Annotated in this window: 27 protein-coding genes, 6 tRNA genes and 1 rRNA gene; 12 read left to right on the forward strand and 22 right to left on the reverse strand. The window is 45.2% G+C overall.

Annotated features, from left to right (window positions below; genetic code table 11):
- Window positions 1–78: 78 nt before the first annotated feature.
- Complete coding sequence (locus CAG60_RS09260) at window positions 79–2,874, reverse strand: M16 family metallopeptidase (protein ID WP_161438796.1); 2,796 nt, start codon at window positions 2,872–2,874, stop codon at window positions 79–81.
- 242 nt (window positions 2,875–3,116) lie between these two features.
- Here CAG60_RS09260 and CAG60_RS09265 point away from each other — a divergent pair, with 242 nt between their 5' ends.
- Complete coding sequence (locus CAG60_RS09265) at window positions 3,117–4,436, forward strand: metal-dependent hydrolase family protein (protein ID WP_161425001.1); 1,320 nt, start codon at window positions 3,117–3,119, stop codon at window positions 4,434–4,436.
- 116 nt (window positions 4,437–4,552) lie between these two features.
- Window positions 4,553–5,041: a TIGR00645 family protein gene (locus CAG60_RS09270; RefSeq protein ID WP_004397492.1), complete on the forward strand. Its 489-nt coding sequence runs from the start codon at window positions 4,553–4,555 to the stop codon at window positions 5,039–5,041.
- Between the two features lie 81 nt (window positions 5,042–5,122).
- Here CAG60_RS09270 and murP read toward each other — a convergent pair whose 3' ends face one another.
- Both murP and murQ read right to left on the reverse strand, forming a co-directional pair.
- The gene (murP, locus tag CAG60_RS09275; protein ID WP_161425002.1) at window positions 5,123–6,571 is read right to left on the reverse strand and encodes a PTS N-acetylmuramic acid transporter subunit IIBC; all 1,449 of its coding nucleotides are present in this window, start codon (window positions 6,569–6,571) and stop codon (window positions 5,123–5,125) included.
- Between the two features lie 24 nt (window positions 6,572–6,595).
- Window positions 6,596–7,498 carry an N-acetylmuramic acid 6-phosphate etherase gene (murQ, locus tag CAG60_RS09280; RefSeq protein WP_161425003.1) on the reverse strand — a complete coding sequence of 301 codons (903 nt, stop codon included), beginning with the start codon at window positions 7,496–7,498 and terminating at the stop codon, window positions 6,596–6,598.
- A 292-nt stretch (window positions 7,499–7,790) separates the two neighbouring features.
- On the opposite strand from murQ, the gene CAG60_RS09285 reads away from it, so the two are divergent.
- Window positions 7,791–8,639 (forward strand): MurR/RpiR family transcriptional regulator, encoded by an 849-nt coding sequence (locus CAG60_RS09285; RefSeq protein ID WP_161438797.1) that lies wholly within the window; start codon window positions 7,791–7,793, stop codon window positions 8,637–8,639.
- Window positions 8,640–8,648: 9 nt separating this feature from the next.
- Here the strand turns inward: CAG60_RS09285 and CAG60_RS09290 are convergent, their stop codons facing one another.
- Together CAG60_RS09290 and recQ are read right to left on the reverse strand one after the other, a co-directional pair.
- Window positions 8,649–8,963, reverse strand: a complete 315-nt coding sequence (locus CAG60_RS09290; protein ID WP_161438798.1) for a DUF3630 family protein — start codon at window positions 8,961–8,963, stop codon at window positions 8,649–8,651.
- Entirely contained in the window at window positions 8,956–10,791 is a 1,836-nt protein-coding gene (gene recQ, locus CAG60_RS09295) for an ATP-dependent DNA helicase RecQ (RefSeq protein ID WP_161438799.1), read from the reverse strand. The genes CAG60_RS09290 and recQ overlap by 8 nt, the downstream gene beginning before the upstream one ends.
- A 225-nt stretch (window positions 10,792–11,016) precedes the next feature.
- Here recQ and rarD point away from each other — a divergent pair, with 225 nt between their 5' ends.
- The 3 genes from rarD to CAG60_RS09310 all read left to right on the forward strand — a co-directional run bounded on the left by rarD (window position 11,017) and on the right by CAG60_RS09310 (window position 13,539).
- On the forward strand, window positions 11,017–11,928 hold the full coding sequence (gene rarD, locus CAG60_RS09300) for an EamA family transporter RarD (RefSeq protein WP_154169577.1): 912 nt from the start codon (window positions 11,017–11,019) through the stop codon (window positions 11,926–11,928).
- A 78-nt stretch (window positions 11,929–12,006) separates the two neighbouring features.
- The gene (locus CAG60_RS09305) at window positions 12,007–12,801 is read left to right on the forward strand and encodes an AraC family transcriptional regulator (protein ID WP_161438800.1); all 795 of its coding nucleotides are present in this window, start codon (window positions 12,007–12,009) and stop codon (window positions 12,799–12,801) included.
- 75 nt (window positions 12,802–12,876) lie between these two features.
- Window positions 12,877–13,539: a LysE family translocator gene (locus CAG60_RS09310; RefSeq protein ID WP_158137585.1), complete on the forward strand. Its 663-nt coding sequence runs from the start codon at window positions 12,877–12,879 to the stop codon at window positions 13,537–13,539.
- A gap of 679 nt (window positions 13,540–14,218) precedes the next feature.
- Here the strand turns inward: CAG60_RS09310 and uvrD are convergent.
- Together uvrD and prlC are read right to left on the reverse strand one after the other, a co-directional pair.
- Window positions 14,219–16,393 (reverse strand): DNA helicase II, encoded by a 2,175-nt coding sequence (gene uvrD / locus CAG60_RS09315; RefSeq protein ID WP_161438801.1) that lies wholly within the window; start codon window positions 16,391–16,393, stop codon window positions 14,219–14,221.
- Window positions 16,394–16,557: 164 nt separating this feature from the next.
- Window positions 16,558–18,600, reverse strand: coding sequence for an oligopeptidase A (gene prlC / locus CAG60_RS09320; protein ID WP_161438802.1), 2,043 nt, complete (start codon window positions 18,598–18,600; stop codon window positions 16,558–16,560).
- Between the two features lie 432 nt (window positions 18,601–19,032).
- On the opposite strand from prlC, the gene CAG60_RS09325 reads away from it, so the two are divergent.
- Window positions 19,033–19,872, forward strand: coding sequence for a 23S rRNA (adenine(2030)-N(6))-methyltransferase RlmJ (locus CAG60_RS09325; RefSeq protein WP_161438803.1), 840 nt, complete (start codon window positions 19,033–19,035; stop codon window positions 19,870–19,872).
- Window positions 19,873–19,922: 50 nt separating this feature from the next.
- Complete coding sequence (gorA, locus tag CAG60_RS09330) at window positions 19,923–21,278, forward strand: glutathione-disulfide reductase (protein WP_161438804.1); 1,356 nt, start codon at window positions 19,923–19,925, stop codon at window positions 21,276–21,278.
- Window positions 21,279–21,351: 73 nt separating this feature from the next.
- Here gorA and CAG60_RS09335 read toward each other — a convergent pair whose 3' ends face one another.
- The 12 genes from CAG60_RS09335 to rep all read right to left on the reverse strand — a co-directional run bounded on the left by CAG60_RS09335 (window position 21,352) and on the right by rep (window position 32,432).
- Window positions 21,352–22,116 (reverse strand): substrate-binding periplasmic protein, encoded by a 765-nt coding sequence (locus tag CAG60_RS09335; protein ID WP_158137580.1) that lies wholly within the window; start codon window positions 22,114–22,116, stop codon window positions 21,352–21,354.
- 155 nt (window positions 22,117–22,271) lie between these two features.
- Window positions 22,272–23,174 (reverse strand): SPOR domain-containing protein, encoded by a 903-nt coding sequence (locus CAG60_RS09340; RefSeq protein ID WP_161438805.1) that lies wholly within the window; start codon window positions 23,172–23,174, stop codon window positions 22,272–22,274.
- A gap of 173 nt (window positions 23,175–23,347) precedes the next feature.
- Window positions 23,348–24,286 (reverse strand): ABC transporter permease, encoded by a 939-nt coding sequence (locus CAG60_RS09345; RefSeq protein WP_154169627.1) that lies wholly within the window; start codon window positions 24,284–24,286, stop codon window positions 23,348–23,350.
- A 2-nt stretch (window positions 24,287–24,288) separates the two neighbouring features.
- Window positions 24,289–25,266, reverse strand: coding sequence for an ABC transporter permease (locus CAG60_RS09350; protein ID WP_154169629.1), 978 nt, complete (start codon window positions 25,264–25,266; stop codon window positions 24,289–24,291).
- A 149-nt stretch (window positions 25,267–25,415) separates the two neighbouring features.
- Window positions 25,416–26,972 carry an ABC transporter substrate-binding protein gene (locus CAG60_RS09355; protein ID WP_110168376.1) on the reverse strand — a complete coding sequence of 519 codons (1,557 nt, stop codon included), beginning with the start codon at window positions 26,970–26,972 and terminating at the stop codon, window positions 25,416–25,418.
- Between the two features lie 100 nt (window positions 26,973–27,072).
- Entirely contained in the window at window positions 27,073–28,788 is a 1,716-nt protein-coding gene (locus tag CAG60_RS09360; protein WP_161438806.1) for a dipeptide ABC transporter ATP-binding protein, read from the reverse strand.
- A 655-nt stretch (window positions 28,789–29,443) separates the two neighbouring features.
- Window positions 29,444–29,520, reverse strand: a tRNA-Pro gene (locus CAG60_RS09365).
- A 119-nt stretch (window positions 29,521–29,639) separates the two neighbouring features.
- Window positions 29,640–29,715 (reverse strand) — tRNA-His (locus CAG60_RS09370).
- Window positions 29,716–29,786: 71 nt separating this feature from the next.
- Window positions 29,787–29,863, reverse strand: a tRNA-Pro gene (locus tag CAG60_RS09375).
- Window positions 29,864–30,011: 148 nt separating this feature from the next.
- Window positions 30,012–30,087, reverse strand: a tRNA-His gene (locus tag CAG60_RS09380).
- A gap of 40 nt (window positions 30,088–30,127) precedes the next feature.
- A tRNA-Arg gene (locus CAG60_RS09385) sits at window positions 30,128–30,204 on the reverse strand.
- A 209-nt stretch (window positions 30,205–30,413) separates the two neighbouring features.
- Window positions 30,414–32,432 (reverse strand): DNA helicase Rep, encoded by a 2,019-nt coding sequence (gene rep / locus CAG60_RS09390; RefSeq protein WP_161438807.1) that lies wholly within the window; start codon window positions 32,430–32,432, stop codon window positions 30,414–30,416.
- Window positions 32,433–32,939: 507 nt separating this feature from the next.
- Between rep and CAG60_RS09395 the strand changes: the two genes are divergently transcribed.
- From CAG60_RS09395 to ubiK, 3 genes are all read left to right on the forward strand, one after another.
- Complete coding sequence (locus CAG60_RS09395) at window positions 32,940–34,046, forward strand: efflux RND transporter periplasmic adaptor subunit (protein ID WP_040905713.1); 1,107 nt, start codon at window positions 32,940–32,942, stop codon at window positions 34,044–34,046.
- Window positions 34,047–34,057: 11 nt separating this feature from the next.
- Window positions 34,058–37,183, forward strand: coding sequence for a multidrug efflux RND transporter permease subunit (locus CAG60_RS09400; RefSeq protein WP_161438808.1), 3,126 nt, complete (start codon window positions 34,058–34,060; stop codon window positions 37,181–37,183).
- Window positions 37,184–37,298: 115 nt separating this feature from the next.
- Complete coding sequence (gene ubiK, locus CAG60_RS09405) at window positions 37,299–37,550, forward strand: ubiquinone biosynthesis accessory factor UbiK (RefSeq protein WP_154169639.1); 252 nt, start codon at window positions 37,299–37,301, stop codon at window positions 37,548–37,550.
- Between the two features lie 122 nt (window positions 37,551–37,672).
- Here ubiK and ilvC read toward each other — a convergent pair whose 3' ends face one another.
- Window positions 37,673–39,157 (reverse strand): ketol-acid reductoisomerase, encoded by a 1,485-nt coding sequence (gene ilvC, locus CAG60_RS09410; RefSeq protein ID WP_158144505.1) that lies wholly within the window; start codon window positions 39,155–39,157, stop codon window positions 37,673–37,675.
- Window positions 39,158–39,293: 136 nt separating this feature from the next.
- Between ilvC and ilvY the strand changes: the two genes are divergently transcribed.
- Window positions 39,294–40,181: an HTH-type transcriptional activator IlvY gene (ilvY, locus tag CAG60_RS09415; RefSeq protein ID WP_161438809.1), complete on the forward strand. Its 888-nt coding sequence runs from the start codon at window positions 39,294–39,296 to the stop codon at window positions 40,179–40,181.
- Between the two features lie 86 nt (window positions 40,182–40,267).
- Here the strand turns inward: ilvY and CAG60_RS09420 are convergent.
- Together CAG60_RS09420 and rrf are read right to left on the reverse strand one after the other, a co-directional pair.
- Window positions 40,268–40,344 (reverse strand) — tRNA-Asp (locus tag CAG60_RS09420).
- An 86-nt stretch (window positions 40,345–40,430) separates the two neighbouring features.
- A 5S ribosomal RNA gene (gene rrf / locus CAG60_RS09425) occupies window positions 40,431–40,546 on the reverse strand.
- Window positions 40,547–40,673: the final 127 nt, after the last annotated feature.

Genomic DNA, 40,673 nt, shown 5'->3' on the forward strand with positions numbered 1-40,673 from the left:
ATGCCACCCGAATTAAACGAGTAGCATTCTTATATTTACAAAGTCAGTTGGCTTTCTTTGCAACCAATATTCAGTAAATTAATCCACGGACTCGCCAAACGAGGTAATCACTTTTAAGCACTTGTCTTTACTTAAATAGCGTTGGGCACTTGTTTGTACTGACTGAATATCAGCGGCGGCAATATGATCATAAATTTGCTGCACGCGCTGATAATACTCTGGTTGAGTTCGGCCCATTGCCGTAGCCTCTAACCAAAATCCATTGCTATTACTGACATGAGCGATGGATTGTAATAAAGGCTGCTTAGCTCTCGCCAATAAATCAGCGTCTATTCGCTGCCCTGAACCCAGTTGCTCGATGAGCGTGTCAACTTTACCTTCAATAGATAAAACATGCTGTCTATCAACCAGCGCAAATAAGCCGATATAACCTAACTCTGACGGTTCTTTCGCACTAGAATGGAAAGTATAAGGTGAATAACTCATCCCCGCTTGTACTCGTAGCTCTTCAGTGATCAGCAGTTGCAAAACGCGATCTAATAACAAGATTTTCGCCGCTTGCTCAACGGAGTAACTATCAAGATTAGACCAAATCCAAGCCAGAGCTGTTGAATCAACCGCTCCTTGATGGCTCAACTGGCGGCTCGCTGGTAACTCAGGCAGGCGAGCTACGACTGGACGCTTGGTGATTGGCAACGGATGACGCTCTATCGCACCCAATGTTTCGGCTACCGCTTGAATCGCCTGAGATTCATCAATATCGCCGACAATCGTGACCTCAAGTAAGCCACGATCGACGGCCGATGCGAGCACGAGGGCGATTTCAGAAAAATCTCGCTTCAATAGCTCTTGATCGCGGCCAAGGGCGTAGTTTATGTCCTCTGGATGTAATAGCTCAGCGAATCGCTGCCAAAATAACGTTTCAGCGTTGGTATGGCGGCTAAATGCATGCTCTCGCACTTGTTGCCGAAACTGGTGTAACGCTTCAGGTCTAAACCCTGGCGCAATCAAAAAAGCGGTATGTAACCCTAGCTGCGCTCTTAATCGCTCGGTTCGCACAGAGACGGCATCATTAAACCCTTGCTCCGATAGTTTCCATCCCACAGCTAAACCTTGCCCTGCTAATATTTGTCCCAGCTCAGCATAACTATGCTCAGCTAATCCTCCAAGAACAAAGCTACGTTGAAATAACGTGATTAGCCCTTCGCTTTTAGGCAGGGCTACATCACCAAAACCGACTTTGAGCTGCACTATCGCTTGTCCCAATTCAAATTGAGTGGGTCTCAAACTAAGTCGTACGCCATTAGCAAAAACCAGTTGGCGGATTCCTGCCTGTTCATCACGCTTATCGGCAATGAATTTTCCCGGCTTACCGAAATTTGCATAAGCAAACGGAGTCAATTTTTGCTCTTGATGAGCGCTAATCGGCTGCTGCTGGCTTTGCTGATAGACGCTCAGAAGCTGCTTTGCCACCTGTTCTTCTGGTTGAGAGTGAGTCAGATAAATCCATGGTTCCCCTTGCCAACGCTGCTTCAGGGCTTCATGCAGTGCTGATGCAGTCAAACTAGGCTTCAATCGTTGAAACAACGCCCATTCCTGCTTGGGATCTAAAAAATATAAGCCGCGAGCGTTAAAATCGACCAATTGCTCAGCTAAACCAAAGCTATTCACACTTAGTGGTTGAGCTAGATCATGCTGTATATCTTGTTCGATCAAGTCTAATGCTCGATTAACTTCTTGTTCAGTAAAACCACCCACCAAAGCTTGACGCATGGTCTGCTCTAGCAGGGCAAGGCTTTCTCGCCATTGTTGAGGTGCTGAATTGAGTGATAATTCAAAACGTAAGCCATGTTTAAACTCTTCAAATAAGGCCACATTGACTCGACGCCCCATATCCTCCTCTGGCAGATGGGCGGTTAAGCGGCGATACAACAGATGACGAATTAGCCAGTCGTTAAGCATTCTATGCCGTCTTGCGATACCATCAACAAGTACATCTTGAGGCTGTAACATACCCAAAGTCACCGTCGTCGGTAAACGTGGGTCAAAAAAGCTATCCGCTCTAAGCTCTTGCTGGACTGTCAAGGTTGGCAGTGGATCATCACTAACTAAAACCGCCTGTGGATGTGGTTGCCAGTTGGCAAAACGTTGCTGAATCTGACGCTCTGTGGCGGCAATATCAATATCACCGACAACAATTATGGTCGTGCGCTCTGGTGTATAAAAGCGCTGATAGAGATCACGTAATTGTGCTACTGTCGCTTGAATAACTACGCTTTCCAAGCCGATTGGCAGACGACTCGCCAATGGGCTGTCTGGGTACAAAAATGCCTGCTGATATTGATAATCATCTAGCTCCATCGATTGTTTTTCGCGTATTTCCGCCATTACGATCGGCTTTTCTTGTGCTAGAGCTTCGGGTGTTAAAGTCAGTTGATCACCAATCTCACGCATTAACATCAGCCCAGTTGTAAGCTTATCTTGAGTGCCTTCCGTGATATTAAATTGATACACCGTTTGATGATACTCAGTAATTGCATTGGTATCCGAACCAAAACTAAGACCAAGCTTTTCTAGCTGAGCAATCATATCCCCTTGTGGAACGGATCGAGAGCCCTTAAACGCCATATGCTCTAATAGATGCATCAATCCCTGCTGCTGTTCAGACTCCACCAGCGAGCCACCGGCAATTTGCATGCGCATGATGATGGCTTTTTCTGGGTATGGATTAACCATCAACTGATAAGTTAAGCCATTAGCTAAACGACCTTGGTGGATTCGTGGATCAGGGGTTAATTCATTGGCAACCGAGTGTAGAGACATGATGATGTAGCAAGCGCCAAAGAATGGCATTAACCGAGTAAAGAGAGACAAGAGACAACCTCGAATAACATCAGTAAAAAAGAATCGTTATTATTCATGTTTTATCTCGCTTTAGAATGGTTACATACAAAAGCATACAAAAACATCAAGCAACTCAACGAGTAAACCGCTGAGGTTTATTCAACAAAGTTGGCATTTTTGCTCTTAAAATCGGATAGTTTCGCCAAATATCGCTACACTTTTATCTGTTTGTGCACCAAGGTGTCATGCCGCTAGTTGATTGGAGTGATAAAATGAATAAACCGCTTTGGCTACTGCTAGGTGTAAGCCTAATCGCTTGGCCTACTTTTGCCGCCCAGTATGTATTTAAAAATGTGCAAGTATTTGATGGACGACAAGCAACACTCAGCGCAGCAAAAAATGTCTATGTGCAAGATAACCTGATCAGCAAAATCGAAGATTACCAAGCTCTTAACATCACTGACTCCAATACTATAGTGATTGATGGGCAAGGCAAAACCTTAATGCCGGGATTGATTGATGCTCATACTCATTTAATGCTCGCCGCCCTGCCTCAACAAACCTTAATGCTTGCTGATCAAGGTTTTATTAATATTGTTGCCGCTAAAACCGCTGCCGATATGCTGCAACGGGGTTATACCAGTGTGCGCGATTTGGGTGGGCCAGTATTCGGCTTAAAAATGGCGATCGATAAGCAGATCACCACCGGACCTCGTATTTGGCCAGCCGGGGCTTTCATCTCTCAAACTGGCGGCCACGGTGATTTTCGTCTACCCAATGAGTTAATAACCCCTGATAGTAAAAAACAGACCATCTCTGTTAGGACAGGCACTTCAGCGATTGCTGATAGTCCGGACGAAGTTCGCCAGCATGTACGAGAGCAGTTAGCCCTCGGGGCATCGCAGATTAAACTCATGGCAGGTGGTGGCGTCTCATCATTTTATGACCCGCTTGATGTGACTCAATACAGCCTGGCAGAAATTCGCGCCGCGACGGAAGCGGCAGAAAATTGGGGCACCTATGTGACGGTGCACGCTTATACTCCTCGCTCGATTAATCAAGCGATTGATGGTGGGGTTAAATCGATTGAACACGGTCAATTGATTGATGAAAAAACCGCAAAACGAATGGCCAAAGAAGGCATTTGGTGGAGCTTACAACCGTTTACTTCTGAGCGAAAATCCAGCTTTGCCGAAGGCTCGCCGCAACGTCTGAAACAAAAAATGGTCGAACAAGGCACAGACAGGGCCTATCGTTTAGCGAAAAAACATCAAGTAAAAGTCGCATGGGGAACCGACATTTTGTTCAGTGCGGAAAAACTCAAAGGGCAAACGCAACTGTTGAGTATTATGACTCGCTGGTACACCCCTGCTGAAGTACTGAAAATGGCTACCTACGACAATGCGCAGCTACTGATGCTCTCAGGAGAGCGTGCGCCTTATCAAGGTAAGTTAGGGGTTATTGAGGCCGGAGCTTTGGCCGATCTGCTGATCGTCAATGGCAATCCGCTACAAGATTTAACCATTTTAGAAGCAACGGATAACCTACAACTGATCATGAAAGACGGTCGCATTTATAAAAATACGCTCTAATCAATACGTCTGCTGAGGGGATCTTATCCCCTCAATTTTCACTACACCTTAAGTATAAAAACAAAGTAATATCAGCCTCATTCTGCCCTATTGGGCTTTGTTGATGGTTACTTTAAATGGAACGTATTATCGAAAAACTGCTGTACTCTGCTCGCTGGATCATGGCACCTATTTATCTCGGTTTGAGTTTTATCCTCCTCGCCTTAGGGATTAAATTTTTTCAAGAAGTGATTCACCTACTCCCAAATATCTTTGCTATTCAAGAAGCTGACCTGATTCTAATCGCGTTATCATTGATTGATATCACCTTAGTTGGCGGGCTGATTGTGATGGTGATGTTTTCTGGCTATGAGAATTTTGTTTCTAAAATCGACGTTGAGGAACATAACGATAAATTGGGCTGGTTGGGTAAACTCGATGCCGGTTCACTGAAAAATAAAGTTGCTGCTTCGATTGTCGCGATCTCTTCAATTCATTTGCTGAAAGTGTTTATGAATACCGAAAATATCGCCAATGAGAAAATACAATGGTATTTGATGCTTCACATTACCTTTGTCATCTCTGCTTTTATGATGGGTTATTTAGATAAAATCACCAAAAAATAATCCGCCGCTAGAGCCAAACATAAAAAAGCCCTGAACCTATCGGATCAGGGCAAAATCATTCACCAATAGGGGGAAGGTGAACTAACTTAAGTCAACATCTTTGCAGCCAAACCAAAGCGTTGCAAAAAAACCAACCACATAAGAAATGAGTAGACCGCAGATAAATACCAACATCCCTGGGAAAATACCCTGCGCTGATGTCATTAACGGAATCGCGACAATACCCGATGGCCCAAATACCGTATTCAGTCCGACAGGTAAGCCAAGATAAGAGACTAAACCAATAAAGAAACCACCAGCCGCACCGCCAATACATGCCGTGACAAACGGTTTCACTCTGGGTAGGGTGACGCCATAAATCAGCGGCTCACCAATGCCTAAAATACCCGGAATGATCGCACCCTTCACTTGAGTACGCAGCACGGCATCTTTTTGGGCTTTAAAGTACAATGCTAGCGACGCGCCAACTTGGCCGCCTCCAGCCATCGCCAAAATAGGAAACAGCGAGTTAAAACCCTGCACATCCATCAAAGCAAAGTAGACCGGAACAAACCCTTGATGAATGCCAAATACTACCGAAATCAAAAATAAACCGGAGAGCAACGCAGCCCCTAGTGGATTATCATTCAGGTTGAGAAATAACCATGACATGCCTTTAAATAACTCACCACCAATCGGCATTATCACCAAAAAAGTCACCGCCCCCATGATCAATAACGTGACGCAAGAGGTTAAGATCATATCTAAATCATCAGGCATGTATTGGCGAACTTTTCTTTCGACCTGAGCACCCAAAATCGCCGCTAACAGTACGCCGATAATATTGCCTCGAGGGTCAATCGCAAAACCGAAAAATTCACTCATGCCAGAATAAACGCCCGTTGTCGCATCTGGGTTATAACCCAGCACAAACAAGGAAGCTAAAATAGCGCCATTGACCCCAGAACCGCCAAATGCCTGCTGCGCGTTATACCCAATTAAGATGCTCAGAAAGGCGAATAATCCTTTGCCAAACACCTTCATATAGGCGATCAGATCCAGCGTAAATTGACTTGGCGATTGACCAAGGACTAGCATCTGCTCTAATAAAGTGGCAAAACCAAGTAATAAACCAGCGGCAATAAAGCCCGGAATTAATGGCGTAAAAATGGTCGCAAACTTACTGAGGAAACGCTGCACGGCACTGGTTTGTTTACTCTTCATCTGCTGTTTTTGCGCCGCAGCAATTGTCGATAAATCCGGCGTATCTGACGTTGATGTAGCGGTAAGCCCAAGATTGGCGATCATCTCATTCATCATTTCAGCCGCAGTTTGCGCTTTACCAGGACCGAGAATAATCTGCAGTTGTTGATCGCTTTCTACCACCCCCATAACCCCAGCAATGGCTTTAATCCCAGCTTGATCGGCGAGGAGGTTATCATTCAATGTTAAGCGTAAGCGGGTCATACAGTTACCACACTTACTAATGTTATCACTGCCGCCGACCGCGCGAAGCAGTTGAGCTATCATGCTCGATGTTATTTTAGCCATTTACCTTACCTCAACACGATTGGATTATTGATCGTTCAGTGCCGCACGAATAAAGCCATGATGCTTTGCCAACCGCTCCGCGGCTTGCTGTGCATTGAGATCGGCAAGAATCATCAAAATCGCCGTTTTACAATGTCGCTGACAGGCCGCGAGCGCTTGTTCCGCTTGATCTGTACTGCAGCCCGTTGCTTCACGAACAATGTGCGTTTGACGCTGAATAAGCTTGGCATTGGTGGCTTCAACATCGACCATTAAATTGCCAAAGACCTTACCGCTGCGAATCATCGCTCCTGTGGTTAACATATTGAGGATCAGCTTCTGCGCCGTGCCTGCCTTCATTCTTGAAGAGCCAGTGACAATTTCAGGGCCAACCACGGGCGTAATAGCAATATCCGCGGCTTGTTCCATTAAACAATTAGGGTTGCAGGCCAGAGAGATCACCATCGCACCAACGGATTTAGCGTAAGCCATGCCGCCCAGTACATACGGCGTTCGGCCACTAGCGGCGATGCCCACTAAAACATCTTGTTTACCAAAGTGAAAACGCTGCAGATCTTGCTCACCAAGTTCTACATTATCTTCTGCATTTTCCACCGCTTTTAAAATCGCTTGATGACCACCAGCAATCAGGCCAATCACCAAGTCGGGTGAGGTACCATAAGTGGGAGGACATTCGCTAGCATCCAGAATGCCCAATCGACCAGAGGTTCCCGCTCCCATGTAGAACAAACGCCCCCCAGATTGCAGGGCAAAAGTAATCACATCGACCGCTTGCGCCACTTGAGGCAAGGTTTTTTCAACCGCTAAAGCGACTTTCTTATCCTCCTGATTGATGATTTGTAACATCTCAAACGTGGATAAGGTATCAATCGCCGCACTCGCTGGATTACGACTCTCCGTTACCCATTGGGTTAAATCTATTTTCATGCACAAGCCTATATGTCTAATAACAACTGATGGCGATTCTATAGAATAAAAAATTCCAATCGAGTGATAAGGATCACAGCTATGGTTATTCATTGACCAGCTAAAGCATGGAATAATCGCTAAAAATAAGGCCAGACAAACCCAAAGATACGCCAAGCCACTGAATACTATTCATCGTCAAAGCAGATTCAATTCCCAGTAAGGAATAAAAAATTCCAAAAACTGCACCATAAATCGTCTTTTAAATGGCAGATTCGTGGTAAAACCGCTTTTAGCATATGGAGAAATCATCATGTCTATAGTTAATCGAATGATCAGTCGACGTACTCAGCTCTCAGCAAATGAGTTAAAAATTGCCGACTGGATCCTTGCTCATCCTCAGCAAGCGGCCTTAATGACCAGTTTACAATTGGCCGATCAAGTGAGTGCCAGCCAATCCAGTATCATTAAGTTTGCTCAAAAAATGGGCTTTAAAGGTTACAGTGCTTTTAAGCTATTGCTGGTAGAAGAACTCAGCCGCAAACAAGCGCTCGAATCAACGCCTGTACAGCACAATATTTTTATTAATGATCCACTGGCGGTGATTGCACAAAAGTTAGTCCAAGCAAAAACGGATGCCATGTTTCATACCACCAACGCGCTCTGTTTTGAACAATTTCACCATGCGGTGAATTGGATTAATCAAGCGCATCGAGTGCAAATCGTCGGCATTGGCGGGTCGGCACTGACCGGGAAGGATTTAGCTTTCAAGCTATTGAAATTAGGTATTACCGCACTCGCTGAGCAAGACAGTCACGTACAAATTGCTACCGCGCGAACGCTCACGCCTCAAGATGTGCAAATCGCGATTTCTTTTTCTGGAGATAGAAAAGAGGTCTTTATTGCCGCCGAAGCGGCCAAGCAACAAGGGGCCAAAGTTATTGCTCTGACTGCGCCAAAGAAAAGTAAACTGCGTCAGCTGGCGGATATCGTTTTAGATACCATCGCCGATGAAACGCAACATCGCAGCTCGTCTATCGCCTCTCGTACTGCGCAAAATGTCTTAACCGATTTACTGTTTATCAGTTTGGTTCAGCGGCGAGAAGATTCAGCGCGACAATTGATAGAGACCATTTCGTCGGACATTCAGCAAATTTTATAAACCGAAGACTCAATCATCGGCGGATGGGTGACCAGAGAGTAACTGGGCGATAAAGGCCAGCTCTTCTCGACCTTGCTCATCACTCAATGTTTCAAGCCAAATACTGGCGCTGTAATGTTCGGCTTTGAGTAGTAGCTGACAACCTTCAAAATCTATTAGCCAAGTATGCAAATCAGCATCAAGCTGCTTATCGATAAGCGAAGCGGATAACCACTGCAGAAAATGCTCGCCAAGAGCGGGGAAACTATCCATATCCCATTCTGGCGTGCTCAGGATAAGTCGCCCCGGATCGGCGAGATAATCTTGTAAAGCGAACTCAGCCATGACCAGTTAAATGCTCCTGAATGACATCCAAAAATGGATCGGCATATTTCTCTAATTTGCGCTGACCAACACCGTTAACAGCCAACATCTCACCATACGAGGTCGGTAAAATATCCGCCATATCAATTAGAGTCGCATCACTAAAGACCACATACGGTGGTAAGCCTTCTTCATCGGCCAGCGATTTGCGCAGTTTGCGCAATTTCGCAAACAGTTTTTTGTCGTAGTTTTTATTCGACAATTTATCCGATTTCACCGCCCGCGCTGCGGTATCTAAACGTGGTACGGCTAATTCAACCGCTTTGTCGCCACGCAGAATCGGCCGGGCCTCTTCAGTCAACTGCAAGGTGGAATTGCGAGTAATATTTTGCTGTAGCAAGCCCTTATGAATCAACTGACGGAAAATGCTCACCCAGTAATCATGGCTGTGATCGCGCCCTAAACCATAGGTAGAGAGTTTATCGTGGCCATTTTCACGAATCCGGATATTTTGCATCCCACGCAGCACTTCCACCACGTAACCAATCCCAAAACTCTGCTGAACACGATAAACACAAGACAGCGCTTTGCGCACTTGCTCCGTGGCATCGAAATGTTTCGGTGGGTCAAGGCAGACATCACAGTTACCGCAAGGCGTGTCACGGTATTCGCCAAAGTAGTTGAGCAATACTTGTCGGCGGCAGGTTTGCGCCTCAGCAAAATGACTCATCGCCGTCAGTTTATGGCTTTCGACCTGCTTTTGAGGCCCCTCTTCCTTTTCATCTAGCATGCGGCGCAGCCAAACGATATCGGCAGGGTCGTAAAGCATGATCGCTTCAGCAGGCAAACCATCTCGTCCCGCACGTCCGGTTTCTTGATAGTAAGATTCAATATTGCGTGGAATATCAAAATGGACCACAAAACGCACATTGGATTTATTAATCCCCATCCCAAAGGCGACCGTAGCGACAACAATTTGCACGTCATCACGCTGAAACGCTTCTTGGACATAAGCACGCTCATCAACCTCCATCCCAGCATGATAACTGGCCGCCCGAATGCCGTTATTGCACAACTTTTCCGTCAGCATTTCGACTTTTTTACGACTACCACAATAGATGATCCCACATTGGCCGCGTTGCGTTTCTAAATAACGGATCACTTGCGATACGGGTTTGTGCTTTTCGACTAGGGTGTAACGAATATTGGGTCGATCAAAGCTGCCCAAATAAGTGTGCGGGTTAGCCAATTGCAGGCGATGTAAAATATCAATTCGCGTTGCATCATCTGCCGTTGCCGTCAGTGCCATAAAGGGAACGTGAGGGAAAACCTGTTTAAGTTGACCAAGTGAGGCGTACTCTCGGCGAAAATCATGCCCCCACTGAGAAATACAGTGCGCCTCATCCACGGCGATCATCGCTAATGGTAGCTGTTGTAAACGTTCGATAAAATCGGTCATTAACACTCGCTCTGGCGAGACATAGAGCAATTTTATCTGTCCACGATTAATTCGGTTGTAAATCGCAATCAGCGTCTCACGTGAGAGACTAGAGTTGACACACTCCGCGGCAACACCATTAGCTTTGAGCTGATCAACCTGATCTTTCATCAAAGAGATCAGCGGTGAAATCACCACCGTGAGCCCAGGCAAAACTAATGCGGGGATCTGGTAGCAAAGCGATTTACCGCCCCCTGTGGGCATAATCACCAAACTGTCTTGTCCAGCGATCGCCGCCTCTATCACCTCTTGCTGTCCAACCCGAAACGTCTGATAGCCAAACACCTCACGTAACACGTGCTGCGGCGATAAGTTAAGTTCCGGTTGTTCAACGAGTACAGTGGCGGTCATGCAAGCTCTCAATCATGAGTGGGGATGCTGATACTTCAAGCATCAGAACAGTCGGTTATTGTAGTGCCGTTTGCCGGTGAATAAAACCGCAAAGTAGTCGATGAATTCGATTTACAGGTTATACTCTCAGCGGTTAACCTTTAGTTACGTTTTTACGTATTAGTTAACACGCCCTGACCAGCATTTCTCCTCTTTATCCCTTGCGACTGCAGAGAATTCGACATCATGACATTAGAACAACAACAAGAAGCTAAAAAAGGAATTTTTTTAGCGATCAGTGCTTACACCATGTGGGGCGTAGCACCGATTTATTTTAAATTACTGGGCCACGTTTCTCCGCTAGAAATTCTCAGTCATCGGATTATTTGGTCTTTCTTCTTACTAGCAGGCTTACTTCACTTCAGTCACCAGTGGCGTCATGTAGTGGATATTTTCCAATCCAAAATCAAGCTCGGTTATTTATTAATCACCGCCCTCCTGATTGGTGGTAACTGGTTGATTTTTATTTGGGCGATTAATGCTAACCATATGCTCGATGCGAGCCTAGGCTATTATATTAACCCGATCCTGAATGTCTTTCTTGGCATGCTATTTTTAGGTGAGCGACTACGCAAATTACAATGGTTTGCCGTGCTACTGGCGATGATTGGCGTTGCCATTCAGTTGGTGGTATTTGGATCGCTGCCAGTGGTAGCGCTAGTGTTAGCCACTACATTTGGTTTATACGGTTTGCTGCGCAAAAAAGTCGGCGTGGGGGCGCAAAGCGGCCTATTTATCGAAACCTTATTTTTACTGCCTGTCGCCGCGTTATATCTGTTTATGCTGGCCGATACGCCAACCAGCCACCTATCGAACAATGACTGGTCATTGAATCTACTGCTGATCAGCGCAGGTATCATCACCACTTTACCTTTGCTCTGTTTCACTGGTGCGGCAACACGCCTTAAGTTATCGACGCTCGGTTTCTTCCAATATATCGGCCCCAGCTTGATGTTCTTACTCGCCGTTTTGGTATACGGCGAAGCGTTCAGCGCTGATAAAGCGATCACTTTCGTCTTTATTTGGGGCGCATTAATCGCCTTTAGTTATGATGGTTTAACTTATAAACGCCATACCACACGTATTGTTACCGAGTAAGGTGATCATTTTTTACAAGACAAGGCAATGGGTAACGATTAAGCTTAGTGGTATCGATTCTCATACCACTAAGCTCATATGGATACGATTCGATATTATTCAACGCCGCATCAAGCGATTAATCTGATTGAAGCTGACTATAAAAAGTTTGCCTTTCAACGCCACTATCATCTGGATTTTCATATCGGTTTGATCACCAGTGGCCAACAAAAGTTTGTTTATCGTGGCAGCCAACATCAGGTAGGACACGGCCAGATCGTCATTATGCCACCGGATGAACTTCACGATGGTCAATCTTTATTTGATTCAGGCTATCAAGTACGAGTGTTATCAATCACTCCAGAATGGTTTAGTGAACATTTAGCATTAAGCAGCTCTCACGCTATGATCAATTTTAATCGCGTAATTGTTGATGACCAATCGATTTTTCAGCAACTTGCTCAACTCCATCAACGCTTGCTATTGCCAAACCTAAGCCAACTAGAACAAGATTGCCTCCCATACGAAGGACTCGCCAATTTAATTCATCGCTATAGTATAACTAAAGAAAAAGTGGCGATTCCGCTTGGCGTACAAACTATTGCGACGCTGAAAGAATTTCTGATCGCCAATATCGATCAACCTGTACAATTGGCACAACTTGCCCAGCTTTGTCAGCTCAGTCCAACTCAGTTTCAACGTCATTTTAAAGCTCAAATGGGTATGACACCCTACGCTTGGTTTACTCGACTACGTCTAGAGCAGGGCATGAAACTGATAAAAAGTGGTCTAGCAGGAACGGAAGTCGCTCATCGAGTCGGATTTTACGATCAAGCCCATTTTACCAAAGCCTTTAAATGGACTTATGGTGTAACTCCCTCGGCCATCGATTAAACGTCAATAATTTACAATCGCACAGCGGTTTAATCTGGCATTCTTGATTCTCTCCAATTTTTTGAGCCAATAACCATGAATGAAATCAGCTTATTAATCACTTTAGCCAGTGTCCATTTCATTGCTTTGATGAGTCCGGGGCCAGATATGGCGCTGGTGATTCAAAACGCCACTCGCTATGGTCGCCACACTGGGCTTTATATTGCCCTCGGGCTCTCCTGCGGCATCTTGCTTCACTCGTTATTAAGCTTAACGGGAGTCAGCTATCTTGTTCATCAACAGCCCTTGCTGTTTGCACTTGTCCAAGTCGCTGGTGGCAGTTACTTACTCTATTTGGGCAGTAATGCATTACGCCATACCATGCAACACTGGAAAACAGACAGTGGGGTTATCTCCCAGCGCACAGAATTGCTACTGAATAATAAGCGACAAGCATTTTCTCGTGGCTTAATTACCAATCTGTTTAATCCTAAGGCCTTGGTTTTTTTCATCAGTTTGATGTCAACGTTAGTGCCAGCCAGTATGTCACTACAAGGTAAAGGGATGGCGTTACTGATTCTATGGGCTATCTCACTGCTCTGGTTTGCCGCACTAGCGTGGATGCTATCAACCGAGCGCTTGCAGCGTAAATTGCAACGAGCAAGCCGCTATATTGATTTATTATGTGGGATTATTTTCAGCCTAATTGGCTTAATGATTCTCTCTCAAGCGCTGATCGGCTTGTTTTATCAATCCTAATCGATCTTCGAGCTCAGCGAACAAAGAGGAAGATTGGCTTGCCCTTTTGTAAGCGATCTCGCACAAATAAGTAAGCCAACATCGTTTTATCTCTAGAGTAACGCCACTAAAAAAACCATAACTAGCTGAATTTAAAAACTTTAAAACAAAATCTATAGCATGGGATTTATTGTGCATTTATTTTTAGTCTCTTGTTGAAGCCGTTTAAAAGCGTAATATGGGTGGTGTCGGAAGGATGCTGACACGGAACAGAAATTACTACGGACAGTAAACGTCAGGATGACGAGTGATGGTTAAGGATTAATCATCAGCAAGGACTGCACAGGGACATTGAAAGGATGCACTCGTTACTAGGATGGTAACGACAACGGAATGACAATGGACTCCTCTGGATGAGGCAAGGATTGAACATCAGGATGATGTCAAGGACACTGCTCAGGGAACAAGTAAGCGAACTAACAGGATGGTTAGTCGATCAGGATGATAAAGGACACCGCTAGGAAGGCGATGGACGGATTACGCTAAAGGATATGGCATACTATCAAGGAATTGATGCAGGGAGCACCGATTGAGTAGCTGGATTGCTGCAAGTAAGACCCTAACCCCGCAGGCTTTGCCCGCGGGGTTTTCTTTTATCGGTAATCAGCGTTACCCACTTGTTTGGTAACGCTGAAAAACGTTAGGCTTTTTCTAGTCGAGCATAAGCGGTGACCAGCCATTTAATGCCTTCACCATTAAACGCAACTTGCACTCTGCTCTGTGGGCCACTGCCTTCAAAGTTGATGATCGTACCTTCACCGAATTTCGGATGCCGCACTCGCGCCCCTAAACTAAAGCCCGTTTCATTAAAATTCTCTTTCACCGCGCTAGTGCTAAACCGGCCACTGCTAGTGGGTCTGCTGACTTGCGCTTTCATACGCACTTCATCTAAACACTGCTCAGGTAGTTCGCGAATAAAACGTGATGGCTTGTGGTACTTATCTTGGCCATACAAACGGCGAATTTCTGCATGGGTGATGTATAACTTTTGCATCGCTCGCGTCATGCCGACATAACACAGACGGCGCTCTTCTTCTAAACGCCCCGCTTCTTCAGCGGACATTTGGCTCGGGAACATACCTTCTTCGACGCCAACCATAAACACCAAAGGAAATTCGAGTCCTTTCGCGCTGTGTAATGTCATCAATTGCACCGCATCATCAAACTCATCCGCTTGCCCTTCTCCAGCTTCCAGTGCCGCATGGGTTAAAAATGCGGTTAGCATGCTCATCTCATCGGCTTCTTCCGGTTTTTCAAACTGACGTGTGGCGGTGACCAATTCCTCCAAGTTTTCGATTCGCGCCTTAGATTTTTCGCCTTTCTCTTGTTCATACATGGCGTATAAACCTGACGTTTTGATCACGTGGTCCGTTTGTACGTAAAGAGGCATCTCAGCGCTATCATCTTCCAAGGCATTAATCAGCTCAACAAAGCGGCTCAAAGCTCCCGCAGCGCGCCCGGTTAGCACTTGCTCATTCAATAACGCGATACTGGCATCCCACAAAGTACAGCCGCGATCACGGGCGGCAAAACGAATGGTTTCCAGCGTTTTATCACCCAGACCTCGCACCGGAGTATTGATCACTCGTTCAAAAGCCGAATCATCATGACGATTCGCGATTAAACGTAAATAGCTCAGCGAATCTTTGATCTCTTGGCGTTCAAAAAAGCGCATCCCGCCATAGATACGATAAGGTAGACCAGCTTGAATTAACGCTTCTTCCAATACCCGTGACTGAGCGTTATTGCGATAAAGCATCGCACAATCATTGAGTAAGCCGCCGTTATCTCGCCACTCTTTAATTTTGGTCACCGTAAAGCGGGCTTCATCCAAATCGTTATAAGCAGAATACACCGATATCCGTTCACCTTCATTACCATCGGTCCATAGCTCTTTCCCCATCCGCTCGGTGTTATTGGCAATTAAGGCATTCGAGGCTTGTAAAATGGTTTTGGTTGAACGGTAGTTTTGCTCAAGACGAATGGTGTTAACACTCGGAAATTCCAAGGTGAATTTTTCAATATTGGCGATATTCGCTCCGCGCCAGCCATAAATCGATTGATCGTCATCACCCACAATCATCACATGGCATTCAGGCCCAGCTAACATGCGTAGCCAAGCGTACTGAATATTATTGGTATCTTGAAATTCGTCGACCAGAATATGTTTGAAACGCGCTTGATAGTGTTCGCGAATGTGCTGTTTATCACGCAAAAGCTCGTGAGTACGCAATAAAATTTCGGCAAAATCGACCAACCCCGCTCGGTCGCACGCTTCTTGATAAGCGCCGTACAACTGCAGATAGGTTTGCGTCACCGGATCGCGATAGACATCAATGTGTCGCGGACGTAAGCCTTCGTCTTTTTTTCCATTGATCCACCAACAAACCTGTTTAGCGGGCCACTGTTTCTCATCGAGATTTTGCGCTTTGATTAAACGGCGTAATAAACGCAGTTGATCTTCAGAATCTAAGATTTGAAAATCTTCCGGCAAATTGGCGTCTAAATAGTGAGCACGTAAAATACGATGACAAATGCCATGGAAAGTACCATTCCACATACCCGATGCGCTGCCTTGCATTAACTCTTCAATTCGTCCACGCATTTCTGCAGCGGCTTTATTGGTAAACGTCACCGACATGACCGAAAATGGCGACGCTTGTTCAACCGAGATTAGCCAAGCAATACGATGTACTAGTACCCGTGTTTTGCCACTGCCCGCTCCTGCCAACACTAATAGATTTTCTAAAGGGGCGGCAACGGCTTCGCGCTGTTTATCGTTGAGACCATCGAGCAAAAGAGAGGGATCCATCATGGCTAATCTACTGTTTATTTATACATAATTTGTACGATTATACTCTTAAACGATGGGATAACCAAATGACGTCATAAGTCTCCGTTTCATCGTGATCGTCGAGTGATGGAATAGAAAAGGGCTGCATGTGCAGCCCCTCTAAGTGATGTTCGCTTGACGTGTATTTAAGCGGGGATCCCAGCATGACGCAGCATGGCGTCAATTTGTGGTTCACGACCACGAAAACGCTTGAATAGCTCCATAGGCTCTTCACTGCCGCCCATTTCAAGAATGTTTTCTAGGAAGCTTTGTCCGGTTTGAGTATTAAAAATACCCTCTTCTTCAAAGCGTGAGAACGCATCGGCAGACAACACCTCTGCCCATAAATAGCTGTAGTAACCGGCGCTATAACCACCAGCAAAAATATGGCTAAAGCTGTGAGAGAAACGGTTCCACTCTAAGCTTGGTAATACTGAGATCTTTTTCTTCACCTCAGCTAAGGTTTCTAGCACTTTTGGCCCTACTTCTGGGTCGTAGGTGGTATGAAGCGTAAAGTCGAACAGACCGAATTCCAATTGACGCAGAATAAACATCGCCGATTGGAAGTTCTTCGCAGCGAGCATTTTATCCAGCATGGCTTTTGGCAGCGGTTCACCGGTTTGGTAATGACCTGAAATAAAGGTCAATGCCTCTTCTTCCCAGCACCAGTTTTCTAAAAATTGACTCGGTAACTCAACCGCATCCCAAGGCACACCATTGATGCCAGACACTGAACCCACTTCAACTTGAGTCAGCATATGATGAATACCGTGACCAAATTCGTGGAATAAAGTCACCACTTCGTCATGAGTAAATAAGGCTGGTTTATCGCCGACTGGACGGTTGAAATTACAGGTTAAATAAGCCACTGGCGTTTGCAATTCACCATTTTGCGTCACACGACGGCCACGGCAATCGTCCATCCAAGCGCCGCCCCGTTTATGCTCACGAGCGTACAGATCAAGATAGAAGCTACCACGCAGGGTATGGTTGGAATCAAAAATATCAAAGAAACGTACCGAAGGATGCCAAGTATCCACCCCTGCACGCTCTTTAACCGACATACCGAACACACGGTGAAGCACTTCAAATAAGCCTTTGACTACCGTTGTTTCAGGGAAATAAGGACGCAATTCTTCATCGGAAATGTTAAATAAGTGCTGTTTTTGCTTCTCACTGTAGTATGCCACATCCCATAATTGCAGCTCAGACACGCCATATTCTTGCTCAGCAAATTGGCGTAAGGCTTCTACTTCACGCTCGCCTTGAGGCTTGGCTTTAGCCGCCAAATCATTCAGGAAGCCCAACACTTGATCTGGGGTTTCCGCCATTTTGGTCGCTAATGATTTTTCACTGTAAGAGTTAAACCCTAACATCCGAGCAATTTCATGGCGTAGCTTGAGTTTCTCAGCGATGATTTCGCTGTTGTCCCATTGACCAGCGTTAGGGCCGCGATCCGATGCTCGCGTCACGTACGCTTCGTACAACTCTTGACGCAGAGCTTGGTTATCACAATAGGTCATCACGGGTAGATAAGAAGGCATCTCTAGAGTCAATAAATACCCTTCTAACCCTTTCGCTTCTGCGGCCGCTTTCGCTGCAGCAAGGGCCGATTCTGGCATACCTGCTAACTGCTCAACATCGGAGATCTGTTTACTCCAGCCCATGGTGGCATCAAGGACATTATTAGAAAACTTTGAACCTAACTCGGACATGCGCTTGCTGATCTCACCATAGCGTTTCTGCTCCGCGGCAGGTAAGCCAATCCCTGAAAGCTCAAAATCACGCAGGCCATCGTCGATGGTTTTTTGCTGAGCTCGAGTTAAGGTTGCAAACTCTGGACTGGCTTTAATGGCTTTATAGGCGTCAAACAGCCCTTTGTGTTGTCCAACCCAAGTGCTGTACTCAGACAGCAGAGGCAGACAGCTTTCATAAGCGTCACGTAGATCATCACTATTAACAACGGAATTCATGTGACTAACAGGCGACCATACTCGGCTTAAGCGATCATCAACTTCTTCAATCGGCGCAATCACACTCGCCCATGAAGGTTGAGTGTTACCCTCAAGAACTTGGTTAATTTTAGTGCGGCAAGCTTCAATCACCTGTTCAACCGCAGGTTTTACATGCTCAGGTTTAATGGCAGAAAACGGCGGTAAGTCCGTGAACGTGAGAAGAGGGTTTGACATATAACATTCCTTTTGAGTTAAGACGTGTCGCTCTCCTTCCTATTTGGATTAGCAAAGTAAGAAGGTTCTTGTTATGAGAAAGTAAATAGGGGTGGTGAAGCGAAATTTCAATAGCGACTTAAGTATTATGACTTAAAATCACCACAAGATTGACGATGTTAAGCTAACTTTCACCCCACTGTCCCAAACGACTTGGAGTTACAAGTAAGCGGCAAGTGAATCAATCCCCATGAACATAGACAAACGATATGACTGAGGTGAATGAACGTCGCCAACACCGCAGCAGCTTTAAGTACGAAGGAGATATCATCAACTCACCTCGCTCAGACTGACGTATCACCAATCTGCACCTGAAACGCTTTTGAGTATATAATCAGGCGATATTATTTGATTCACTAGCCACACTCGCTCAGGGTGTTTTGAGAGCTCATTTTGCTAAGTTATCGTCACAGTTTTCATGCTGGCAACCACGCTGATGTATTAAAGCATATCGTACAAAGTCTTATTCTCAATGCGTTACAGCAAAAAGAGACACCATTTGTTTATCACGATACTCATTCTGGCGTTGGGCGCTACGATTTAACCCACGAGTGGTCAGAAAAAACCGGAGAATACAAACAAGGGATTGGCCGATTATGGCAGCAGGCAGACACGCCCGCTGAAATAGACAGTTATCTGGAGGCGGTTAAAGCACTCAACCAAGGCGAGGAGCTACGCTATTACCCAGGTTCACCACGCATCGCTCGTGCTCATCTTCGTGCCCAAGACCGCATGGTACTCAGCGAGCTGCATCCCAGTGATTACCCATTACTGGAGCAAGAATTTGCTCGTGATCGCCAAGTGGCGATTTACAAACAAGACGGCTTTGCACGCTTAAAAGCCAGCTTACCGCCAAAAGAACGCCGCGGTTTGGTGCTGATTGATCCGCCTTATGAGCTGGCCAAAGAGTATCGCGATGTGGTGCAAGCCATCGCGCAAAGCCATAAACGTTGGTCAACGGGCATTTATGCGATTTGGTATCCCGTGGTTAACCGCTGCGATATTGAGGATATGTTAGATGGGCTAGCTAACCTTGGCATTCGTAAAATATTACAAATTGAGCTTGGCGTAGCACCCGATACCAACCAACGCGGTATGACCGCGTCAGGGATGATTGTAATTAACCCGCCGTGGAAACTGGAGAGTGAGATGCAAACCATTCTGCCGTTTCTCAAGCAAGCCATCGCTCCCGCAACGGGTCATTTTAAAGTCGAATGGGTTGTTCCAGAATAAACTGACCCAATCTACTTAATAAAGCACTGAAAAGAATAACGGAGAAAGGAATGACAACACATTTTGATTATATCTGTATTGGCGGCGGCAGCGGTGGCATCGCCTCGGCGAACCGTGCGGCAATGTATGGCGCAAAAGTCGCTTTGATTGAAGCGAAAGATCTCGGTGGCACTTGTGTGAATGTCGGCTGTGTGCCGAAAAAAGTCATGTGGCATGGCGCTCAAATTGCCGAAGCAATGCAGCTTTACGCGAAAGACTACGGCTTTGATGTCAAGGTTAATGGTCTAGATTGGTCAAAACTGATTGAAAGCCGCCAAGCCTATATTGGTCGCATTCATCAATCTTACGATCGCGTGCTCGGTAATAACAAAGTGCATGTTATTCGTGGTTTTGCCCGTTTTATTGATGCCAAAACCATCGAAGTCGAAGGTCAGCAATATACTACCGATCATATTTTGATTGCCGTTGGTGGCCGACCAACCATTCCAAACATTCCTGGCGCAGAATACGGTATTGATTCCAACGGTTTCTTTGAGTTAACCGAGCAACCGAAACGCGTAGCCGTGGTCGGCGCTGGTTATATTGCGGTTGAGATAGCTGGGGTACTGCATGCCCTTGGCACAGAGACCCACTTGTTTGTACGTAAAGAATCGCCACTGCGCAGCTTTGATCCGATGATCATTGATACTTTAACCGAAGTAATGAAAACGGAAGGGCCAACGCTGCACACCCATAGTGTGCCAAAACAAGTCGTTAAAGAGGCCGATGGCAGCCTGACACTGCATCTTGAAAATGGCCAAAGCTGCAATGTTGATACCCTGATCTGGGCGATTGGCCGCCATCCCGCGACTGATGCGATTAATCTTGCTGCCACTGGCGTAGCGACTAATGAGCAAGGCTACATTAAAGTCGATCAATACCAAAATACCAATGTTGAAGGCATTTACTGTGTCGGCGATATTATGGAAGGCGGTATTGAGTTAACCCCCGTGGCCGTCAAAGCGGGTCGTCAGTTGTCTGAGCGTTTGTTCAACAACAAACCTGAAGCGAAAATGGATTATGACTTAGTGGCTACCGTGGTCTTTAGTCACCCACCGATTGGCACCATTGGCTTAACCGAACCTGATGCGATCGCTAAGTATGGCGCCGATCAGGTCAAAGTCTATACATCGAGCTTTACTGCTATGTATACCGCAGTCACCTCTCATCGCCAGCCATGCAAAATGAAATTAGTCTGCGCGGGCCCAGAAGAAACCGTGGTCGGTTTACATGGTATTGGCTTTACGGTGGATGAAATGATTCAAGGTTTTGCGGTTGCAATGAAGATGGGCGCGACCAAAGCTGACTTTGATTCGGTAGTGGCTATTCACCCAACGGGCAGTGAAGAATTTGTTACTATGCGGTAACGTCTCCTCTTAATAAAACTGCGAGCTGACATTTTGGCTCGCAGTTTTTGTTTATACATTGGTCTTAACGTAATCACTCTTGTTGAATCGGCGCCTCTAAACCGTAAGACTCAAATATCCGCGTAATTTCCCCAGAACGGCGCATTTCAGTCAATGCCGCCTCTAATTGATTAATGTATTGATAGTTTGCTGAGCGTTTAGGCACACTGAAAAAGCGTCCATTGAGCGAAACATCCGTATAACTGATTTTTCTTAGTTCGGGATCACTTTCAAATACGTCAAGTCCATGCTGCTCCGAAGTGATAGCCAAATCAAATCGTCCCGCCTTGAGCATATTAATAATTTGATCGCCACTAGTGACAAAAATAGTCCGTAGCCGATCGGTATTTTGATTAAATTGCGAACTATAAAAACTGCCATTTAATGCACCAACTACATACCCTTTACTGACGATTTCATCAAAATCTTTAGCATCGATATCAGAGTTTTTACGGGTAAAGTAAAAGACCTCTCTTTGACCATAACCCATGAGTAGTGGATGTAAATAGACCTCACGCTCCTCATCCATGGAGTGTAAGGGGATTAAGTCAACACCGCCTTGTGGTGCAACACCAATCGTTCTCGCCCAAGGCACTTGCGTCCACTGAACTTGATGGCCTAATTTACCAATGACTTGAGTAATCACATCCCCACCCGGCCCTTTACACTGACCATTTTCAAAATAAAGATAGGGGATTCGGTCTCGACAATGGCCTTGCCACGTCACATTAGCCCACAGTGGTGCAGAAAAAAACAAACTTAACCAGCTGATAATTAATAATTTAATACCTTTACTCATGCTAACGCCTCCAGTTAGTAATAGCATATACCCCATAACAGAGCGGCTACCAATGAGCAAAGTATAGACAGTGATTACGGCTATTGCTGAATGGATGGTATTAATGCAACATCGATGAATTCTTCAATAATCATCTTAAATCACTCTCCACGGCTTTATTGTGCAGACTTCACACACAATACATTCAGCTTCGAATTACCTTGTAGTTGAGTCACTTTACCGCTGGCAAATAACCCTTTACGACCTTCTCCCCAATAGGGAATGTATAATGGCCACTGATCTCGCTCGGCAATTTGACTGGTTAATAGCTGCTGCCACTCTTGCTGATTCACCAAACGCATCGTTTGTTGCTGACAGAGCGTTCTTGCTTCGTCATAACTGAGTCGATTCCATGGCTGGTTGTGCTCCATATAAAACGACTTATTTTTCGCAAAGCTATAAGGAACGACATAAGTCGTGCCATTAATCGTCGCTTGATGACGGATCTCAACATCTTCAGAAACACTTACAGGCCGAGCAGAGCGTAGCGGTTGAATTGCCGCTACACCACTTTCTGCCACTTTTCGTTCCGCCTGTTTTGCCGAACTGTCCGTGGTTGGAGTAGTTACCGTTGAGGAAGGCGGTGCTGATGGGCGAATTTCTCGAATAAACGCATCACGATAAGCGGCAAGGTTATTAACCAGCATCAACTCACTGCGTGCTTGGGTAAAACTATCGTAGGGGCCGATCAAACAGCGTGTGGCTCGCCCTTCTGGCTTCATCCATACATGGGTTGAAATCTGTTGATAGATAAGCTTCGCTTGTTCAAGCGATAAGGGTTTATCAAGTAGACCACATTGAATCCAGAACTGAGATTGACTTGAACGTGGCTGACTATTGCCCCATAACCCATCACCGATCGGGCAATGACTGGCCAGAACCGGTAACTGTTCGCTAGAGGCTTGCGTCGCTTCGCAAAGTACCTCTTGCGCAAATAATGGGCCGTTGAAGAATAAAGCTCCGCCCAATAGTAGGTAAACGAGCCCTCGTGGTGCAGTGTTGATTGTGCTGATTCTCATATCTATCGTTATCCCAACTTTAGTGACAACCGTGATTTGATTCGCTACTAACTCAATGACCTAAAAACCACTGCGAAAATCACGCCAACCTCTATGTCTAGAAAAAGAGAGTCGTCTTCAATGACGACTCTCAGTGTAAGTGGCATATCGATATAAAATCAATCAGCTAGACCTTAACCTTTATAAATTTTAGGATTAAAGACATCACGCAGCCAATCTCCTAGTAAGTTAATCACCAAAACTAAGCTGATCAAGATGATGCCGGGGAATACGGTTATCCACCATGCTCCAGAGAAAATATACTTAAATCCGGTGCTGATTAATGCTCCTAAAGAAGGTTGATCGACAGGCAGTCCTAAACCAAGAAACGACAACGCCGCTTCAGACATGATCGCATTGGCGATTTGTACTGTCGAAATGACTAAGATTGGTGATAAACAGTTGGGCAAAATATGGCGAAACATAATCCGTAACGACTTAAAACCCATCACACGCGCCGCTTCAACGTACTCTTTTTGCTTTTCAGCTAACACGGATGCGCGAATGGTTCGAGCATACTGAGGCCATTCCGCAATACCGATGATCACCACCAGCATGATCACCGCATATTGGCTATAAAACTCGCCGCCAAAACTGGCTTTAAAAATCGCCGAAACAATGATGGCTACCATCATGGTCGAAAAAGAGAGTTGAATGTCGGCAAAACGCATTAAAAAACTGTCGATACGCCCACCAAAATAGCCCGCAGAAAGACCAATAATGATCCCTAAGATAAGCTGCAACCCAACGGCGAGAAAGCCTATCGTCAGTGATAAGCGCGAGCCATACAAAATGGTTGAGAGAATATCTCGGCCTTGCCCATCAGTACCCAATACAAATTGCCCATCACCGCCGTCTATCCACATAGGAGGCAGCTCAGAATCCATGATGTCGATACTGGCGAGATCGTAAGGATTACTCGGCGCAATCACAGGCGCTAACAAGGCTAACAGTAAAAAAACACTAAATAGAGCAAAGCTGACCATCGCCACTTTATCGCGTAAAAAATAATACAAAAAATCCGACTGTTTAAAACGCTGCCAAGCGGAGGGCATGGTTGTTATTGCCGTCATGATTAGGCTCCTTTTCCGGTGAGATTCACCGTCGGATTAATTAATCCATACAGTAAGTCAACGATCGTATTGGTGACGACAAAAATTAACCCAACAAAAATTACGTAAGCCGTGATCAGCGGTGTATCGACACGATTAATCGCTTCCAAAAAGAGTAATCCAGTCCCCGGCCACTGAAAGACCGTTTCGGTCAAAATGGTATAAGCCACCATAGTACCAATTTGCACGCCGCCTACCGTCAACACCGGTAATAGGGTGTTTTTTAAAGCATGTTGAAAATAGATTTTATTCATCGCTAAGCCTTTGGCTTTAGCGAACTTAATGTATTCAGAGTTTAAAACTTCTAACATCTCTGCTCGGACTAAACGAATGAAGAGAGGTAGCATAATCGAAGACAAAGCGACACTTGGTAACACTAAATGACTTAACCCATTGAGGTTAAATAATCCCGACTGCCAGCCGAAAACGTTGGTGGTTTGACCGCGGCCATAAGAAGGCAGCCAACCCAGTTCAATCGAAAACACATACATCAACATAATGGCGGTCAAAAAGACTGGGATCGAAATACCAATGCTGCTGCCTGCCATAATAAGTTTCGAAAACAGCCGTTTAGGGTGGATAGCCGAATAGACGCCTAATGGAATCGATAAGGTAATGATGATCACGGTCGCGGCAAAAACTAGCTCAAGAGTCGCAACCAGTTTATCTAAAATCACCTCAGCCGCTGGACGTTTAAAAAAGTAGGAAGTCCCTAAATCACCTTTGATCGCCGCGCCCAAGAAACGACTATATTTGACTAAAAATGGGTCATTAAGCCCCAACTCATCACGCATCGCTTGACGCTGTGCTTCTGACACCGATTGCCCAACCAGTTCACGCAACGGATCGCCTAAATTATCTTGAATGGCAAACGCCACCAAGCTAATCACAAACATGACGATCAGTGCCTGATATAGACGTTTGATCAAAAAAGAAAACATTCCCTGCCCCTTACACTATCCATAACTCTTGTCGGGTTGATGACCACATCAACCACAATAAAACGACCGCTTTAAAGAAGAAAAAAGGTTGCCGTCTGAGAGGGCAACCTTTCCTCAACTTCAAACATTTCAGAAAGGTTATCTAAACGCTACTTGTTAACCACCAAATCGCCAAAGTAAGGGAAGTCCATACCATTGATGATCGGCGCTAACTCTAGGTTTTTCTTCGCCGCCCAAGAAGGATCTTGCCAATGCAATGGTACGAATGCCGCTTCGTTGTATAAGATCTCTTCTACCTTTTTCAACATCTCACTGCGTTTGGCTAAATCAGTCTCAACGTTAGACGCATTGACCAAAGCATCCACTTCTGGATTAGAGTAGTGACCACAGTTGTATTGCCCTTTACCCGTTTGCTCATTACGCGTCATGGTCAAAAACTCGGTAAAGTTAGCTGAATCTTCTGTATCTGGGTGCCAACCAATCAGCAACATATCCGCCGCACATTTATCAAATTCTGGCCAATATTGCGCTTTAGGCATGGTTTTCAAATCAACTTTAATATTGATACGAGCAAGCATTGCAGAAGCGGCTTGAGCAATTTTATCGTCATTAACATAGCGGTTATTCGGCGAAATCATCGACAAATTAAAGCCTTGTTCATAACCAGCGTCTTTCATCAATTGTCTGGCTTTTTCAAGATCAAAACGCGGTTTGAGATTCTCGTTATAACCGGCATAACCGACTGGGCTTTGCTGACCTGCAGCTGTCGCGGCACCACGCATAACACGATCGACAATCCCTTGATTATTAATCGCATAGACAATCGCTTGACGAACACGTACATCACGTAGGGCTTCATGACTATTTTGGTTTAATTGAAAGGTGATCACGCGTGTACCCGGCATGGTGTACAGCTCAACATCACGCGCATTACGAATGCGCTGGTAATCATTAGGCGAGACAGGTGCAATCATATCAACACCACCGGATAATAATGCCGCCACACGGGTTGCATCTTCTTTGATTGGCACGAGAGTCAGTTTCTCAACGTTACCTTTGCTGGCTGTATCCCAGTAATCCGTAAAGCGAGCAAACTCCATACGAATACCCTGCTCACGGTGAGTAATAATGAAAGGGCCGGTGCCCGAAGCATTTAAAGAAGCAAAGGAAGATCCGTGTTTGACAATTTCCGCTTTATCTTTGCCATCAGCGGTCTTACCAGAGTAGAACTGGCTGTCCATCGGGAAAATATAGGTCGCAACGTTTTCGATCAGGGGATAAACACCATGGGTTTTAATATCCACCGTGTAATCATCCACTTTACTGATCGAAGCTAGCGGCTCAAAAATACCTTTAAAATCGGCGGACTCTTTCAAGCGATTGAACGTCCATATCACATCATCGGCGGTGAAAGGATTACCAGAGTGAAACTTGACGCCTTCGCGCAAATGAAAGCGCATGGTTTCATCATCCAAACGCTGCCAAGATTTCGCTAAACGGGCTTCAAATTGCATGTCTTGAGTAAAACGAATCAGCGGATCAAACACCATGTGCGATAACTGAAGTGTACCGCCAGAGAGCTGCTCATGAGGATCCATCGACACGGGGTCTGAATCGTAAGCGATTTTGATTTGTGCAGCGTTGAGCGAAAAACTCAGTCCAGCAGCAATTAAGGCTAGGGCTAGCTTGCTTTTAATGATTTTCATTGCATAACTCCTTATGCGGGAATCGATATCCCTATGGGTTGTTTTGGTTATTGGGTACAACGTCGATGACCTATCGTCAACCTTTAACGCTCATCGCGCATTAAGCCGAGACTCGTTGTTCTCTTAAGCCTGTGAATTCCGGCATTAACGAGATCAATTGTTGACTGTATTCATGTTGTGGATGGGTAAACAATTGCTCTGTTGGGGCAACTTCCAATAAGGTCCCCATCTTCATCACCCCGACTCGGTCACACATCTGGCGAATAACCGGCAAATCATGACTGATGAATAACATGGTTAAATTGAGCTCTTGCTGTAAGTCTTTTAATAAATTCAAGATTTGTGCTTGCACAGAAACATCCAAGGCAGAAGTCGGTTCATCACAAATCAATAGACGAGGACGAGTCGCGAGAGCTCGAGCAATCGAAATACGTTGACGCTGACCACCAGAAAACTCATGAGGATACTTAACGCCAGCCATTCGGCCCAAGCCAACATACTCTAAAAGATCGTGCACGATTTGCCGGGTTTGCGATTCATTGTCGGTCAAATGGTGGAAGCGAATTGGTTCAGCAATAATGTCCATCACCTTCATGCGAGGATTCATTGACGTATACGGATTTTGAAACACCATTTGCATTTGACGGCGGATAGGACGACGCTGTTTTTCCGATTTGAGAGCGGTAAGATCGATTCCCTCAAACGTCACTCGACCTTCATTAGGTTGATATAAGCCCGCGATCACTCGCGCGATGGTTGATTTACCCGATCCCGACTCACCGACCAGTCCAAACGTTTCCCCTTCATGGACTTGGAAACTGACATTGTTCGATGCTTGAACATATTCACGACGACTGGCAAACAATGAGTCTTTGGTTACAAAGCGCAAGTTAACCTGCTCAACATTCAATAGTGGACCAGTATAGGCACGCTGATCTTGGCTTTGCCCTAACCAATGAGTTTTGATATCCAGTGGCGCCAGCTCACTGGCTTGTTCGATGTAGCTGACCAGTGGAAATCGGTCTAATTTCATGTCCGAACGCGGGACGGCAGAGATCAAACTACGTGTGTAAGGATGATCAGGGTCGCCAAGCACTTTCGCCGTCGGTCCAAATTCGACGAGATCACCGCGATACATAACTGCAACACGGTCGGTAACATTAGAAACAACGCCCATATCGTGGGTCACCAGCATACAGCCAACATTATTTTTCTTACACAAATCACGAATCAAACTCAAGATCTGATCTTGAATAGACACGTCTAGCGCAGTGGTTGGCTCATCGGCAATGATCAGGTCCGGCTCTCCGGCCAAGGCGATAGCGATAACCACTCTTTGACGCATACCACCTGAAAATTGATGAGGATACTGCTTAAGACGATTTTCAGGCTGCGGAATACCTACTTGATTCATCAACGCTAATGCGCGTTGGTAAGCCTGTTCATTACTCACCTTCATATTGGCATGAATGGTTTCCGTTAACTGCTGTTCAACGGTGAATAATGGATTTAAAGACGTCATCGGATCTTGAAAAATAAAGCCGATTTTTGAACCACGCACTTGGCGCATTTTTTCTATTGATAGGCCAGAAATTTTCTCACCATTTAAAAACACCTCACCACCAGCAACGGTGCCAGGAGGACTCAATAGATCAATAATTGCATTACCGACGGTCGATTTGCCAGCCCCCGATTCACCGACGACACCGACAATTTCACCGCGCTGAATATCCAGTGTGAGTGATTTTACCGCAACATGAACCCCATGACGTGAGGGATATTCTATGCGTAAGTTATTAACTTCTAAAAGTGACATGCAAACCAGACCTCAACCGCTATGGCGTAATTATCCGTGTCTGAGACTGACTGATTCAGACCATAAAATGGCTGATTATTCAGTCAGTACCAATCAATCCTTTTGACCAGTCCATTGTTCTGGTTATTTACAAGTTGAACAATTTGGCAAAATTTTCACATAAAAGCAACAAGCAAACTCGAAAAGATAAATTTATCGCTGAGTTATCGAAAAGCTCAACTCAGCGCTGACTCACCACTTATCTCTACCATAATCACAAAAAGCCCCAGTCTTTCGACTAGGGCTTCTTGCAGTAGTCGGTGAAGAGCTGGGCTTAAATATCAGGCGAACCCCAGACCCTAGCAAGAGCGCTATGTCGTTTTAAATTTAGCGCATGAAAAAAGCCCCAGTCTTTCGACTAGGGCTTCTTTATAGTGGTCGGTGAAGAGCTAGGCTTGAATATCAGGCGAACCCCCGACCCTAGCAAGAGCGCTATGTCGTTTTAAATTTAGCGCATGAAAAAAAGCCCCAGTCTTTCGACTAGGGCTTCTTGCAGTGGTCGGTGAAGAGCTGGGCTTGAATATCAGGCGAACCCCCGACCCTAGCAAGAGCGCTATATCATTTTAAATTTAGCGCATGAAAAAAGCCCCAGTCTTTCGACTAGGGCTTCTTATAGTGGTCGGTGAAGAGGGATTCGAACCCCCGACCCTCTGGTCCCAAACCAGATGCGCTACCAAGCTGCGCTATTCACCGAAACAATTTTTTGCTTTAAGAACAACTAACGAGGGTCGCCCTCTGGTCCGCTGCTCCTAAAATCGGGATGCGCTACCAAGTTACGCCGTTCACCGATATCTTTTTATACTGCTTAATAATGGGGTGACTAACGAGGCTCGAACTCGCGACAACCGGAATCACAATCCGGGGCTCTACCAACTGAGCTATAGCCACCATCAATCTTTGTAATAGCTAACTAATTATAGCTATTTGTCAGTTAAGCTAATTGCTTAACTTATTGAAAATGGTCGGTGAAGAGGGATTCGAACCCCCGACCCTCTGGTCCCAAACCAGATGCGCTACCAAGCTGCGCTATTCACCGAAACAATTTTTACTTTAAGAATAACTACCGAGGGTCGCCCTCTGGTCCGCTATTCCCAAACTCGGGATGCGCTACTAAACTGCGCTGCTCACCGATATAATTTTTTATCTCGAAAAATCAAGAATGGAAGCTATTGCTACCAAAATAATGGGGTGACTAACGAGGCTCGAACTCGCGACAACCGGAATCACAATCCGGGGCTCTACCAACTGAGCTATAGCCACCACTGATGTTGCCAATACACACCCTAATCAACCAACCGGATGGCGCGCCCGAAAGGATTCGAACCTTCGACCTTTGGCTCCGGAGGCCAACGCTCTATCCAGCTGAGCTACGGGCGCATGCCCTATCGGCGGAGTGGAATAATACGGATATCCCCTGAGGGCGTCTAGTACTTTTTCAACTTTTTTTCTTGTTTGGCGTCTTTTTCAACAAACCTTGCCGATAAAAGCCAATTTTACCGCTAACTCTTGCCTCTAAAGCGCGTTATCAGTCATAGACAATACGCCATCACCCAAAATAATCCGTTAATGGCTAAAGTCGATATTGGCTATTTTTTAGTAAACATGGCTTTTAAATTAGCGATATGTGCTTGGCCTTTATTCATTCGCTCTTCTTGAGAAAGCACTTTTTTCTTCGTTTCCCATTCAACATCGTCGTAAGGTAATTCATCCAAAAAGCGACTTTGGGTCGGTTTAATCAGTTCACCAAACTGACGGCGTTCTTTACAAACGGTAAACGTTAATTCTCGCTGCGCTCGTGTAATGCCAACGTACATCAAACGACGCTCCTCTTCGACATTCTCTTCATCAATACTGGTTTGATGAGGCAAAATGCCTTCTTCAGCGCCTATTAGATAAACGTAAGGAAACTCCAATCCTTTCGAGGCATGCAACGTCATTAGCTGAACAGCATCACTATCATCATCTTGCTCGCCACGCTCCATCATGTCACGTAGGGTCAAGCGTTGAACCACTTCTTTAAGCGTTTTCTCTTCTTGATCATAATTGTCACCTTCTAAATCGGCGACAATCCACGAATAAAGCTCGGAAACATTTTTCATACGCATTTCCGCCGCTTTCGCGCTTGAAGATGTCTCATACAACCAATCTTCGTAGTGAATATCACGCACCAGCGAGCGTAAGGCTTCGACAGTATTGCCACGTTCCGCATTATCGGTGATTTCAACTAACCACTGCGTAAAACGTCGTACATTATCTAGGCCTCGCCCCGCTAAATGTTGTTCCAATCCCAGTTCAAAACTCGCCGCAAACAGACTTTTACCTCGCATGTTGGCGTAACTACCTAGTTTTTCTAAGGTCGCAGGCCCTATTTCTCGCTTAGGAGTATTCACGATCCGTAAAAAGGCATTATCGTCATCCGGATTCACCAAAACTCGCAAATAAGCCATGATGTCTTTAATTTCTGCCCGAGAAAAAAATGACGTTCCCCCAGATAACTTATAAGGCACTCGGTTCTGCATCAGTGACTTTTCAATCAGACGCGACTGATGATTACTCCGATATAAAATCGCGTAATCACGGTATTCGGTACGATTAAGAAATTTATGGGCGATCAGCTCTGCAGTGACTCGCTCAGCTTCATGATCTTCATTATTAGCAATAATGACTTTGAGTTTTTCCCCATCAGGAATATCGGAAAACAGTACTTTTTCATACACATGAGGATTGTTAGCTATCAAAATGTTCGCGGCACGTAAAATTCGACTGGTTGAACGATAATTCTGCTCTAATTTAATCAATTTTAAATGGCTAAAATCTTGACCTAGCTGGACCAAATTTTGTGGTCGAGCGCCTCGCCAAGAGTAGATCGATTGATCATCATCACCCACGACAGTTAAGCGCCCACGCTCACCGACCAATAGTTTAACTAATTCATACTGACTGGTGTTGGTGTCTTGATATTCATCAACGAGTAAATAGCGGATACGACTTTGCCAACGCGTTCTCACCTCTTGATGATCACGCAAGAGCCGAACGGGTAGTGAGATCAAATCGTCGAAGTCTAAGGCGTTATACGCTTGCATCTGCTTCTGATAACACTCATAACAAAAAGCAAAAAGTTGTTGCTGCTCACCCTTTGCGATGGCTTTGGCTTGTTGCGGCGATACCATGTCATTCTTCCAATTAGAAATGGTACTTAATAGCTGACGCAACAAATCTTTATCGCCCTCTAGCTGAGATTCCGTAAGCTCTTTCAATAATGCTAATTGATCTTGATCGTCGAATAATGAGAAACCGGGTTTTAACCCTAACGCTTTGTACTCTCTTCGAATAATAGTTAAACCAAGGGTATGAAACGTTGATACGATGAGACCACGCGACTCCGCTTTACCTAATGTTTGACCAACGCGATCTTTCATTTCTCGAGCGGCTTTATTAGTAAAGGTCACCGCTGCAATATTACGTGCCTTATATCCACACTGCTGAACTAAATAGGCAATTTTATTGGTAATCACGCGGGTTTTTCCCGACCCAGCTCCCGCGAGGACGAGACAAGGACCCGATACATACTTTACCGCTTCATCTTGTCGTGAGTTCAGCTTCATCTTCTTCTCTGTGTGGATTATTCAAGACGCTAATCATAATGCCGCTGATGGCTCAATACTATGTTGAACTCAAAAAACAGTCGCAAAGTAAAATTTTTTCTCATTTACTGCACAACTGTATTGCAAACATGGTTAGGTTGTAGGCTATAATGTGACCTCAGTTAATCAGATATGATGGCAAGCTTATTATTCAGTCAGAAGAAAAATATGAATGCCAAACCATAACAACTGATTGCAAATAAAATGAATTGAGCAAAAAATAGCTATTGGACTCTCTCTTTACTGGTAATCATCGGTACAACCACCTACGTTTTATAAACGTTGCTACCGGTTTATTTAGCTATTGAGCATGAGGTGTATCCAGCGCACTTGGTCCCAAACTCAAGAAAACCTAACCCCTCTCATCGATTGTGATAGGGAAACATTTCAACCATGTGGCACATTTCAAGTCGTTATCGAGCCGATTGAGATACCGTCATTCAACATTAACTTGGAGTTCTCATCAGAATGAAAAAGTGGACATTATTTATGTTACTTATCGTTGTGCTGCTATTTGGTAGCGTGATAGGTTTCAATCTGTTTAAACAGCAAAAAATCGCTGAATTTATGGCTAATCGACCTGAAGCAGAATTTCCGGTAACGGTCACTGAGGTCAATGCCGTTGATTGGGTACCCGTGATTGAAGCCATTGGTTTTATTGAGCCGAATCAAGGCGTCACTCTAACGACAGAAACCAGTGGCGTGATTGATCGCATCTTGTTTGAATCAGGCGCTCAAGTAGAAGAAGATCAACCATTGGTAATGCTTGACTCTGCCGTCGAACAAGCCAATTTAAAGAGCTCAAAAGCTCGACTCCCTGCCGCAAAAGCCAAATATGAGCGCTATAAAGGTTTGTTCAGTAAAGGGTCAATCTCTAAAGAAGCTCTTGATGATGCCGAAGCCAGTTACTACTCGCTCGCTGCCGATATCGAAAGCTTAAAAGCCGCTATCGCTCGCCGCGAAATTAAGGCCCCTTTTGCTGGCGTGGTAGGTATTCGTAATGTCAATCTCGGTCAATATTTACAACCCGGCACTGACATCGTACGCCTAGAAGACACCACCGTCATGCGTCTACGTTTTACCGTGCCACAAACTGATATTTCCCGCATTTTCATCGGACAAAATGTTGATATTTTTGTCGATGCTTATCCTGACGATTCGTTTAAAGGCTCGATCACGGCGATTGAACCTGCCGTTAGCGTGCAAAGTGGTTTGATTCAAGTTCAAGCGGATATCCCTAATAGCGATGGTAAATTACGCAGTGGTATGTTTGCTCGCTCGCACATCATCTTACCAACACTAGAGAATCAGGTGACTCTGCCTCAAACCGCCATCACCTTTACACTCTATGGCGATAGTGTATTTGTGTTGACTAAAGATAAAGGTGAACAGCGTGTCGAACAAAGAGTCATCAAAGTTGGTGAACGTACTCGTGACATTGCTCATATCCTCGAAGGCATAAATCCTGGGGATGTCGTTGTCACTACAGGGCAAGTTCGTTTAAGCAATGGCGTGAAAGTACGTATCGTAGAAAGCGATGCGACGACTCCACCAGCCAAAACACCGATGCTGTAACCGGAGGAATTATGCGCTTTACTGATGTTTTTATTAAACGTCCAGTTTTAGCGGTATCGATCAGCTTTTTGATTGCATTGCTTGGTTTGCAAGCGATGTTCAAAATGCAAGTGAGCGAATACCCTGAAATGACCAATACGGTGATTACGGTCTCTACCAGTTATTACGGTGCCAGTGCCGACTTGATTCAAGGCTTTATCACTCAGCCATTAGAACAAGCGGTGGCTCAAGCCGATAATATTGACTATATGACGTCTCAATCGGTGTTAGGTAGCTCCAAAATCACCGTTTACATGAAACTCAATACTGACCCTAACGCAGCATTGGCAGATATTTTAGCCAAAACCAACTCGGTTCGCTCTCAGCTGCCAAAAGAGGCCGAAGATCCATCGGTCAGTATGTCGACAGGTTCAACAACCGCCGTGTTGTATCTGGGTTTCACTAGTAATGAACTTGATTCCAGTCAGATCACCGATTATTTACAACGGGTGATTAACCCTCAGCTGTACGCAATTAATGGTATTTCCAGTATCGATCTGTACGGTGGTATGAAATATGCCCTACGTGTGTGGTTAGATCCAGCAAAAATGGCGGCGTTTAATCTAACCGCGAAAGATGTTATGGGCGTATTGAGCGCAAATAACTATCAATCGGCGACCGGTCAAATCACCGGTGAGTTTGTGCTGTTTAATGGTAGTGCTGATACTCAAGTCTCTAGTGTTGAAGAACTCAAAAACCTTGTCGTAAGGACCGATGCTAGCAACATTATTCGTCTGGCTGACATTGCCAAAGTCAGTTTAGCGAAGAGTCATGACAGCTACCGTGCGAGTGCTAATGGGCAAGAAGCGGTTGTGGCAGCAATTAACGCCGCCCCAAGCGCTAACCCTATCAATATTGCCAAAGATGTTCTTGATGTCCTGCCTGAGCTTGAGCGCAATATGCCAAGCACGATAAAAATGAATGTCATGTATGACTCTACCGTTGCGATTAATGAATCCATTCATGAGGTTATCAAAACCATCATTGAAGCGGCGTTAATTGTACTGGTGGTGATCACGCTATTCTTAGGATCGTTGCGAGCGGTGATTATTCCCATTATTACCATTCCGCTATCACTGATTGGTGTCGCTATGGTGATGCAAGCGATGGGATTCTCATGGAACCTGATGACACTACTTGCGATGGTGTTGGCGATCGGTCTGGTGGTTGATGATGCGATTGTCGTACTAGAAAACATTGACCGGCATATTAAAGAAGGAGAGTCACCGTTTCGAGCGGCGATTATCGGTACTCGGGAAATCGCGGTTCCAGTCATTTCGATGACTTTAACGCTAGGTGCGGTATATGCTCCGATCGCTTTAATGGGCGGGATCACGGGTGCATTGTTTAAAGAGTTTGCGCTAACCTTAGCTGGCGCAGTGTTTGTCTCTGGTATTATCGCCTTAACCTTATCACCGATGATGTGCTCGAAGATGCTCAAAGCCAATGAAATACCGAGCAAATTTGAACAAACCGTGCATCATCTACTCGATAAGTTAACTCAGCGCTATGATCGCATGTTGCAAGCGGTGATGTTGCATCGCCCAGTCGTGATTGCCTTTGCGATCATCGTGTTTGCGAGTCTACCCATTTTATTTAAATTCATTCCTAGTGAACTGGCCCCATCGGAAGATAAAGGGGTAATCATGCTACTCGGTACTGGACAATCTAACGCTAACTTAGATTACCTATCGAATACGATGCATGAAGTGAATAAAATTCTCTCTGATCAGCCAGAGGTACAATTTGCTCAAGTGTTTACCGGGGTTCCAAATTCTAACCAAGCGTTTGGTATTGCTTCAATGTTCCCTTGGAGCGAACGTCAAGCCAGTCAAGCAGAAGTGACGAAACGTGTTGGCCACTTAGTACAAGATATTCCCGGCATGGCGGTAACAGCTTTCCAAATGCCTGAGTTACCCGGCGCAGGTTCTGGATTACCGATTCAGTTTGTCATCACTACACCTAACGCATTTGAGAGCTTATTCACCATTGCCAGTGATGTATTAACACAAGTCAAAGCTAGCCCACTCTTTATCTATTCGGATTTGGATCTGAACTACGATTCCGCGACGATGAAAATCAACATCGACAAGGACAAGGCGGGCGCTTACGGTGTGACCATGCAGGATATTGGTATGACGTTAGGGACCATGATGGCCGATGGCTATGTTAACCGTATTGACTTAGATGGCCGATCTTACGAGGTCATTCCGCAGGTCGAGCGTAAATATCGCCTTAACCCTGAATCAATGAAAAACTACTTTGTACGGGCTTCCGATGGCAACATGATCCCATTGGGCAGCTTGATCACCATTGATGTGGTCGCCGAGCCGCGCTCACTGCCTCACTTTAATCAGTTAAATTCAGCAACGGTTGGTGCGGTACCTGCACCAGGTACCGCAATGGGTGATGCCATCGCTTGGTTTGAAAACATTGCTGAAACTCAACTGCCTAAAGGCTATAGCCATGATTATATGGGCGAAGCAAGACAATACGTGACAGAGGGAAGCGCACTCTACGTGACCTTTGGCTTAGCATTAGCGATTATCTTCCTAGTTTTGGCGATTCAATTTGAATCGATTCGCGATCCATTAGTGATCATGGTATCTGTACCTTTAGCTATCTGCGGCGCGCTGATCGCCCTGGCGTGGGGAGCATCAACCATGAATATCTACTCGCAAGTCGGGTTAATCACTCTGGTCGGTTTGATTACTAAGCACGGGATTTTGATTTGTGAGGTGGCCAAAGAAGAGCAGTTACATAATAAGCTCAGCCGTATTGATGCCGTGATGGCAGCAGCCAAGGTTCGTCTACGTCCAATATTGATGACTACAGCGGCGATGATTGCAGGCTTGATACCACTGATGTACGCAACGGGTGCAGGAGCCGCACAGCGCTTTAGTATTGGCATCGTGATTGTCGCAGGTCTCTCGATTGGTACTCTGTTTACGCTATTTGTACTTCCGGTAATTTATAGCTATTTAGCGGAGAAACACAAACCGCTTCCTATCTTCGTTGAAGATAAAGATCTAGAGAAACTCGCACGGATTGATGAAGCAAAAGCCGCTCAACGGCAACTAGCAGAAAATCGCTCGTAAGCTTCTTCCTCTGTTATCGCAAAGGCCACAAACGTGGCCTTTTTTATTGGCTAAGTAACGACTTTTAACCATGAATTGCATAGAATAGCGGCAATAAATAAGGAGAGACCACCCAATGTTTGATCCCAAAAAACTAGAACAAATTGCTAAACAAATCCACGACTCAATGCCTCAACCCGTCAAAGACCTCGGCTCTGATGTCGAACAAAAAGTGCGCCAAGTTATCCAAGGACAATTAAATAAACTCGATGTGGTTAGCCGAGAAGAATTTGATGTACAAACGCAAGTCTTACTACGTACGCGTCAAAAACTCAGCGATATGGAGCAGAAACTTAACGAGCTGGAAGCGAAACTTAACGAAAAATAAGTAGCGTTAACTGGGAAATGTGAACCGGAAGGAAAAAAGTGGGGCTTCGTGTATCACTCAGCCCCTTTATTATATTTTTATGTTGTTGTGTTTGCTGTGTTGCTCTTTAGTGCGACTAGCGGTTAATCACCAACCGCGATACGCTTCATATCTTGCATATAGCCACGAAGTTCTTCACCAATATATTCAACTGGGTGGTTGCGAATCGCACTATTAACTTCAATTAACGTTGCGTTATCAACTTGATTGGAAACCGCACCAAGTCCCTTGCCAATCACATCGGTACTTACTGAAGGCATAAATTGCTCACGCAGCAATGGTGTGGCGACGTTGGCAAATAAGTAATTACCATACTCAGCAGTATCCGAAATCACTACGTTCATTTCATACAAACGCTTACGGGCAATAGTATTGGCTATCAATGGTAACTCGTGTAGTGATTCATAGTAGGCCGATTCGTCGATAATTCCTGATGCGGTCATCGCCTCAAAGGCTAGCTCAACCCCAGCACGAACCATCGCAATCATCAGAATGCCATTATCAAAATACTCTTGTTCAGCAATTTTGATGTTCGAATCAGGATAATTTTCAAACGCAGTTTGTGCCGTTTCGGCGCGCCACCCCAGTAGCTCAGCATCATCATTCGCCCAGTCAGCCATCATAGTCCGAGAGAAGTGACCAGCAATAATGTCATCCATGTGTTTGTTATACAGTGGGCGTAATAAATCTTTAAGTTGCTCTGATAACTCAAAAGCTTTTACTTTAGCTGGATTTGATAGGCGATCCATCATATGAGTGATACCGCCAAACTTGAGTGCTTCTGTGATGGTTTCCCAACCATATTGGAGTAGTTTTCCGGCATAACTTGGGTCAACGCCTTCAGCAACCATCTTTTCATAACAGACAATTGAGCCCGCTTGTAACATCCCACAAAGAATGGTTTGTTCACCCATTAAGTCAGATTTTACTTCTGCAATAAACGAAGACTCCAAGCACCCAGCACGATGCCCTCCCGTTGCCGCCGCCCACGCTTTAGCAATTTCCCAGCCTTCACCTTGAGGATCATTTTCCGGATGGACCGCAATTAAGGTCGGAACGCCAAAGCCACGCTTATACTCTTCACGAACTTCCGTTCCAGGGCACTTAGGGGCGACCATCACGACCGTAATATCTTTGCGGATCTGCATGCCTTCTTCGACAATATTGAAACCATGAGAATAACCAAGTGCTGCCCCTTGTTTCATTAGTGGCATAATACTTTCTACCACATTAGTGTGTTGCTTATCTGGGGTTAGGTTTATCACTAGATCCGCCTGCGGAATCAGTGTTTCATAGCTACCGACTGGAAAGCCGTTAGACTGTGCATTCTTATAAGATTGACGTTGTTCATCAATCGCCACTTGACGTAAAGCATAAGCAATATCAAGTCCAGAATCACGCATATTTAGGCCTTGGTTCAGGCCCTGAGCGCCACACCCTACAATGACTATTTTCTTACCTTTCAGATAATCGGCTTCTGACGCAAATTCTTCTCGGGCCATAAATCGGCAACGACCCAACTGATCGAGCTGTTCGCGTAAATTTAATGTGTTGAAATAGTTAGCCATTGGGCGCTCCTTGATGATGATCCATACGGTCGGTGGTCATACACCGAATAGCTTTCATAGTAGTGCATGAACATCATTGCTTAAAGTGATATATTCACAAGTAGTAATTGCAATAAATGCAACAATGGTAAGATTAATGAACATAAAAACCCTACAGCTATTCGTACACCTTTGTGAGCATAAAAATTTTAGCAGCACAGCAAAAGCACTGCATGTCAGTCCGTCAGCACTGAGTCGACAAATTCAAAAATTAGAGGACGAAATAGGTCATAGTTTATTTGTCCGCGATAATCGAAGTGTAGAGATCACCCCATCTGGCTATAAACTCTTACCCGTCGCCCAGCGTATACTTAATGACTGGCGACAACTACAGTTACAACTTAATGAACAGCACAGTGAACTGAAAGGTGAAATTCGTTTATTTTGCTCGGTCACTGCCAGTTACAGCCACTTACCTGATTTACTCAATGCTTTTCGTCTCCAACATCCTTATATTGAATTCAAATTACTCACGGGCGATCCAGCTCAAGCGATTGAAATTATTCTTGAAGATGAGGCGGATATTGCCATTGCAGCAATCCCTGACAATGTGCCTTCAAGGCTTGAATTCGCTACGATCAGTGAAATACCGCTGTCAGTGATAGCCCCTACAGGGATCAGTCATTTTTTAGAAGAGCTGCAAAAAGAGTTTCCCGATTGGAACCAAATACCCTTTATTGTTCCCGAGGCAGGGACAGCACGAGAGAGAGCCAACAGTTGGTTTAAGAAAATGAAGATTAAACCCAATATCTATGCACAAATCGCCGGACATGAAGCTATCGTGAGTTTAGTAGCATTAGGTTGTGGTGTTGGCGTGGCCCCAGATGTCGTGATCAACAATAGTCCGCTCAGAGATAAGGTGCAAAAACTCTCTGTATTACCGATTAAGCCCTTTAAATTAGGAGTCTGTTGCAAACGTTCTCAGCTCGATGATCCATTGGTGAGGGCATTATGGCGAGTGATCAGCGACTTCCAAAGCGGTTGACGGGTCAAGAACGTCCAAATTCTAGTAGTTTGCCTATTTGCCCCATGCAAAAAATCCCCAGCATTGCTGCTAGGGACTCTTATCAGTGGCGGAGCGGACGGGACTCGAACCCGCGACCCCCGGCGTGACAGGCCGGTATTCTAACCAACTGAACTACCGCTCCACATTGTCTTGTTACTCGATAAAGTCTGATTGGCTGCTTTATTGAGTTTCTGTCTTCAGACGCTAAGTCTAAACACAAGTATTAAAGCCTGGCGATGTTCTACTCTCACATGGGGAGACCCCACACTACCATCGACGCTGTTTCGTTTCACTTCTGAGTTCGGCATGGAGTCAGGTGGGTCCAAAACGCTATGGTCGCCAAGCAAATTTGGTTAATTCGGAAAGCTGTTTTTCATTCTCTACACATTCAATGCACTTCTTTGAGTCCACCAAAACCCCTTGGGTGTTGTATGGTTAAGCCTCACGGGCAATTAGTACAGGTTAGCTCAA

Origin of the sequence: Vibrio sp. V33_P6A3T137 (genome assembly GCF_009904835.1) — a bacterium.
Classification (GTDB): Bacteria; Pseudomonadota; Gammaproteobacteria; order Enterobacterales; family Vibrionaceae; genus Vibrio; species Vibrio metschnikovii.

What these genes read in the sequence shown, in the direction of transcription:
- CAG60_RS09335 (WP_158137580.1), bottom strand. Translation starts at nt 22,116, where the DNA reads ATGAGTAAAGGTATTAAATTATTAATTATCAGCTGGTTAAGTTTGTTT.
- CAG60_RS09265 (WP_161425001.1), top strand. Translation starts at nt 3,117, where the DNA reads ATGAATAAACCGCTTTGGCTACTGCTAGGTGTAAGCCTAATCGCTTGG.
- gorA (WP_161438804.1), top strand. Translation starts at nt 19,923, where the DNA reads ATGACAACACATTTTGATTATATCTGTATTGGCGGCGGCAGCGGTGGC.
- CAG60_RS09270 (WP_004397492.1), top strand. Translation starts at nt 4,553, where the DNA reads ATGGAACGTATTATCGAAAAACTGCTGTACTCTGCTCGCTGGATCATG.
- ilvC (WP_158144505.1), bottom strand. Translation starts at nt 39,157, where the DNA reads ATGGCTAACTATTTCAACACATTAAATTTACGCGAACAGCTCGATCAG.
- CAG60_RS09285 (WP_161438797.1), top strand. Translation starts at nt 7,791, where the DNA reads ATGTCTATAGTTAATCGAATGATCAGTCGACGTACTCAGCTCTCAGCA.
- prlC (WP_161438802.1), bottom strand. Translation starts at nt 18,600, where the DNA reads ATGTCAAACCCTCTTCTCACGTTCACGGACTTACCGCCGTTTTCTGCC.
- CAG60_RS09400 (WP_161438808.1), top strand. Translation starts at nt 34,058, where the DNA reads ATGCGCTTTACTGATGTTTTTATTAAACGTCCAGTTTTAGCGGTATCG.
- CAG60_RS09310 (WP_158137585.1), top strand. Translation starts at nt 12,877, where the DNA reads ATGAATGAAATCAGCTTATTAATCACTTTAGCCAGTGTCCATTTCATT.
- CAG60_RS09355 (WP_110168376.1), bottom strand. Translation starts at nt 26,972, where the DNA reads ATGAAAATCATTAAAAGCAAGCTAGCCCTAGCCTTAATTGCTGCTGGA.
- CAG60_RS09360 (WP_161438806.1), bottom strand. Translation starts at nt 28,788, where the DNA reads ATGTCACTTTTAGAAGTTAATAACTTACGCATAGAATATCCCTCACGT.
- murP (WP_161425002.1), bottom strand. Translation starts at nt 6,571, where the DNA reads ATGGCTAAAATAACATCGAGCATGATAGCTCAACTGCTTCGCGCGGTC.
- uvrD (WP_161438801.1), bottom strand. Translation starts at nt 16,393, where the DNA reads ATGATGGATCCCTCTCTTTTGCTCGATGGTCTCAACGATAAACAGCGC.
- recQ (WP_161438799.1), bottom strand. Translation starts at nt 10,791, where the DNA reads ATGACCGCCACTGTACTCGTTGAACAACCGGAACTTAACTTATCGCCG.
- CAG60_RS09350 (WP_154169629.1), bottom strand. Translation starts at nt 25,266, where the DNA reads ATGTTTTCTTTTTTGATCAAACGTCTATATCAGGCACTGATCGTCATG.
- rep (WP_161438807.1), bottom strand. Translation starts at nt 32,432, where the DNA reads ATGAAGCTGAACTCACGACAAGATGAAGCGGTAAAGTATGTATCGGGT.
- CAG60_RS09345 (WP_154169627.1), bottom strand. Translation starts at nt 24,286, where the DNA reads ATGACGGCAATAACAACCATGCCCTCCGCTTGGCAGCGTTTTAAACAG.
- ilvY (WP_161438809.1), top strand. Translation starts at nt 39,294, where the DNA reads ATGAACATAAAAACCCTACAGCTATTCGTACACCTTTGTGAGCATAAA.
- CAG60_RS09395 (WP_040905713.1), top strand. Translation starts at nt 32,940, where the DNA reads ATGAAAAAGTGGACATTATTTATGTTACTTATCGTTGTGCTGCTATTT.
- CAG60_RS09305 (WP_161438800.1), top strand. Translation starts at nt 12,007, where the DNA reads ATGGATACGATTCGATATTATTCAACGCCGCATCAAGCGATTAATCTG.
- murQ (WP_161425003.1), bottom strand. Translation starts at nt 7,498, where the DNA reads ATGAAAATAGATTTAACCCAATGGGTAACGGAGAGTCGTAATCCAGCG.
- rarD (WP_154169577.1), top strand. Translation starts at nt 11,017, where the DNA reads ATGACATTAGAACAACAACAAGAAGCTAAAAAAGGAATTTTTTTAGCG.
- ubiK (WP_154169639.1), top strand. Translation starts at nt 37,299, where the DNA reads ATGTTTGATCCCAAAAAACTAGAACAAATTGCTAAACAAATCCACGAC.
- CAG60_RS09340 (WP_161438805.1), bottom strand. Translation starts at nt 23,174, where the DNA reads ATGAGAATCAGCACAATCAACACTGCACCACGAGGGCTCGTTTACCTA.
- CAG60_RS09290 (WP_161438798.1), bottom strand. Translation starts at nt 8,963, where the DNA reads ATGGCTGAGTTCGCTTTACAAGATTATCTCGCCGATCCGGGGCGACTT.